The sequence below is a fragment of the Caballeronia udeis genome, from assembly GCF_044909315.1.
In the GTDB taxonomy this organism is placed as follows: domain Bacteria; phylum Pseudomonadota; class Gammaproteobacteria; order Burkholderiales; family Burkholderiaceae; genus Caballeronia; species Caballeronia udeis_A.
In genome coordinates this window covers 1-55,077 of the sequence record NZ_JBIYEB010000032.1, presented here as the reverse complement: position 1 = coordinate 55,077, position 55,077 = coordinate 1, and the positions used below count along the sequence as shown (strand labels likewise).

The following is a 55,077-nucleotide window of genomic DNA, read 5'->3' as shown; positions in this document are numbered from 1 at the left end:
GATCAGATCGGCCGGTGGCGGCGTTGTCCCTGCACGCACGTAGGAGAAATCCACCTGCGCGTGCGCGCGCAACGCGTCGAAATCCGTATGGTTGCTGATGCGCGGCAACGCCGGCACGATCACCTTCAGCGCCTCGCCAGGGGCTTCGCCGCGCGTGTGCAACTGGCTTGGCAACATGTCCTCGGCATCCAGCGTCAGGCCATGCAGATAGGGCACCACGCCCAGCACCGGCTTGCCGGTTTGCGCCTCCAGCCAGTCGAGACCGGGCTGCAACAGGCTGATATCGCCACGAAAACGGTTGATCACGAAGCCGCGGATCCGCGCCCTTTCGGTCTCCGATAAACACGCGAGCGTCCCCAGCAAATGCGCGAACACACCGCCACGGTCGATATCCGCCACCAGCACCACCGGGCAATCCACGCGCTCGGCAAACCCCATGTTGGCGATATCGCGATCCCGCAGGTTCACCTCGGCCGGGCTTCCCGCCCCTTCCACGATAATCGCGTCAAAACGCTGCTGAAGCCGGGCGTACGAGGCAAGAACGGCATCGAACGCAACGGTTTTATACGCGTGATACGCGCGGGCATCCAGATTGGCGTGTGCGTGGCCGTGGATGATCACTTGCGCGCCGCGGTCGCTGGTCGGCTTGAGCAGCACGGGATTGAAGTCGATTTCCGCGTCCACGCCCGCCGCTATCGCCTGCAGCGCCTGAGCGCGTCCGATCTCGCCGCCGTCCACGGTCACCGCGCTGTTCAGCGCCATGTTCTGCGGCTTGAACGGCGCGACCCGCATGCCGCCGCGCCGCGCGAGCCGGCACAGGCCCGCGACCAGCGTGCTCTTGCCGGCGTCGGAGGTCGTGCCCTGGATCATCAGCGTGCCGCGCGGTGCAAATTGCATGGGGGTTTGCGTGGTCATCGGTTCCATTGGTGGCGTTGGTTCTGCGGGAAGCCGTTATGGTAGCGCCCGCCGGTACAATATTGCGATGACTTCCCCTGACCTCACCTTCATCCTGGGCGGCGCGCGCTCGGGCAAGAGCGCCTACGCCGAACGGCTGGCCGCCGGCAGCGGTTTGCCCGTCACTTACGTGGCGACGGCGCGTATTGGCGATGCCGAATTCGCCGCGCGCGTGGAGCAGCATCGCGAACGCCGGCCGGCACATTGGGCGCTGGTGGAAGCACCGGTCAATCTGGGCGGCGTGCTGCGCGAACTGGATCGCGAAGGTCATGTGGTGCTGATCGACTGCCTGACGTTATGGCTCGCCAACCTGCTGTTCCCCGCCGATGGCAGCCTGCCCGATGGCCCGCCGCTGCAGGCTTTCAGCGACTTCGACGCCGCGCTTTCAAACGTGCGCGGGAAGGTAATCGTGGTGAGCAACGAGATCGGGCTGGGCGTGGTGCCCATGGGATCGGGGACGCGCCTTTACGTCGATGAACTCGGCCGACTCAACCAGCGCGTCGCCGCCGCGAGCACGCACGTGACCATGATGGTCGCCGGCCTGCCGCTCGTACTGAAAGGCTGACATGCTGCTGCTCTCCTTCTACGTCACGGCGATGCTCGCCATTGCCGGCGTCGTGATCGACCGGATCTTCGGTGAGCCGGCCACGCGGCATCCGCTGGTCGCGTTCGGGCGGCTCGCCACGCGCATCGAAGCAAAAATGAATACCGGGTTCCGCGCGCGGCCAGCGGGCATACTTGCGTGGCTGCTTGCCGTCGTGCCGCCCGTGGCTGTGAGCTGGATTCTCGTGAGCGTGCTGCCGTTCGCCGCCGCGTGCGTGGTGCACGTCGCGCTGCTGTGGTTTTCGCTCGGCGCCAAAAGCCTGCGCGATCACATTGCGCCGATCGCCCGCGCGCTCGGGCTCGGCGATCTGGACGCCGCGCGCAGGCTGACGGCGCGGATCGTCTCGCGCGACACCGCCAACGCCGACGAACCCGCGCTGTCCCGCGCAGCCGTGGAATCCGCGCTGGAAAACGGCAACGACGCAATTTTCGGCGCGCTGTTCTGGTTCGTGATTGCCGGCGGCCCGGGCGCGCTGATGTTCCGCCTCGCGAATACCCTCGACGCAATGTGGGGCTACCGGACGCCGCGTTATCTTCGTTTCGGCTGGGCCGCAGCCCGTTTCGACGATGTCCTCAACTTCGTGCCCGCCCGTCTCACCGCGGCCAGTTACGCGCTGCTCGGAGACACCCGCACGGCGTGGCGCTGCTGGCGCACGCAGGCGCCGCTGTGGGACAGCCCGAACGCGGGGCCGGTGATGGCGGCGGGCGCCGGAAGCCTGAACGTGCTGCTCGGCGGCCCGGCGATCTACCACGGCACGCTGGAAACACGGCCGGTGCTCGGTTTCGGAATGACTGCCTCGCCGCGGCATGTGGTGGCGGCGCTGCGGCTGGTCGAACGCACGATACTGCTGTGGCTCGCCATCCTGCTGGTGCTGGCTTTCACGGGCGTGGGGTTCCATGGCTGAGCCCATCCGGCATGGCGGGAATCTGCGGGAAGCCGCGCGTCGATACGGGATCGCACTGGACGACTGGCTGGATTTATCGACGGGAATCAATCCGCGTGCGTATCCGGTGCCGCCGGTGCCAACGGACGCATGGCGCCGCTTGCCCGAAGACATGGATGGTCTGACCGAGCTTGCAGCGCGCCACTATGGCGCGCCAGGGGCGCTGCCGGTTGCCGGCAGTCAGGCCGCGATTCGCGTGTTGCCGGGCTTGTTGAAACCCGGTTTGGCGGCCGTTGCGTCCTTGACCTATGGCGAATACGCGCCCGCGTTTGAGCGCGCCGGACATCGGATCATGACGCTCGATGTCGCGTCTGCTGCGTTGGCGGACGGCGTCGACCATGTAATCGTTGCGAATCCTAACAATCCGACAACCGAACGTATCGGACGTGATGTGCTGCTCGGGTGGCACGAGCAATTGGCGGCACGGGGCGGCACGCTGATCGTCGACGAAGCGTTCGCCGATGCTTACGGCGATGCATCTATGTCGCTGGCATCGGAGAGCGGGCGAGAGGGGCTGGTCGTGCTGCGCTCCGTGGGCAAGTTCTATGGGCTAGCCGGGATTCGCACGGGGTTTGTACTCGCGGCAGCGCCACTACGCGATGCGCTTTCAGAAGCGCTTGGTGCGTGGACGGTAAGCGGTCCGGCACGGCATGCGGTCCAGGCCGCGTTCAATGATCTTTCATGGCAGGCGCAGACTCGCGCCACGCTGGCTCGCGATAGTGCAAAGTTGGCAGCGTTGATCCGCAGTCAAGGTTTCGATCCCCGCGCGACGCCCCTTTTTGTATGGTTCGAGACCGGCAAAGCGGCGATGCTGCAGCATGCTCTGGGCACGCGCGGAATCTGGACACGGCTCTTCGAGCATAGCGCGTTGCCCAGTTTGCGGATCGGTTTGACGGGATCGGAAGAGGAATGGGCGAGATTTGCCGGGGCGTTCGATGCATCCGTGAAAGCGATCCGCTGAACAATGACATGCTTCGATCGCAGACCCCGCCACGCATGACACACCCGACCTCACGAACCTCATGACCTTGCGTCACTTCCTCGCACTCAGTTTCATCGCTGCGATTTTTGCTTCGGCCCACGCTCGCGCAGAAGCCCTCACCGTCACCGACGACACCGGCGCCACCGTCACCCTCGCCGCCCCGGCAAAGCGCGTCGTGAGCTTGGCGCCCCATGTCACCGAACTCCTGTTCGCCGCGGGCGGCGGCGCGCGCGTCGTCGGTGCGGTCAGCTATAGCGACTACCCGCCGCAAGCCAAATCCATCCCGCGTGTCGGCGACAACAAATCGCTGGACCTCGAACGCATCGTCGCGATGAAACCGGACCTGATCGTCGTCTGGCGCCACGGCAATGCAATGCGGCAGATCGACAGGTTGCGCGAACTGCACGTGCCGCTGTTTTTCAGCGAGCCGCACAGGCTGAACGATATCCCTGTCACCATCGATAAACTCGGCGTCCTGCTCGGGACATCGGCTCAGGCGAACAAAGCGTCGGACGCCTTCCGTCACGACATCGCCGGCTTGCGGACGCGTTATTCGAACCGGCCGCCGGTGAGCGTGTTTTACCAGGTCTGGGACGACCCGCTGATGACGCTCAACGGGACGCACATCATCAGCGAAGTGATAGATCTGTGCGGCGGCCACAACGTGTTCACCGACCTTAAACCGCTGGTGCCCACCATCTCGACCGAAGCCGTGCTCGCCACCGATCCTGAAGCGATCGTGACGGCCACGCCGGGCGCGACGAGTTCGCAACATGCGTTGCCATCGCTGGATGCGTGGCGCAAATGGCCAACGATGAAAGCGATCGTGCGCAACAACCTGTTCGGTATCGACGGTGACCTGATCAACCGGCCGACCCCACGTCTCGCGCTCGGGGCAGCAACCTTGTGTGAAGACATTGAAGTAGCAAGAGCGCGCCGTCCGCAGTAAAGATTCAGGCGTTCCAGCGGACCAGCAGCCATTCATTGCGCACGCGTTTCAACCAGACGATCGCGCCGAAATCCAGCGGCCATTGAATCGCGTTCGCGCGCGGGACGCCGAGTAAATCAGCGGTCAGTACACGGATGACGCCGGTATGCGTCACCGCGTGAACAGGGCCGGTAGTGTTGGCGGTACAAACGGAATCGGCCCAACCCACCACGCGCTCGGCGAACTGCGCGACACTCTCCCCGCCGTGCTCGCGGGCATGTTCAAGATCCTCCGCCCAGGCATCGAGCGCCGCACGATCAAGGCCGTCCCAGCGCTGCCCTTCCCATGTGCCGAAATCGAGCTCCTGCAAACGCGCATCGGCTTGAACGGGACCGAGTGCTTCGGCCAGCAAGCGGCATCGGCTTAACGGACTCGTGTGCCAGACACCTTCAAGCGGCGGCACTTTCAGCAACCGCAACCGGTCGCCCAGCACACGCGCAGAATCGGCTGCATCGCCAAGAAGCGGGACATCAGTGCTGCCATAACAAATCCCGGTGTCTATGCCAACCGCGGGATGGCGAATCAGGACGAGATCCATCCGAGTCCGATCAGGTAGATAGTGAGTTCAAACATTTGCTGCGCGAAGCCGAGGCAGTCCCCGGTATAACCGCCGATACGCTTGACGAAGTAGCGTCCCATCGCAAAGCGCAATGCACCAAGCGCCACGATCATCACGCAACCAAACCGCCAGTCCGGCCAGAAAAGCCAGGGCAATCCGAATAGCGCGGCTAAAACAAACGCGCCCGCGCTCATCTTCTGCGCGACCGGTTTCGCCCGGCCTTCAGCACGTACATAGTCGAGCGTGCAAAGATAGCTGATCGCGAACGTACGGCTTGCCGCATGCGCCGCGACAATCATCCACGCCGTGCGCAACGGCAGCATGGTGGCCAACGTCTGCCACTTCAGCGCAAGCGCGACGATCAATGCAATCGCACCAAACGCGCCGATCCGCGAGTCGTGCATGATGCGCAACACGTCGTCGCGGGTGTATGCACCGCCGAAGGCGTCGGCGCAATCGGCAAGGCCGTCCTCGTGGAACGCCCCGGTGACAAGCAGCGTTGCCGCCATCGACAACAACACCGCCACAGCTGCCGGAAACACCTGCAGCGCGGCAAGATAAACGACCGCACCCAACCCGCCGACCAGTGCGCCGATCAACGGAAAATAACGCGCCGCCGCATTCAGATAATGCGCTTCGAAACCAACCCAACGCGGTACCGGCACGCGGGTGAAATACCCGAGCGCGGTGAAGAAGTAGCGGAGTTCCTGCGATGGCCGGTTCATGTCGGGATCACACGGCCTTGTCGGATACGCCGGCCGATTCGAAGCTCGCCATTTCATTGATGAACGCCACCGCCGCGCGCAACAGCGGCAACGCGAGCGCGGCGCCGGTACCTTCGCCCAGGCGCAAGCCAAGTTGCAGCAAGGGCTCGGCGTTGAAATATTCCAGCATGCGCCGGTGGCCCGTTTCATCCGATGCATGCGCGAACACGCAGTAGTCAAGGACGGCCGGGTTAAGCGCATGAGCGACAAGCAACGCCGACGTAACGATAAAACCATCGACGAGAATCGTCATGCGCGCTTCAGCCGCCGCGAGAAACGCTCCCACGATCATCGCAATTTCAAAGCCGCCGAAAGTGGCCAACGTCTCGACCGGATCGGTGGAGGCGGCGTGTTTCGCCAACGCCGCGGCAAGCACATCGCGCTTGTGGTTCAAGCCGGCGTTGTCGAGTCCCGTGCCGCGTCCTACGCACGCGTCGATCTCGACGTTGCAGATCCTGCTCATCAGGCACGCCGCCGCCGATGTGTTCGCGATCCCCATCTCGCCGAAGCCAATCACGCTGGTCCCGAGCGCCGCGTGAAAACGCACGCGTTCGGCCCCGCGTGCAATGGCTTGCGAGACTTCGTCGCGCGTCATCGCCGGTTCGTTTGCGAAGTTGCGCGTACCACCGCGCCGGATCGCTGCATCGACGAACCCTGCCGCCGCTGGCGACGAACTCGCCACACCTGCGTCCACCACTTCGAGCGTCATGCCCGCCGCCTTCGACAACGCATTGATCGCCGCCCCGCCCGCGATGAAATTCGCGACCATCTGCACGGTGACTTCCTGCGGGAACGGGCTCACGCCTTCGGCAGCAATGCCGTGATCACCGGCAAAAACAATGATCGCCGGCCGCTCGATACGCGGCTTTAAAGTCCGCTGGATCAGCCCGATCTGGAGCCCGAGCGATTCGAGCCGCCCAAGACTGCCGAGTGGTTTTGTCTTCGTATCGATCACGTGCTGCAGCTCGGCCGCCATGGATCGATCGAGCGGTTCGGGACGGGGAAGTGTGTCGTTCATAGTGATGTGTAAGGTGAGGTTGAACGCATCACGGGCACGAGCGCCTCGTGACCGTCCTGCTGGATCAAGGTAAGCGGATAACCGAACGCAGCACCGGCACGCTCGGGCGTGAGGACATCGCGAACGAGGCCTGCATACGCGTGGCCGGCGCCGTCGAGCAACAAAGCGTGCGTGGCGAAACGCCGGGCAAGGTTCAGATCGTGACACGAGAAAATCACATTGCGTTGTTTTGACCTGGCCCACCCGCTCAACGCTTCGAGACAATCAATCTGATGATGCACGTCGAGATGCGCGAGCGGTTCGTCAAGCAACAACAGCGGTGCGTCCTGGCACAAGGTCGCCGCCAGTGCCACGCGCTGACGTTCGCCGCCGGAGAGCGACAGGACATCGCGCGAAGCGAACTCGGCCAGGCCGAGCATATCCAGCGCCGCGTGCACGGCCGCGCGGTCCGCTTCGCTTTCCCAACCCCAGCCCGTGAGATGCGGGAAGCGGTTGAGCATGACAGTATCGAGAACGGTGGCGCTGAATGCATCATGCGAGGCTTGCGGCATCAACGCGCGTCGGCGGGCGAGTTCGTTCGCACCCCAGGCGCTCAGCGCCTTTCCATCGAGGGAAATTGCATTCGATGCCATCTTCGATACCCCCGCCATCGCCGCGATCAATGTCGTCTTGCCAGCACCGTTCGGACCGGCGACGCACCACATTTCGCCGGGCGCGAAGGTCTGCGTGAGATCCGCGATCAATACGCGACTCCCCGCGCGCAACGTGAGATGGGTGACCTGAAGTCCGTTCATGGCGCGCGCCTGAGGAGCATCCACAAGAACACCGGCACACCGATCAGCGCGGTGATGACACCCACCGGCAACTGCGCCGGCGCGATCACCGTGCGCGCGATCAGGTCCGCGCCCATTACTGCCAGTCCGCCCGCAAGCGCGGATGCAGGCAGCAGCATGCGCTGATCGTTGCCGAACGCGAGGCGCAACACATGCGGCACCACGAGCCCTATAAACCCGATGGTCCCGGCAGTTGTCACCGCAGCGGCTGCCGCCAGCGACGCAACGAGATACACGCGCAGCCTCAGCTGCACGACCCGCACGCCAAGCGCCTCGGCCGCTACGTCGCCACGCAGCAGGACGTTGAGCTGCGGCGCAGCCGGCATGATCGCGATCAGCGCAATCGCGAGCGCGATCAAGGCGGTCCACGGCATCGCGACGCCGTTCAGATCACCGGTCAGCCAGAACACCATGCCGCGCAAGCGGTTCTCGGGCGCGACCGCGAGCATGAGCGTGATCAACGCGCCCCACCCAGCCGCGATCACCGCTCCGGTAAGCAGCAACCGGGGCGATGTGTCCTGCGGCTCGCCGCGCCACAATTCCCGCCGGGCGAGGCCGAGCACGAGCAGTATCGACAAGAACGCGCCCGCAAAAGCGGCAACGTCGACGCTCCACCACGACAGGGAGAACAACATCGCGGCAAGCGCAAACGCGGCGGCGCCGCCCGATACTCCAAGCACATAGGGTTCAGCGAGCGGATTGCGCAGCAAGACCTGCAGCAGCGCGCCGGCCATGCCAAGCAAGGCGCCCGCCGCAAAGCCGCCGAGCGCGCGCGGCAGGCGCAGGCCGAGCACGATTTCATCGATCACGTCAGTCGACCGCGACGCGAGCGCCTGCATCACCCGCAGCGGCGAGACAGCGATACTCCCCAGCGCCAGCGAGACCACGAACACTGCGAGCGCGGCCACGCCGAGCACGGTCCAGATCATGAAAGCGCGCCGGGCGTTCATGCGTTTAACGTTCACAGCGGCTGCCGGCCGGGCGTGACAGAGGCACGGCGACGCGGCATGTTGTACGAGTGCGCAAGCTGGTAGTCCTTGTTGAAGAGATCATCGAGGTTGCCGGCAAGCGCACCGCTCCACAGAATGGCAGCGCTTGGGACGATCGACGGATTGCTGCTGAACGGATAGTACAGACCGACGACGGTTCAAGCACGGCGGATGTGATCGCCACCGTCGCGGGTAAAGACCTGCACACGCCGCCGACGCATTGCCGTTCACCGCTGACACGTGTTCGAGCAACCGTTGCAAGCGTTGCGCTGCACCACGTCCGGCCGATTTCGCCTCAGCGGGGATCCGCATTGGCGAACGGGCTGACGGTGCACCGCGCAAGAACAATCCCGCCAGATATCAGCTCTATGCGGACAATTGGGCGAGACCGGTCCGGATGATGCATGCACGAGCCGGGTCCCGCGGATCCATGCTGAGTGAACAGAACGCAACCCAACCGCAAGGTCGTGTGCTCCCCATGGCCGGTATCCCGGCTGCCGGACGCCGTTTCGAGTGGTGAAATGGGCCGGACAACGTGCGCCGGGACCGACTTGCAACTTGCGTTGTAGTCGCTTACCGTTGCGGGGGCGGTGCAGGCTGGCTCGTCCGGGCAGACTCCGCTCGCGGCTTTCCGGCTAACTGCACGCAGGCTGGCACGCACGAGCGCCAGGGTGGCGCGAGTTTAAGAGCGGCACAATGGCTCGTCAAGAAAGCAGGACAATGCAGGCGCGCGGACTGTCTTCGCCATGGTTCGATTATTCGATTTACCCTTGTTTTGAGGGCTTTCTCGTGATATTTCGACAAACGCTCGCACGCCTGAATGAATGGGAGAATGAATCCCCATAAAACGTTTCCCCCTACAAATAAAGAGCCGTGCCCATGCTTTGAAGACTGACTGCTGTTACGTCTGGAAACGAACCAAATTTCTGAAGCGCCGGAGAAGCGCGCTAAAATGCGAGGTCTTAAGAGGACGCAGCACATGCTCAACGAACTCGAATCACTGTCACAGAATATCGGCCGGCTGATCAAGATCAGCGAACGCCATCATCAAGCGAAGAACGCGTTGGCCCAGCAACTCGAACAGTTGCGCGCCGACTATGCCAACACGCAGGGCGAACTTGCCGCTGTGCGCGCAGAACGCGACGCACTGGTGGCGGAGCGGGACTCGCTGTCGGCCAAGATCGACGACGCGCAGATTCGCCTCAATGCGATTCTCGAAAAATTGCCGCGTGCGAAAGCTGCACCGGAGCCGGATAACCAGCTTGCCCTTTTGCCTCCCGATGGCGGCATCGAACCGGACTCCGCCGACTCGGCGCACGGTGCGTTGCACGAAGAATCACACCATCACGGAGAAAAGGCATGACGTCGAAACAGATCGAGGTATCCATTCTCGGCGCGCCGTATCGGCTCGCGTGTTCGCCGGAAACCGAAGGCGCATTGCGTGAAGCGGTAGCGCGCGTAGATGCGGAAATGTCGAAAGTGCGAAACGCCAGCAGCGTGCGCGGCACGGATCGGATCGCGGTAATGGCGGCGTTGTCGCTGGCGTCGGAATTGCTCAAGCTGCAAAACAGCGTGCGTCACGGCGAAGCGTTCCCGGCCGAAGAAATTCGCCGCACCATGCATCAAATGAACGAGCAACTGAACGTCGTGATTTCACAATCCGAAGCGCAATAGTTGCTGCGGTCGTTGCTTCAATGCTTGCCGCCGTAGTTGGCTCGATAGTCAGTGTGTAGTGGCTGGAATTTGCTTTAAATGCTTGACGTGCAAGCCAATGTCCGAATGTTATTTTGTTGCCGAAATCCTGGCACGATTCCACGATTTGTCTCTACGTCATGGTGCATTTAACAAATTCATCGGTCACCATAAAGTTTTCCTGGATCGTTGGTGCATCGTCTCGTTGATTGGTGTAAAGTGGTCGCTCCCTGCCTGGTTTGCCAAGGTCATATATTCCTTGAACCAATGCCATTGTGCACGGTTGTGGGACCTTGTAGCACTGGCGAGCGCGTCACTCTGTCTGATGAGCCCAAGGTGCTGCTTACTGCGACCAATCTTGAACCCAGGTTCAGGATGCCGGCCTAGCGGCTTGGGCGGGGACCTTTTTTAAGCAGCATGCGTATCTGTTTGCGCCTGCTTGCGAACGGTTGAATAGCGGTTGATTGACTGAATGGACTAACGGCGCTGGAGTTTCTCCGGCGCCGTTTTCTTTTGCATTGTGAATCCTGCATCGTGCATGCTTCTTTGCACGGCAACTTTCTCCATGGAAGACATTCATGCACTACTGGCTGATGAAGTCGGAACCGAACGAAGCGAGCATCGACCATCTCGCTCACGCTCCGAAAAAAACGCTGCCCTGGACCGGCGTGCGTAATTACCAGGCACGCAACTTCATGCGAGACGGCATGCAGATTGGCGACGGCGTGCTGTTCTATCACTCGAGTTGTCCGCAGCCGGGAATCGTCGGCATCGCGAAGGTGTCGTCGGCTGCTTATCCCGATCCGACCCAATTCGATCCCACCAGCCACTACTACGACCCCAAGTCATCGCCGGAAAAGCCGCGCTGGTTGCTCGTTGACGTCCGCTTTGTAAAGAAGACGCCGCTCATTGCCCTCGCCACGCTGCGCGATCATGCGGAACTTGCCGACATGCAAGTGCTCGCCCGGGGCAATCGGTTGTCAATCACACCGGTCACCGAAGCCCAATGGCGCTTTATCACCGAGCACCTCGTGTAACCCCGTTGAAGGGAACTTCGCGTGCATGAGAGGCGCCTAAGCTTCGCGTCACATGACGTGCACTCATGCTTACGGAGTTAGACGATGACAAAGAAAAACACCACTTCCACACTGGCAGCCGTTGTGCTGCTTGCAGGCGCTGCCGTGGCACAGAGCGCTTTTGCGCAAAGCATCGTTCAGGCCCAGCCGTCGGGCGTGTTGTCGCTGGCAGCACAGGCCACCGCAGACGTGCCGCAGGACGTGGTCGACATCACGCTGTTCTATGAGCAGGAAGCGCAAGACCCGGCCTCGCTGACAACGGTACTCAATCAACGCGCCGAGGCGGCGCTGCGTCAGGCCAAGGGTGTCGATAACGTCACCGCGCACAGTGGTTCGTTCACCGTCTACCCGTCGACGGATCGCGATGGCCGCATCTCCGCATGGCGCGGCCGCACGGAAGTCGTGCTGGAGTCGAAGGACTTCACGGCAGCATCCAAGCTCGCAGGCAAGATGAGCGAGTCAATGCAGGTGGGCAGCGTGACGTTCTCGCTGTCGCCGGAAGCGCAGCGCGCGGCGGAGCAGAAGCTGTCGGCGCAGGCCATTGCTTCGTTCAAGCAGCAGGCACAGAGTTCGGCGCAGGCGTTCGGCTACAGCGGTTATGCGATCCGCGAGGTGAACATTGGCCATAACGGGTCATCGCCACGCCCGGTCATGATGATGGCCGCACGCAGCATGAGCGCGGATGCAAAGATGTCAGCGCCCATGGCGCTGGAAGCGGGAACCTCGACGGTGACCGTGAATGTCTCGGGTTCGGTTCAGATGAACCGCTAGGCGTTCAAGTCTCGCAATATGAAAAAGCCTCGCTGCGTGCGAGGCTTTTTCATGGTACTTGCAAAGGCTGAACGTTCGTTCAGGAGAGCTTTGCGGACTCCGAAGGCACTGCGCGCCCACGCCGATATGACCAGATGAGCAGGCCAATTCCGCCGATGATCATGGGCAGTGAAAGCCATTGGCCCATGGACAGGTTCATGGCCAGCAGACCGAGATAATCATCGGGTTCACGCGCGAATTCAACCGTGAAGCGCGCGAGGCCGTAACCAATCAGAAACACCGCCGAAATCGCGCCCACCGGCCGCTGCTTGCGCGACATCAGCCACATTACGACAAACAGTGCGAACCCTTCCAGCGCGATCTCGTACAACTGCGACGGATGACGCGGCAGCATCTGGTAACGCTCGAAGATCTCATTCAAATGCCACTGCACAGCTTGCTGCGGATGGGTGCGCAGCCAGATGGCGTCATCGGGGGATGCATTCTGGAACAGCATGGCCCACGGCGCGTTCGGATTGGTCACACGGCCCCACAACTCGCCGTTGATGAAGTTGCCGAAACGTCCGGCCGCGAGCCCGAGCGGAACCAGCGGCGCGACGAAATCGGTGACCTGCAGCCAGGTTCGCTTGCGCTGCCACGCGAACACGATCATTGCTGTTATCACGCCAAGCATGCCGCCGTGGAAGGACATGCCGCCTTCCCACACCTTGAATATATCGAGCGGATTCGCCAGGTAGAAACTCGACTTGTAGAACACGACATAGCCAATCCGGCCGCCCAGGATGGTGCCCAGCACCCCGTAAAACAGGATGTCGTCGATATCCTTCGTGGTCCACCCTTGCGCCGCAACGTACGGCAAGCGCAGCCGGAAGCGGCCGATGACGATGCACTGGACGAACGCCAGCAGATACATGAGGCCATACCAGCGCACAGCGAGCGGACCGAGATGAAGCGCGATGGGATCGAAATTGGGGTGAATGAGCATGTTTCTATTTACGTGTTGAGGTCACGGCAACGCTGGCAGGGTAGCCGCATGAGTGCGCACTATATCGATAAAACCGGCGAGCACCGGGCTGACCTCCGCCGCACGCCACACGAGTCCGGTCTCGACAACCGGTCCGGATTCGAGCAACGGACGATACACCACTCCGGTCCTGCGCAGATGACGCAGCGATTGCGGCACGAGCGCGACACCCATGCCAGCCGATACCAGGCTAACAATGGTCTGCATCTGGATGGCCTCCTGCCCGACACGCGGCATCAGGCCAGCCGCGCCGTAGCAACCCATAATCATGTCATAGAAACCGGGGGCGAGACGCCGTGGAAAGACGACGAGCGGCGCATCGGCGAGTTGATGCAGGCTGACGGGGGCCTCCGACCACTCTTCGGCGCCCTGCCCGAGTTCGGCCGCGGCATTGTCCGACATGGCAATGACCAACGGTTCGCGCGCGATCGGCAAATACGAGAGCGCAGCGGCGTGGCGCGGCGGCAACGGGGGGATGACGAGCCCGGCATCTATCCGGCCCGCCACCAGTTCTTCCACCTGCACGTCGCTGGTCGCTTCCACGAGTTGCAGCCGGACACCAGGGTAACGGGCGCCGAAATCGCGCAGCAGCAGCGGCAGGAGGCCGTAATCGGCGGTGGAAACGAACGCGAGGGACAGGACCCCAGCCTCACCCCGCGCAAGCGACTGGGCAAGTGGACGCAGGCCGTCGGCGCTCGCGAGCAGCCGACGCACCTCCGGCAGCAGGTCCTTGCCTACGGGCGTCAGTTCGACGGAGCGCTTCGTACGCACGAACAGCGCCACGCCGAGCATGTCTTCCAGCGCCCGGATGGCCTGCGACAGGGGCGGCTGCGTCATCGCGAGCCGCCCTGCGGCCCGTCCGAAGTGCATTTCTTCGGCAACGGTCACAAAATACCGCAACAATCTGAGTTCGACGTTCCGCGCTTCCACCAAGATGTTCCGCGACCTAATAGACCCTGAATAATATATTGGACACGCGTTCGCACAAGCTTCATCCTTTCGCGATCAAACAATAAAATCCTCAAGGAGCCCCCACATGGCCTTCAATCGCCGCTCGAAAAACATCACGCAGGGCATCGCGCGTTCCCCGAACCGCTCGATGTATTACGCCCTTGGCTACAAGGAAGAAGACTTCGACAAGCCGATGATCGGCATCGCCAACGGTCATTCCACCATCACGCCGTGCAACTCGGGCCTGCAAAAGCTCGCCGATGCCGCTATCGAATCGATCCGTAAATCGGACGCGAATCCGCAGGTTTTCGGCACGCCGACGATCTCGGACGGCATGTCGATGGGCACCGAAGGCATGAAGTACTCGCTCGTGTCGCGCGAGGTGATCGCCGACTGTATTGAAACGGCCGTGCAGGGCCAGTGGATGGACGGCGTGGTCGTGATCGGCGGCTGCGACAAGAACATGCCCGGCGGCATGATCGGCCTCGCGCGCATGAACGTGCCGGGCATCTACGTGTATGGCGGCACGATCCGCCCGGGCAACTGGAAGGGCGTGGACCTGACCATCGTCTCGTCGTTCGAAGCCGTGGGTGAGTTCTCGGCTGGACGTATGTCGAAGGAAGATTTCGACGGCATCGAGAAAAACGCGTGCCCGTCGAGCGGTTCGTGCGGCGGCATGTACACGGCTAACACCATGAGCTCGTCGTTCGAGGCGCTCGGCATGTCGCTGATGTATTCGTCGACCATGGCGAACCCCGACGAAGAAAAGGTCACGTCCGCAGCGGAATCGGCACGTGTGCTGGTCGAAGCGGTCAAGGCCGACCTCAAACCGCGCGACATCATCACGAAGAAATCGATTGAAAACGCGGTCGCGCTGATCATGGCGACGGGCGGCTCGACCAATGCCGTGCTGCACTACCTGGCGATCGCCCACGCGGCGGAAGTGGAATGGAGCATCGACGACTTCGAGCGCATGCGCAAGAAAGTGCCGGTGATCTGCAACCTGAAGCCGTCGGGTCAGTACGTGGCGACCGATCTGCACAAGGCCGGCGGGATTCCGCAAGTGCTGAAGATCTTGCTCGACGCGGGCATGCTGCACGGCGATTGCATCACGATCACGGGCAAGACTATTGCGGAAGAACTGAAGGACGTGCCGTCGAAACCGCGCGCTGACCAGGACGTGATCTTCCCGATCGACAAGGCCCTCTACGACGAAGGCCACCTGGCAATCCTGAAGGGCAATCTGGCGCCGGACGGCGCCGTGGCGAAGATCACCGGCCTGAAGAACCCGGTCATCACCGGCCCGGCGCGCGTGTTCGAGGACGAGCAAAGCGCGATGACCGCGATTGTCGCGGGGCAGATCAAGGCGGGCGACATTGTCGTGTTGCGTTATCTTGGCCCGAAGGGCGGTCCGGGCATGCCGGAAATGCTGGCGCCGACTTCAGCGATCATCGGCCAGGGGCTGGGCGAATCGGTGGGCCTGATTACCGACGGACGATTCTCCGGCGGCACGTGGGGCATGGTCGTGGGTCACGTTGCGCCCGAAGCGTATGCGGGTGGCACGATCGCTTTCATCAAGGAAGGGGACTCGATCACCATCGACGCGCACAAGCTGCTGTTGCAACTGAACGTGGACGACGCCGAGATCGAGCGCCGTCGCGGGGAGTGGAAGCAGCCCGCGCCGCGATATACACGTGGCGTGCTGGCCAAGTATGCTGCACTCGCGTTGCCGGCGAACAAGGGCGCGGTAACGGGCTGATTGAGGGTTGATTGCTGGCTGTATTTCGCTTGGCGCCGGTGGACCGTTTCAGGTTCTGCCGGTGCCGGCGAAGATCGATGCTGGATAAAAATGCTGCGCTCACTGGGCCGGGCTCGGCCCCGGCGGGAACCGCAACCGCCCTGAAAACCCCTTCTACTGGCGCCCTCGCCGTTCCAGTTCGTCCGCCACCGCCTCGCGCACCCATTGCGTCAACTCGGTTTCCAGCGCCAACGCAACCTCCCGCGTGATCTGGCTGACCAGCCAGTTCGAATGCTCCTGCAACGACTCCCTGCAGCGCTCCTCGATCAGCGCCCGGCCATCGCCGGTCAAAAAGTGCGTAAATCTCCCGCGCAGCCTGTCCGCGATCACATCGGCGTCGCGATCCGCGCCGTGCGCAAGCTCCTCGCGCGAGGGCGCCGCCGGCGACAACACCGGCTCCGGCGCACGCGGTGCAACACGGGCACGGTCAGGCCGGCCCGGCACGATGACATTGGTCAGGACGGGAATGGAGGAATCGAAGTTTTCGGGTGTTTCAGCCGTATCGGGCGCGGTGGTAGTGGGCACGGTGGACTCCGTCTCTTGATGGCAGGCTGATGGCAGGCAGACTCAGGCTAACGGCGGGCGTTTTTACGATCATACCGCGTGGCCGCCGCGCCCTGCGACTGAGCGGGGTGCTCAGCCGCCCTGCTTGTAGTTGTTGAGCACATAGCCCCGATCGCGATAGAACCTGTACCGGTCGCGCCCAGCCACGAGTTCGTGCTCCTCGTTGCCGACCACTTCCAGCAGGCGTTCAAACCGCGCGAACTGCGGCGGTACCGCTGCGCCGAGGTTCAACAGGATCTGGTGCAACGGACTCTGCACCAGCGACTCCAGCGACGCAGTCAGCCACACCGGCGTCTCGGCCGCCAGCGCGCTGTCCGCCATGCAATGCGGCACGAACTCGAGCGGCTTGAACGTCCACAATTGCTCGTCGAACCGTTTCAAACGCTCGGGTTCGGCCAGCACGATCAACGGCTGGCCACTCAGGTAGGCCTTGCGCACGAGACGGCAGGCGTACGCGATCGAATCCCCCACATTCGAATGGAAATCGATTCGCGTCATGCCCGCCCCTCCACGCTCACGCTCGCTTCAACCACGCTCATTCGCCCGCACGATCGACCAGGAACTGCGTGAGCAGCGGCACGGGACGTCCGGTTGCACCCTTTGCGGCGCCACTTTTCCACGCCGTACCCGCGATGTCGAGGTGAGCCCACGGGTAGTTCTGCGCGAAACGCGACAGGAAACACGCCGCGGTAATCGCGCCGCCCGGCCGGCCGCCAATGTTCGCCACATCGGCGAAATTCGACTTCAGCAGGTCCTGGTATTCGTCGTCGAGCGGCATGCGCCAGGTCGGGTCAATAGCTTCTTTCGATGCATCCAGCAACTCGCCCGCCAACGCGTCGTCCTTTGAGAACAGGCCCGAGTTGTGATGGCCAAGCGCGACCACGCACGCGCCCGTGAGCGTGGCGATGTCGATCACGGCAGCGGGTTTGAAACGTTCCACGTAGGTCAGCGCGTCGCAGAGAATCAGGCGGCCTTCCGCGTCCGTATTCAGCACTTCGATAGTTGTGCCCGACATGGACGTGACAATGTCGCCCGGCTTCACCGCGTTGCCGGCCGGCATGTTCTCGCAGGTCGGCACCACGCCGATCACGTTGAGTTTCAGCCCCATTTCCGCAATGGCGCGCATGGTGCCGAATACGGAACCGGCGCCGAGCATGTCGTACTTCATCTCGTCCATGCCTTCGCCCGGCTTGATGGAGATGCCGCCGGTGTCGAACGTGATGCCCTTGCCGACCAGCACGACCGGAGCGGCCTTCGCGCCCGCACCCTGGTGATGCATCACGATGAAAGCAGGCGGTTCGACCGAGCCTTTCGCGACCGACAGAAACGAACCCATGCCCAGCGCTTCGATCTGCTTCTGGCCCAGTACTTCCACCTTCAGCTTGAACTCCTTGCCCAGCTTTTTCGCGGTATGGCCGAGATACGTGGGGGTGCAGACGTTTGGCGGCAAATTGCCGAGATCGCGCGTGAGATCCATGCCGTTGGCGAGCGCCGTGGCGTGTTTCACGGCGAGCTTCGCGGCTTTTTCTTCCGCGGCGTCGATGCTGAACACCACTTTCTTCAGCGCCCGATCGCCGTTTTCCGGCTTGCTTTTCATCTGCGTGAACTTGTAGGTCAACTCGCGCAGCGCGAGGATAGCGCAACGCACACCCCAGTCGCCGGTGCGTTCCGGCACCGGCAGTTGGGCGAGCGTGAAGGCCACATTCGCGATCTTCGTGGCAAGCAGCGCCCGCCAGGCGGCGCGCGCGGCTTCCGTGTAAGCCTTCTGATTGAAAGCGTCCTGCTTGCCGAGCCCGACCAGCAAAATCCGTGACGCCCCAATCCCCGTCACTTCGGTCAGCATCAGCGTGGAACCTGCCTTGCCGCTCATGTCGCCGGCTTTCACGGTGCGCGTGAGCAGTCCCTTGGTCACCAAATCCATCTCGCGGGCTGCGCCCGTCAACGTCTGCGCTTCGAACACTCCGAGCACCACTACATCGGCCTTCCCGTTAAGGAAACCATTTGCCGAGCCTTTGCTCCAATCACAGGCTTTTATGCTAAAGTCCATCGCGCTTATCCTCGGATAAAATCTGGGCTGAAGGATGAAAGCCGCAATTATCCGCTATTTTTTCCGAGGCGGTCGCAGGCAGCGATACCCTGATTGAATGTCTCGCTCATGACCCGTTCAATCGGCACGTTTGTCATGGCGTGTGGCGCAAACGCGGACCGCACATAATCCAACCGCCTGGTCGCCGCCGGTTTCCACCTGACAATCAATGATCTTCGAACGCTCCCTTCAGCGTGAACTCGCGTATACGGCTGGCGCCGTATTCATGGTGCTGCTCACGATCATGCTGACCACGATGATGATTCGCATCGTCGGCTTTGCAGCATCGGGGCAAGTCGACCCGCGCGACGTCGTCGTGCTGATCGGCCTCACCGTCATCGGCTATCTTGCCGTGATCATGATCGTGACCCTGTTCGTCTCCATTCTCTTCGTGCTGACGCGCTGGTATCGCGACTCGGAAATGGTTGTGTGGCTCGCGTCGGGCGTCAGTCAGACGGCGCTGATCAAACCGATCGCGCTCTTCTCCACGCCCATCATCATCGCCATTGTATTTTTCGCGTTCGTCGTCTGGCCCTGGTCGAATTTGCAAAGCAAGCTGATCAAGGCGCGGTTCCAGCAACGCGACGAAGTCTCGCTGCTCGCACCCGGCCAGTTCCGCGAATCGCAAACCAGCCATCGCGTGTTTTTCATCGAGAAGATGTCGCCGGACCAGGGCCACGTGCAGAACGTGTTCGTGACGAGCACGGAAGGCGGCAAGGTCAACGTGGTGGTGTCGAAGAACGGCCATACCGAAACGCACGCCAATGGCGATCGTTTCGTGGTGCTGGAAAACGGCCGCCGCTACGACGGCATTCCGGGGCAGCCGAATTTCCGGATCATGGAATTCGAGCGCTACGGCGTGAAAATCCAAAGCCAGCAATTCGTGAACACGCCGACCACCACCGGCATGTATACGAGTGAACTGCTGGCCAATCCCACCCGTGACAACCTTGCCGAAATCGCGTGGCGCGCGGGACTGCCGCTGATCGCGATCAACCTGATGCTGCTCGCCATTCCGCTCTCTTACCAGAACCCCCGACGCAGTCGCACAATCAATCTCGTGATGGCCGTGCTGATCTATCTGACGTATTCCAACCTGCTGAATGTCGTGCAGTCGTGGATCGAGCAAGGCCGGGTATCATTTGTGGTCGGACTGGTGGCGCTGCACATAATCGTTTCCGTCATGGTTGCGTTCATCTTCTGGATGCGCATACGCAATCGCCCGCTCTTCAAGCTGCCGGCGTTCACGCGCTCGAAAGGGGCCTGACGCAATGCGCATTTACGAACGGTATTTCGCGCGCCAGATCTATCTCGCGTTCATCTTCATCCTGTTTGCATTCTCGGGCCTGTTCTTCTTCTTTGACCTGATCAATGAGCTGAACACGGTCGGGCACGGCAACTACAAATTCGGGCTGGCGGTGCTGCGGGTGGCATTGCAGACGCCTTCGCGCTTCTACGAAATCATCCCGGTTGCCGCGCTGATTGCGGCCATCTATGTGTTCGCGCAAATGGCCGCCGCCTCCGAGTTCACCATTTTCCGCGTGTCCGGATTGTCCACCGGCAAGGCGCTGCGCTCGCTGCTCAAGATCGGCATACCGATGGTGCTGCTCACGTATGTGATCGGCGAAGTGGTTGGGCCCTACTCTGACCAGCTCTCGGAGAAAGTGCGGCTCGAAGCGCTGGGGTCGTCGGTGTCGATGAACTTCGAATCGGGCGTCTGGGTGAAAGACACGCTGACCGCGCGCGCGGACGGCGAACAGGTCACGCGCTTTGTGAACGTGGGCACGCTGAATCCGGATACGACCATTGCGGACGTCCGTATCTACGAATTCGATTCGCTGTTCCGGCTGACGAACGTGCGGATTGCCAAAAGCGGCGTGTTCCAGCCGCCGGGCCACTGGAAACTCACTGGCGTAACGGACACCGAACTCATCGACGCACCGCCGCAAACCGTGAATCCCGGAGACGCGCTCAACCCGGTGTATCGCGCGAAACAGATCACCCTGCCCGAGTATTCGCTGCGCTCGGAACTCACGCCTCAGATCTTGTCGGTGCTGCTGGTGTCGCCGGACCGGATGTCGATGTTCAGCCTGTTCAGTTACATCCAGCATTTGACGGAAAATCATCAGGACACGCAGCGTTATCAAATCGCGTTCTGGCGCAAGATCCTGTACCCGCTCGCGGTGCTCGTGATGCTGGTGCTGTCGCTGCCGTTCGCGTATCTGCATACGCGGGCCGGCGTAGTCGGTGTGAAGGTATTCGGCGGCATCATGATCGGGATGAGCTTCCAGCTCATCAACACGCTGTTCTCGCACATTGGTACGCTGAACACCTGGCCCGCGCCATTGACGGCCGCAGCGCCGGCGCTGGCGTATCTGGTCATCGGCTTGATCGGGTTGCGTTGGGTGGACCGGCATTAGGGTATTAGGGCTTCAAGACTGTGGAGAACGCCATGAGCAAGCACGGTTTGATCTTGTTCGGCCACGGTGCACGGGATCCGCGCTGGGCCGAGCCTTTCGAACGGCTCGCCACGAAACTGCGGGCCTTGCGCCCTGAGCCGCTATCGCTCGCGTTTCTCGAACTGATGACGCCTGATTTGCCCACGGCTATCGAACAGCTGGTAACAGACGGGTGCGATGCCGTCACCGTCGTGCCTGTGTTTTTCGGTCAGGGCGGCCACATACGGCGTGATCTGCCCGAATTGCTCGATCGGTGCCGCGTGATGTTTCCGTCGCTGACCCTTCACTGTGCGACAGCCGTTGGTGAAGACGAGTCCGTGCTGAATGCGGTTGCGCAATATTGCGTTCGGCAGATTGGATAGGTTTTTCAGCCCCTCGCTAACGCGCTGATAAGTGCTCACGAAAGCACGGCCGTTTTCCACAATGCCCCGCGAGTCATGGACTCTCTCGGGGCATTTTCTTGTCGAAGAATTTTCCCGCCGAGGCATCGATACCCACGCTCCGATATTGATTGCGAGGTGAGTTTGCGTACGTTTCCCGTCACAGTCGTTTCATCAATCACGCGTCTCTTAGGTCGTTAATTTATCCATATCTGAATAATTAAGCCGGTTATTTGGTCAGATATGGATAAATTCGTCATTTCATAACATTGACACTCTTCGGTTTTTGTCTATACTGACCAATTAAGTGGGTTTATATGTCAGATACAACAAAATGAAGCGCGACAACAGGGAATTTTCTTCTCCGGAACTCAGCCGCGAGGCCGAGGGGCTGGGACGTGCTATCGCCGCCGCCCGGATCGCACGCAACATGACCCGGAAGGATTTTTCCGAACGAGCCAATATCAGTCCGAGCACGCTGGTACGCATTGAAAACGGCGATGTGTCGGTCAGTTTCTCATCGTGGCTGCATGCATTTGAACGGGCCGGCCTGCTCGGATTGCTCCAGCCGCTCGCGAATCCGCAAAACGACGTGATCGGTGAAGCGCGGCGTAAAACGGAATCCCGTGTGCGCCCACGCAAGACCGCTACGAAGACAGGCGAGTATGATTTTTAATACTACGACATGGAGCAAATACGTCTTCATCGCCCTCGAAGGCGCGGCCGAGTCGGTTCCTGCCGGTAAGCTCGAACTATTCGAAGAAGGCATCAAGCCCGCCGGATCGACCTTTGTCTACGGCAACAAGTATCTGCAACGCGCAAACGCCGCTGCTGTGGACCCGGTCAGCATGCCTTTGGACGAAGCGAAGCAGTCCAAAGAAATGGTATTCCAGCCACCTGCCGGACTGGCGCTGTTTGGCGCCATTCGTGACGCAGCCCCGGACTCCTGGGGACGGCGTGTTATCGAGAATATGTTGAGGGCTGCGCCCGACGGCTTGCCCGAGACCGAATATCTGGCTCATGCCGGGCCACACCGGACTGGCGCACTGGATTTCAGGGATTCCCCCACCGCCCCTGCGGAACCCGGCAAGTTGCCGGATGCAAAAGAGCTGTCCTATCTGCTCGACGCCGCAGCCATGATCCAGGACGGCAAGCCAGTTCCGAAAAAGTTGCAATTGCTCTTTAGCGTCGGTGCAACTTTCGGCGGTGCAAGACCCAAAGCCGTGCTGCTGGACAATGGACGGCAATGGGTCGCCAAATTCCCCGTCGCCCGGGACGGTTTCAACGTCCCTGTGGTCGAGCGCGCAACGCTTGAACTCGCCCGCAAGTGCGGGATGCGCGTGCCCGTCACCAAGCCCGTGCACCTGCCCGATGGGCGTGACGTCATGCTGATCGAGCGGTTTGACCGCGTGCCGCTGCCCGGAGGCGCGTTCGGCAAACGGCACGTCGTGAGCGCGCTGACCATGCTCAAGATGCATGAGAGCGATACCGCATCGGCCAATTACACCGACCTGGCCGACCTGCTCGGTGAACGCGGCGCGACGGGTTTCGTGGCAGCTGACAAGGTCGAGTTATTCAAGCGCATGGTGTTCAACATCCTCGTGACGAACGACGACGACCATCTGCGCAATCACGCGTTTGTGTGGGACGGAGCGAACAAGGGCTGGCGTCTGAGCGACCTTTACGACGTCGTGCCGAAGCCGCAGGTCGGCTCCGAGCGCTTCCTCGTCCTGGGAGTTGGTCCGGCAATGGGCCGGCTGGCAACGCTCGACAATGCCCTCTCCGCGGCCGGGCGATTCGGCCTGCTCAAGCACGCGGCCGTCGAAATCATTCAGCAACTATCGGCGGTTGTGAGGGAGTGGCGGACTTACTTCGAGGAATTCGGCGTTCCCAAGGCAGAGTGCGACAAGATAACCTCGGCGTTCCGGAAGCCGCAGGCCATTGGCCTGCGGGAAGTGGAAAAAGCGGTGCAGAAAGCGTAGTTCTTCAAAGGCCGCGGAACGGAGCGTTGAAAATGCAGGGGCAAGCGTCAGCTATCCCGCATGCATGTGAAAAAGCCCTCGTGGGTCATTGACCAACGAGGGCTTTCAGACGAAATGAACGGCAAGCTGCATCAAGCAGAGATCCCGCACGCCGCTACAGCAAGTTTTCTCCGCACGGTCTTCGACCTGGATCAGGCTGCGGCTTGCATTGCCGCTTTCACGTCTTGGACCGACACCCCCAACGACCGCTCCGCAAACGCCTCACCGATCATCAGCAAACTCGGCTGCGATGCATCGAGCCAGTCCTGGGCCTCACCAATTGCCATTTCGCCCAACGTCAGCGTCAACGAACGCTCACGTTCCGTACTGCAAGCCTCGACGATAGCAACCGGTGTCGACGCCGGCCGCCCTGCATCGATAAGCTGCTGCGCAATCTCCGGCGCGCTGTCGCGGCCCATGTAGAACACGAGCGAATCCGCGCTTGCCTGCTCGCGGATTTCATCGGTGTCAGGCGCACGGCTGTAGGTCGCCAACGCCACACTCCGCGATACTCCGCGCAAGGTCAGCGAGCGCTTCAACGTCGCGGCGCTCGCCAGCGCGGCCGTAATTCCCGGCACCACTTCGTACTCAATACCCGCAGCTTCCAGCGCGCGCATTTCTTCGTCCGCGCGACCGAACAGCATGGGGTCTCCACCCTTCAGGCGCACGACGATTTCATGCTCGCGGGCGGCATCGACGATCTGCTTGTTGATGAAATGCTGGGCGGTCGAACGCTGCCCACAGCGCTTGCCCACCGCGATCTTGCGCGCATCCGGCGCGTAGTCGAGCATGGCCGACTCGATCAGCGCGTCATGCAAAACGACTTGCGCCTGGCTCAGCAACCGAGCGCCGCGAACCGTAATCAGGTCCGCAGCACCCGGCCCCGCGCCGATCAGATACACCTTACCCATAATCAATACTCAGGCTGAATACGCGCGAATCATCCCGGCCGCAACCGTGTGATGCGTCGCTTCATCGATAAGAACAAACGCGCCGGTACCCTGATGCGTGTCGTAGGCATCGCAGACAATCGGCTTTTGAAGCGTCAGCGCCACGCGGCCAATGTCGTTCATCGTCAGGTTATGGCGGTCTACCGAGTGCAGCAGCGTATGCACGTCGAGCACTTCCTTGATCGCGCCGATCCGTGCGAACACCGTGTTCGTGGTCTGCTTCAGCAGGTACTTGCGCTGCGGCGAGAGCGGCTCTTCATCGAACCAGCAGAGGTCCGCGTCCAGCTTCTTCGCCGGCTCGATCTTCGTGCCGCTGGTGTTGCGCGGCACGAACGTATCGCCGCGCGACACATCGATATGTTCCGCCAGGCGAATGGTAACCGTCTGGCCCGCGAACGCACGATCCACCTGCGCCACACCGCCCGGAACCGGCGCGATGATCTCCGCCACGGTTGCATCGCGGTTCGCCGGCAGCACGGTAATCGTGTCACCCAGCTTCACCTCGCCCGACTCAACCCGGCCCATGTAGCCGCGGAAATCGTCGGCTTGACTGCCGTCCTGGCGCGCGACCCATTGCACCGGAAAACGCAGCGCCTGATCAACAGGTTGCGCCACCGGAAGCGCTTCGAGCAGATCGAGCAGCGGTTCGCCCGCGTACCAAGGCATGCGCTCGCTGGCGCTCACGATGTTGTCGCCCTTGAGCGCCGACACCGGTACGAAGCGCACATCGGCAATTCCAAGCCGGCGCGCGAGTTCCACATACGCGTCGCGAATCTCGTTGAAGCGCGACTCGCTGAAGTCGATCAGGTCCATCTTGTTGATCGCGACGATCACATGCTGCAACCCGAGCAACTTGACGATCGCGCTATGGCGCACAGTCTGCGGCAGCAATTGCGCCACGCCGTCCTTCAGCGTGACCCGCGTGGCGTCGACGAGAATGATCGCGGCATGCGCCGTCGAAGCACCCGTCACCATGTTGCGGGTGTACTGCTCGTGGCCGGGGGTATCGGCAATGATGAACTTGCGCTTCGCGGTAGCGAAATAGCGGTATGCAACGTCGATCGTAATGCCTTGCTCACGCTCGGCTTCAAGACCATCGGTCAGCAGCGACAAATCTATTTCATCGCCAACGGTGCGCTTATTCTTCGCTCGCGACAATGCCGACAGCTGGTCCGACAACACCGCCTTGCTATCGAACAGCAGACGGCCGATCAACGTGCTCTTGCCGTCGTCGACACTGCCTGCCGTGATGAAACGCAACACGCCGAGGTCTTCGGGTTGATGAATGCTCATGATGTTTCCCTATTCCTTGTTACGGCGTAATGCTTAGAAATAACCTTGTTTCTTGCGGGTTTCCATCGCGGCTTCGGACGCTTGATCGTCCATGCGCGTGGCGCCGCGTTCCGTGATTTCCGTCACGGCCGTCTCGGCGATGATCTTCTCGACATCGTCGGCGTCGCTCGCAACGGGGCACGTGCAACTGATGTCGCCCACCGTCCGGAAACGCACCTGCGCGACTTCCGAGACTTCGCCTTCCTGCAACGGCGTCAGTGGCGTCAACGGGACGAGCAGGCCATTGCGGCGGATGATCTCGCGATCGTGTGCATAGTAAATGGACGGCAGTTCAAGTTTCTCGCGGCCGATGTATTGCCAGATATCCAGTTCGGTCCAGTTCGAGATCGGGAACACGCGCAGATGCTCGCCGTTATGCAGGCGCGCGTTATAGATGCTCCACAGTTCCGGGCGTTGCGCTTTCGGGTCCCACTGGCCGAATTCATCGCGGAAAGAAAAGATGCGTTCTTTCGCACGGGCCTTTTCTTCATCGCGACGCGCGCCGCCGATCAACGCCGTATAACCGTACTCTTCGATGGTTTCGAGCAACGTCACCGCTTGCGCGGCGTTGCGCGAATCCGTTTCGCGTCGCAGACGCACGGTGCCTTTCTTGATCGAATCTTCGACATGACCGACCACGAGTTCGGCACCAATCTCAGCGGCGCGGCGATCGCGAAAGTCGATGACCTCGTCAAAGTTATGACCGGTATCGATATGAACCAGCGGGAACGGCAGCACGGTCTTGCGGCCCGAGCCCAGGCCGAATGCCTTCAACGCGAGATGCAGCACAACGACCGAATCCTTACCGCCGGAGAACAGCAACGCAGGCTTGCTGCACTCGGCCACGAGTTCGCGCAGGATGTGAATGGATTCGGCTTCGAGCCAGTCGAGGTGGTCCATCCGGTTACCGTGATTCGCGACCGGGGCGTTGACTGTTGAATCGAGCGTTGTGCTCATATGCGTCGTTCCTTGGTTACTTTTCATGACAACCAGGTTGCGGTGTCATGCGTCAATATCAATGCTTTCAGAGCGCCGAACTTGGCGCTGCGCTGCGGTCTTCCACGATCTTAATATTCGTCACGTGCAATCCGCATTCCTTCGTGTCCCGCGACTCCCACCACCAGCGTCCTGCCCGGCTGTCTTCGCCCGGACGGATGGCGCGCGTGCACGGCTCACAGCCAATGCTCGGATAACCGCGCGCATGCAGCGGGTTGACGGGAACATCGAAAGCTTTCAAATAGGCCCAGACATCGGCTTCAGTCCAGTCCGCGAGCGGATTGAATTTGGCGATGCCACGCGGCGCGTCGTGCTCTTCTTCGTGTAACTCTACGCGAGTTACCGATTGCTCGCGGCGCTGTCCCGTAACCCACGCGCTCACGTCTTTCAGCGCGCGATTCAGCGGTTCGACCTTACGAATCCCGCAGCAGCTTTTGCGCAGGTCGACGCTTTCATAGAACGCGTTCAGACCGTGATCCCGAACATACTCCTCAACCGCTTGCGGCTGCGGATGAAACTGTTCGATGTCATAGCCATAACGCTCTTTCACACGGTCGATCATGCCCAGCGTTTCAGCATGCAGACGGCCCGTGTTCAGCGAGAAGATGCCGATCTTTACATCGCGTGAAAGAATGGCATGCGTAAGCAGCATATCTTCGGCCGCGAGACTGCTGGCTAGCTTGACGTTCGCATGACGTTGCGCGATGGAATCGAGCAACGCGTCAAGGCGTTCGACTTTGGCTTGCAGTTCGGCATTCATGCAGACGCTCCGGCGACTGGGCCACGTTCGGCTGCACCACGACGGCGAAACAGCGGCTCCGGATTGTCCGCTGCGCCCTGGTACGGAATGCTCAATTCAGCGAACGCATTCAGCGCGTCGTGAATGTCTTTATCGGCGCGAACGGCGAAGGCGTCGAAACCGCAACGTGCGTGAAAGCGCAACTGGTCACGCAGTACGTCACCGATGGCCCGCAACTCACCCTTCCACTGATAACGCTCGCGCAGCAAACGGCCGATGCTGAAACCGCGGCCGTCGCTGAACTTCGGGAAATCAACGGCGATCAGCGCGATCTTGTCGAAGTCCTCGACCAGTTCCGCGGGCTCATCGTCGGGAGCAAGCCACACGCCGATCAATTCTTTCTTGTGCGCCGCGGTCAACGCGTTCTTGTGCTCTTTCCACCACGTGAACGGTACGATCGCCTTGGCCGGCAACAATGCATCGACTGCGGGCAGCGCGCCATCTTCGGCGGCACGCACCACGGTCCAGTCGTCTTCAACCACTTCGCGATTCTTGATAATCAAAGCCATGTGCTTTTTTCCTTGAGCGGCTCAACGTAGCAAATCAAGCATGCGCCGGCTGGCGCGACGCGTACACGCGTTCCTTGAACGGCGCGATGCCGATACGGCCATACGTCTCGATGAAACGCTCGCCTTCAATGCGGTTCTCAACGAACGTATCGATCACTTGCGACACCACGTCGGGCATCTCTTCCGCCGAGAACGACGGGCCGATCACGCGGCCGAGATGCGCGCCCGTTGCGCCCGAGCTTTGCTCGCCGCCAAGCGTGACCTGGTACCACTCCGAGCCGTCCTTATCGACACCCAGCACACCGATGTTGCCAATGTGATGATGACCGCAGGCGTTGATACAACCCGAGATGTTGAGCGTCAGGTCGCCCAGGTCATACACGTAGTCGAGGTCGCTGAAACGCTCTTGAATAGCTTGTGCGATCGGGATTGACTTCGCATTCGCGAGCGAGCAAAAATCGCCGCCCGGGCACGCAATGATGTCGGTCAGCAAACCAATATTCGATGTCGCGAAACCCAGCGCCTTCGCGCGTTCCCACACCGTGTACAGGTCGCGCTTCTTCACGTTCGCGAGGATCAGGTTCTGCTCGTGCGAGACGCGGATTTCACCGAACGAGAATTCGTCGGCGAGATCGGCGACCGCTTCCATCTGCGTGTCCGTTGCGTCGCCCGGGGCAATGCCCGTGGGCTTCAGCGACAACGTCACCGACGCATAACCCGGCACCTTGTGCGGACGCACGTTGCGTTCGATCCAGCGCGCGAACGCCTTGCTCTCGATGAGATGCTTTTCATACGACGCATCCGTATCCGGCAGCTTTTCATACGCGGGCGGCGCGAAGAACTGCGACACGCGATCGAGTTCTTCCTGTGTGAGCGTGGAAGGACCGTCCTTCAAATGCACCCACTCTTCTTCCACTTGCTGCGCGAATTTCGCGGGGCTCAGCGCCTTCACGAGAATCTTGATCCGCGCCTTATACATATTGTCGCGACGGCCGTAGCGGTTATACACACGCAGCACGGCTTCGCAGTACGTCAGCAGATGCTGCCAGGGCAGATCTTCCTTGATGATCGCGCCAACAATCGGCGTACGTCCCAGGCCACCGCCCGCGAGAATGCTTGCGACCACTTCACCGGCCGCGTTCTTCTTCAGATAAACGCCGAGATCATGCACTTGCACGGCCGCGCGATCTTCCACCGAGCCGTTGATCGCGATCTTGAACTTGCGCGGCAACCACGCGAACTCGGGGTGAAAAGTCGACCATTGACGCAGGATTTCGGCCCACGGACGCGGATCGACGAATTCATCGGGCGCCACGCCGGCAAATTGATCGGCGGTGATGTTGCGGATGCAATTGCCTGACGTTTGAATGCCGTGCATTTGCACCGATGCGAGCTTGCGCAGGATCTCCGGCGTCTCTTCAAGCTTGATCCAGTTGAACTGGATGTTCGTCCGCGTCGAAAAGTGGCCGTAACCGCGGTCGTGCTCACGCGCGATCGTGCCGAGCATGCGCATCTGGTCGCTGCGCAAGTTGCCGTACGGAATCGCGATGCGGTGCATGTACGCGTGCCGCTGCATATAGAGACCGTTCTGCAGGCGCAGCGGCCGGAATTCTTCTTCGCTCAACTCGCCGGACAAGCGGCGGCGCACTTGGTCGCTGTATTGAGCGACGCGTTCGTCGACGATTTTCTGGTCGATCTGATCGTATTGATACATTCGGGGGCCCCAGTTTTTAGTAGTTCCACCAGTACGGCGTCCTAGCCACGCCGCACATCGTTATCAGTAGAGTCATTGCCTGCAACGCCGTTCGGACCATGCGCTCATTTGCTTATGACAAATACAGATATCGATATTGGAAAAATTGGCTCGATGGTAATAAACTTCCTATATATTGCAAACGACTGATAAATTACTTTGATATGCGGATGGGTTATATATGAATCTGCACCAGTTCCGCTTCGTGCGCGAAGCCGTCCGGCAGAACTACAACCTCACCGAAGCCGCTAAAGCGCTGTTCACGTCGCAGCCGGGGGTATCGAAAGCGATCATCGAGCTGGAGGATGAACTCGGGGTCGAGATCTTCACGCGTCACGGCAAACGGGTTCGTTCGCTGACGGAGCCGGGGCGAATTATCCTGGCTTCCGTGGAAAAAATCTTGCAGGAAGTCGAAAGCCTGAAGCGTGTCGGTAAAGATTACGCGGCGCAGGATCAGGGCAACCTGGTGATCGCGGCCACGCATACGCAGGCGAGATATTCGCTGCCGAACGCCATCGCGGAGTTCAAGAAGCGTTTCCCGAAGGTGCATCTTTCGATTCTGCAAGGCAGTCCGACGCAGGTGGCCGAAATGGTCATCCACGATCAGGCCGATATCGCCATCGCCACGGAAGCGATCGCCAACTATAAGGAACTGGTGTCGTTGCCGTGTTTCCAGTGGCACCACGTCGCGGTCATGCAACCGGATCATCCGCTGCTCGAGCGCAAGCTGCTGACGCTCGACGACCTGGCGCAATACCCGATCATCACCTACGACAACGCGTTCGCCGGCCGCTCGAAGATCAACCAGGCGTTCGCGCTGCGCAACCTGACGCCGGACATTGTCCTGGAAGCCATTGATGCCGACGTGATCAAGACTTACGTCGAACTGGGCCTTGGCGTGGGCATTCTCGCGGATATCGCGTTCAACCCCGAACGCGATAAACATCTTCGCGCGATGCCCGTCGGCCATCTGTTCGGCACGAACGTCACGCGGCTCGCTTTGAAACAGGGCGCGTATTTACGCAGCTATGTGTACACGCTGGTCGAACTGCTTTCGCCTTCCATGAACCGCAAGCTGATCGAGCAGGCGCTCTCGGGTGAGCATGAAAGCTACGAGCTTTGATTGACCGGGTTCGAGTACGACGCGAGCCGCGCTCGCGTCGAAACTCGTGCCGCGCGATCGTGCCGCGCGAATTTTGTCAGCCCCACACTTCAGCATTTTTAAACCACACCTCTTCGCGGAGACCATCCAATGAAGTTGTCGAAGTTCATGCGCCCGGCGCTGATGCTCAGCGCACTCGCGTTTTTCAGCGCAACGGCCCGTGCGCAACTGAAAGTCGGTGTCGATTTGTCGAGCACGGGGCCGGCGGCCGCCATCGGCATCACGAGCAAGAACGCCATGCTGATGTGGCCGAAGACTATTGCAGGTCAGCAGGCGGAATACATCATTCTCGACGACGGCTCCGACCCGGGCGCGGCCGTGCGCAATATCCGCAAGCTGATTACAGAAGACAAGGTCGATGTGATCGTCGGACCGAACATCACGCCGGCAGCGCTCGCGGCGCTCGATCCGGTGGCCGAATACCAGACGCCGATGATCACGCTGATCGGCTCGGCGTCGGTGGTTGAACCGCAGGAAGGCAAGAAGGTATGGGCGTTCAAGATGGCCCAGACCGACAGCGCGATGGCTGACGTGATGACCCGCACGATGGTCAGCCGGAACGTGAAGACGGTCGGTTTCATCGGTTTCGCCGATAGTTACGGCGATAGCTGGTTCAACGAATTCTCGAAGTTCGCCGAATTGCGGCATATCAAGGTGGTCGCGAGCGAGCGTTTTAATCGCACCGACGCGAGCGTGACCGGGCAGATTCTCAAGCTGATGGCCGCGAAACCGGATGCGGTGCTGATTGCGGGCGCGGGTACGCCGACGGTCCTGCCGGAACGCACGCTGATCGAGCGCGGCTACAAGGGCGCGATCTATCAGACGCACGGCATTGCGACGCCGGAGTTCATCAAGCTCGGCGGCAAGGATGTGGAAGGCACGCTGTTCCCGACGCAGCCGGTCGTGGTCGCGCGGACCTTGCCCGCGGATCACCCGTCGAAGAAAGCAGCGCTGGTTTTCGTCGATGCTTACGAGGCGAAGTACGGCAAGGGCACGGTCACGCAGTTTGCCGGCGATGCGGCCGGGGTTTATCCGCGGCTGCAGGATGCGGTCGGACGGGCGCTGAAGGCCGGACAGCCTGGGACGGTGGCATTTCGGGTGGCATTGCGTTCGGAGCTGGAACACGCGCATGAACTGGTTGTGCCGAACGGCGTGGTCAACACCAGCGCCACCGATCACGTCGGGCTGGATCAGCGGGCAAGCGTGATGGGCATCATCAAGAACGGCCAGTTCACGTATTTGAGCCAGTGAGTGGTCCAGTTGGCAGTGCATGCAGTTGTCTCCCGCCGGTGTCCGAGGGCTTGCCCGCGGAAACGATTTTCGGCATAATCGCTGACTTGCCGGTTGGCGTCGGATTTCTTCCGCCCTCAACCGGCTGGTTCAAATGCTGTTTGCCCGGGTGGTGAAATTGGTAGACGCAGGGGACTCAAAATCCCCCGCCGCAAGGCGTGCCGGTTCGATTCCGGCCCCGGGCACCATTTCCGAAAAGCCGTTTCTGCTTATGCAGAGACGGCTTTTTCACATTTGGGGCTGGGTTAGATCAGGGGGAGATCAATCACCCCGAGAGATCGCGTGCCAACCAGAACATTCCTCCGATCAGAACACGTCCATTCCTCTATATTCTCGTAACGTGGCATCGCGACCGCAAAGCTCTGACAGCCCCTCCCCATCACGATTGTTTCTCTCCGGTCAAACCCCGGCGCACAAACAGATATCATGTGCGCTCGTTAATACTGCCGTGCACACCCGGCATTCCTGCTGGAGTTTCTATGGCCTCATCCCCTGATAGCGTCAGCATGGCGTTGTTTTGCGACTTCGAGAACGTCGCCCTCGGCGTGCGCGACGCGAAATACGACAAGTTCGACATCATGCCGGTGCTCGAACGCCTGCTGCTCAAAGGCAGCATCGTGGTGAAGAAGGCTTATTGCGACTGGGATCGCTACAAAGGTTTTAAAGCCGCCATGCACGAAGCGAGTTTCGAACTGATCGAAATTCCGCACGTGCGTCAGTCCGGCAAGAATTCAGCAGACATCCGCCTCGTCGTCGACGCGCTCGATCTCTGCTACACGAAGTCCCACGTGGATACCTTCGTCATCATCAGCGGCGATTCGGACTTCTCGCCGCTCGTGTCGAAGTTGCGTGAGAACGCGAAGAAAGTGATCGGCGTGGGCGTGAAAAACTCGACCTCCGACCTGCTCGTCGCGAACTGCGATGAATTCATTTTCTACGATGACCTCGTGCGCGAGCAGCAACGCGCGATCGCCAAGCGTGAAGCGCGCGAGGCCCGTGAAGCACGCGACGCACGCGATGCGAACGCGGCGGCATCCTCGGCCAAACGCTCCCCTGACGACGATCGCCAGCCCAAGCAGGAGCTCGAAGCACGCAAGGCCAAGGCCATTGCGATCGCGGTGGAAACGTTCGATGATCTCGCCTCCGAGCGTGGCGAAAGCGGCAAGATCTGGGCCTCGGTGCTCAAAAGCGCGATCAAGCGGCGCAAGCCTGATTTCAACGAGTCGTACTACGGTTTCCGCGCGTTCGGCAATCTGCTCGAGGAAGCCCAGTTGCGCGGCTTGCTCGAAGTCGGACGGGACGAAAAGTCGGGATCATTTGTGTTTCGCGCGCAATCAGTGACCGTAACAGAACCGGTAAAGGACATCGAGGCGCCCGTCGTGTCGAAGGAAAATCGGCAAACGGGCAGCTCGGGTAACGACCGGAACCGGAGGAAGGGCCGCAACCCGCGTCCGCAAGTTTCCGAACCGCTCTCCGATGAACCGCGCTCCGAGTCAAGCGGCGGGCCGAACCCACGACCGGAGGTTATGGAGCCGCTTTTCGACGAGCCCCAAAGCGCACAACCCGAGACCCAGGCAGAAGCGCGACCCAAGCAAGGCCGCGACCGCAATCGCCGCAACAATCGGAACCCGAGGCCGCAGGTTCACGAACCGCTGTTCGATGTAGCGCAGGAGCCGCCACCCGAAGCTCACGCTGAAGCCGTCGACGAGCGACCGTTCTTCACGCTACCGCCGAAGGCGAAGGAAGAATTCGTGTTCGTGGAACGCACGGAGGAACCACCTGCGCAAGCCAGCGAACTCGGTGAAACGCCGTCACCCAAACGCGGCGTAGCGCGGCGCGGACGTCAGGCGGCAGTGAAGAAAGTCGTGGCAAAGACGCAGCCGGAAGCGCCGGTTGAAATTGCCGCTACAGCTGAAACCGTCGACAGCACGGACGAGTCTGCTGCGAGGAAAACGGCGGCAAAGAAAACAGCCGCAAAAAGGACGCCACGTAAAACGGCGCCGGCTAGCCGGCGTCCGCGCAAGAGCGCGACCGCAACCAGCGAAGAGTGAACGTTTGAAGACGCGTCGTCGCCGTGACCCGGTTGTCATGGCGATGACCGCCCATGGAAAATTGCTTGCGGTCAAACGACTGGAACGCATTGGCGGCTGCCAGGAGTTGAAAGCCGAAATAAAACGCCGGACTCTCCACAGCCGTCTCCCTACGCTGCTGCACTCAACTCAACAACGCAACGCTTCAAGGCTCCGGAATCTCCAGATCCATCAACGCCGAACTCAGCGATTTCCCATGCGCGTCGAGCGCGAGCGATCGTGTCACGCCACCACCCAGCGCGCGCCCGAGCACAAAGTTAACGGCGGCTATTCCCGGCAATTCGAAGCGCGTCACATCGCCCTTCACCACATCGCTCAGATGCGCTTTCACACGCTCCGGCGTGACATGAGCGAGCAGATGATCGTAGTGCCGCGCGTCGTAACAGATCACCGATACATTCAGCGTATTGCCCTTATCGCCGGTTCGGGAATGAGCAAGTTGACGTAGTTTCATCTCAAACCTCCACCATCTCGAACGATGGCCGAACGAGTTCTCGCGGCAACAACACCGACTGCACCGCGATCACTTCGCGTGCTGTCTTTGTCACCCCACCGCCGCCAGCCGGGCCATTGGTATAGAGCGTCTCGACTTCATTGCCGATACGAACCGCCTGCTCCATCGAATCAGTCCGGCCAGCGATACGAACGCGAACCTCATACGGTTCCGCGTTACGCTCACCGAGCGTCGCGCCGTGCAACGAGTTGATACCGATCAGATCGAAGCGCAGTTCGCTGGTCGCGACGCCCGTTATCTCGAGCCGTTCACGCACGATCTCGAGCGCCAGCTTCGCCCGCGCGACCGCGCCCGGGCCGCCATACGAAATCTGTCCCTCGCCGATAAACCCGTCCACGTAAGCCACGGTCACCTTCAACGTTCCTGTACGCGGTGTCCCGCACCCACCGCTTACGCGCACGCGATCCGGTGCTTCCTCCGCCACGCGAACCTGCGTGAAGTCGGCGACTACATCGGGCTGCAGATACCGGCGGGGATCGTGGATCTCGTACAGCAATTGCTCCTTGCACGTGGCCTCCGTCACACGGCCACCGGCGTGCGCGACCTTCGTGATCGTAACGGCGCCATCGGTGCCGACCTCGCCTATCGGAAAGCCGAGGCGTGCGAGCATTGGCACGTCCTTGAAACCGGGATCGGCGAAATAACCGCCCGTGATCTGTCCCGCGCATTCGAGCAGATGCCCCACCACCGTCGCTTGGCCAAGCATGTCCCAATCGTCCATTGCCCAGCCGAACGCGTGGATCAGCGGCGCCGTGAATAATGACGGATCGGCCGCGCGACCGGTGAGCACGATATCGGCGCCGGCCTTCAAGGCATCGACAATCGGCTCCGCGCCCAGATACGCATTCGCCGAAACCAGCCGGCCGTCGTAGTCGGCAACGCTGTCGCCCGACTCCTCGAAAACATGCGTCCCTTGCCTCAAGACATCGAGTACATCGTCTCCGCTGACAGCCGCGATTTTCAAACCGCTCAAGCCCAGCTCATGCGCAATAGATGCCGTCTTGCGCGCCGCCGCCAACGGGTTCGCCGCGCCCATGTTCGAGATGATCCGTACACCGTTACGCACGGCGGCCGGTAACACCGCGCGCATCCGCGCCTCGAGCAACGGGTCGTAACCCAGCTCCGGATTCGCACGCCGCGCCTGTTGCGCAAGCGCAATGGTTCGCTCTGCCAAACACTCGAACACGAGATAGTCGAGCGCTCCATGTTCGGCCAGTTCGACCGCGGGCTCGATCCGATCGCCCGAGTAACCCGCGCCCGCGCCTATCCGCACGCGGGCGGCTGGGGTCACAGCATTGAGTGCAGCAGTCATACCCATTCCTTGCGTTAAAAGAACGCGCTCAAAGAGGAAAGATGCCCAGCACGACACACGCGATCGTCATCACGATCGATGCGCCGAACAACAGCGGAAACGTGAATTTCTGATGATCGGCGAGATCGATGCCGGTCAGCCCGACGACCAGGAACGTGGCGGGTGTGAGCGGACTGACCGGGAACCCCGTCGTCATCTGACCAAGTAACGCTGCCTGGCCGACATGCACGGCGGGCACGCCAAGCTGCCCCGCCACTTCCGCGATCACCGGCAGCACGCCGAAGTAGAACGAGTCGGGATCGAAGAGCATGCTGAGCGGCATCGACAGGAAACCGAGTGCAACGGGGATGTGCGTTGCCATGGAAGGCGGCACAAAACCAACCGCGGCCTGCGCCATCGCCTTGAGCATGCCGCTGCCTTGCATCACACCCGTGAACACGCCCGCTGCGAGCAGGATGCCGGCCATCATCAGCGCGGCGCGTGCGTGGGCATCAATGCGCTGGCGCTGCATATCCACATTCGGATAGTTGACGAGCAACGCGACGCACAGCCCGACCATGAACATGATCGCCGGAGGAATCTTCTCGCCCATCACCACCATCGTGCCGAGCACCACCAGCGTCAGCACAATGTTGAACCAGAAATTCTTCGGCCGGCGCAGCGCTTTCTGTTCGTCGGTGAGTTCGCGCTTCGGCATCGGGATTGCGCCATCGGCGCCGGTGTATCCGAGCCGTTTCTCTTCGCGCCGGCCGAGCCACCAGGACACGCCGAATACGAACACGAGGCCTACGATCTGCACCGGAATCAGCGGATTGAATAACGCCGATATAGGCAGATGCAGCGACGCCGACGCGCGGATCATCGGCCCGGTCCATGGCAGGAAATTGATCCCCGCCGCCATCGATGCCGCCGCAGCCAGCACGCGCCGATCCATCTTGAGACGGTCGTAAAGCGGCAGCATCGCGGGGATGGTCACGAGAAAGCAAACTGCGCCCGAGCCGTCGAGGTGAATCAGCAGCGCGAGCAGCGTCGTGCCCATCACAATGCGCGTCGGCCGCGTGCCGACCGTGCGCAAGATGCGGTCGATGATCGGATCGAGCGTGCCGGCGTCGGTAATCGTGCCGAAGTACAGGATCGCGAAGACGAACATGCCGACGACAGGCGCAAGGCTCTTCAGCCCGTCGATGACAAACTTGCTGGTCTGCAAGCCGAAGCCGCCGATCAACGACGCCGCTATCGGCACGATGATCAGCGCCACCAGCGGCGACATCCGTTTTGAAAGAATCGCCGCGAGCAGGACGACGATAGTGGCAAGACCAAGTAGGGGCAGCAAGGTTTGTCTCCGATTTTTTTAATCGATTGTTTTATGAGTCAACCAAGCGTAGTTTCAGGGCGTCGATAAAACAATTGAAATGATTTGATGGCAGCAATCATGTTTTGTAATAGATGAGAATCATGGACCTGAATCTCCGCGATATCCGCGCGTTCATCGCCGTGGCCCAGGCAGGCAGTTTCACGCGCGCCGCTGTGCGGCTGCATTTGTCGCAGCCCGCGTTGACCGTGCAGATCCGCCGCCTTGAAGAAACGATCGGCGCGCGGCTATTCGACCGCAATAGCCGCAGCGTTGCGTTGACACCGGTCGGACGGGATCTGCTGCCGGTCCTGCAAAAGTCGCTGGGCGACATGGAACAGGTTCTCCACGACGCCCGCGCGCTCAGCGACGGTTCCGCCGGCACGGTGAGGCTGGCGTGCCTGCCGTCATTCGCCGCGAGCTTGCTGCCTGATCTGATCCAGGATTTCAGACGCGAGTTGCCGCACGTGTCGTTTCAAATCCGCGATGTCGTCGCGAGCGTGGTCAATACGCTGGTGCGTAACGAGGATGTGGACGTGGGCTTGACCGGCGGCGATGTCACCGATGCCTCGCTGGAAGTGCTGCACGCGGGCGAAGACAGGCTGTGCGTCGTGTGCCCGGACGGGCATCCGTTGACAGCGGGCAAGCGGATCGGACTGGAGGAGATCGTCCGCTATCCGCTGGTACTGACAGCGGCGGGAACGAGCGTGCGGGCAGTGGTGGACGCAGCGTTCGAACGCGCCGGCTACGCGCCCGTACCCACCTGCGAGCCGACCTACATGATGACGGCGGTGGCCATGGTTCGGGCGGGGCTCGGCGTGACCATCCTGCCGCGCTCGGCGCGCGAAGTGCGCGCCGAGCCGGCACTGGTGACGCGGGTTATCGATGAGCCGGGTTTCGTGCGCCCCATCGCGCTCGTGAAGAAGCGCGGACGCACGCTGCCGCCAGTAACAGAGGCGTTTGTCGGCGTGATCGTCGAGGGACTCGGGCAGCGCGGGGAGTAACGCGCCGCTATCGATTCAACGCGGATTCAACGCAGATACAGCGCAGATTCAACGCATATAAGCGAACACCGCCAGTGCGGCCATTACCGTGATCGCACCGCCAATGCGCGTCGCGATCTGCGCGAACGGCATCAGTTCCATGCGGTTGCCTGCCGTCAGGATAGCGACGTCGCCCGTGCCGCCCAGTCCGCTGTGGGTTGCGTTGACCATCGCGGCTTCCACCGGATGCATACCCATCAGCCGGCCCACGCCGAAGCCCGTCACCACCAGCGTCAGCACGGTCACCACGGCCGTCACGATATTCGCCCAATGAAATGCCGTTACGATCTCGCCCCACGGTGTCATGGCGACGCTGATGGCGAACATCAGCGGATACGTGACGGCGGTGGAAAAGAACGAATACATGAAGCGAGCGCCGCCGCGCACGCGGGGAGAAACCGCTTGCAGCAATTGCGCCGCGACCACCAGCAGCAGCATCACCACAGGCGCAGGCCAGCCGAACCATTGATGGCTCAACTGCCCGACCAGATACAGCGCGATGGCGGTAGCGCCTGCTGCGGCAACCGAACTGACATCGAATTCAAACGCCACAGGCGCCACCGCCGATGTGTCCGCTTGCGAGGAATCGGTGTTACGCGTCAGTTGGCCGTTGCCGGTCCACGCCGGTTTCTTCGTACCCACGTAGTTCAGGAAACCCGCACAGCAGATAGCCGCAATGTTGCCGAGCATGACCGCCGACAACACCTGCGCGAACAGCGGGCCTTGATCGACACCGAGCGTCTGCGCGTACCCCATCGACAGCGGCAACGCGCCCTCACCCACGCCACCCGCCATGATCGGTACGACCACGAAAAAGAGCGTGTGTTTCGCGCCAAGCCCAAGCAATGCGCCCACGCCTGTACCCACCAGCGCCGCTGCGAGCGAACCGGCGCAGACCGGCACGAATATCTTGATGAAGCCCTTGATCAGCGTCTGCCGGTCCATGCTCAGCACGCTGCCCACGATAATCGCAGCGATGAAGAGATAGAGAAAATTGGTGCTCTTCGTGAACGACGTCACCGACTTCACCACGCTCACCGGCATCAGGTGGTAATAGATCAGCGCCGACGGCAGGAAGGCCGCGAAGATCGACGTTGCGCCAATGTGGCGGATCCACGGAATGCGCCGCGCGAGTTCAGCGCAGGTAAAACCGCCAACGGCGACCAACGCGATGCCGGTCGGAAGATCGGCATCGAGTTTGCCGCCGGCGGCCATGGCGGCGAGCACGAGCAGCAGCACGATATACACCGGCAAGGGCAACACGCCGATACGGACATCGAATATCACCCACCAGCGATCTCTCCATGCCGTTACGCCCGATGGCGCCGCGGCGTGGGGATTGCGTGTTTCAGACGTCTCCATTCAAGTCTCCATCACTTCGTTTTTCCAGCACACGAATAGCGCGAACGCCTAGATCAGCAACAGCAAGGCCGCGCCATACACCACGGCGCCGAGCAGGAAGGTCATCACGGTGAAGCCAAGCACGCGCTGCACGCCGACACCCGCCATGGCGACCACCGGTGCGGCCCAGAACGGCTGCAGCATGTTGGACACCTGCTCGCCCATGGCGACCGCCATCGTGGTGCCGGGTACCGATGCATGCAGCGCCACCGCCGCGGGCACCACGAACGGACCCTGCACCGCCCAGTGGCCGCCACCGGACGGCACGAGGAAGGTCACGATCAGGGAACACACGTAGCTCCAGAAAGGCAGCGTGTGCGCGTTCGAAATAGCGATGAAAAAGTGCGACAGCACGTCGGGCAAACCGGTCGCGTCCATGATCCCCATGATGCCGCCGTAGAGCGGGTACTGCAGCATCATCGAGCCGGTCTGGCGCGCGGCATTCTTGATGGCATCGGCGTAAGCGAGGGGGTAGCCGTGCAGCACCACGCCCGCGATGAACATCACGAAGATCACCGCGTTCACGCCACTGAAGCTTGTCTTGTGCGTCCACGCAATCGCCAGGAACGACACCCCCGCCGCGCCGATAAACGCGCTGCCCACCCACGAATATTCGAGCCACTTCGCCGGCGTGAGCTTGCCTGCGGGACGGGTCTTGGCGGGCGGATCGGGATTCTTGTCGAGATCGAGCACGACGATGTCTTCATCGGCCGGCTTGAGAAAGGCCAGCACGATCGGCGTGGCGACCAGCATCACGATCGTCGGCACCAGATTGAACGCGGTGAACACCGTGCTGCCGAACGGCAGCACCTGCCCCGTCAGCTTTTCGACGACGTTCATGGCGCTGCCGTGCGTCGCCTGCGCGAGTGCGATCGAACTCGAGATACCGCTCGCCCACACGACCCAGCCGGAGAACCCGGCCGCGACTATCCACGCAAAGTCCACGCGCATGCGCTTGGCGACTTCACGCGCGAGCAGCGCTGCAACCACGAGCCCGAAACCCCAGTTGAAAAACGAGGCCACCGCTACCGACACAAAGGTGAGCGTGGCAGCCTGAACCGGCGTGCGAGCGAGAGAAACCACCGCACGAAAAAGCCGCTGCACAGGCGGCGCGTGCGCGAACGCATGGCCCGTGACGAGGATCAGTGTGATCTGGAACGCGAACGTGAGGATATCGAAGAATCCCTTGTACCAGCCACCGACAATTCCCATGAACGACGCGTGCGGCGCGAATAACGCCGACACGACCGCAACGAACGCGGTGATCATGATGGCGAGAACGAACGGGTCGGGAATGACGCGTTCGAAGAGGTCAATGGTCGCGTTGGTGAAGCGCGTTTTACCGCTGCCGCCCGAAGGTGAAGCGCTCGCTGGTTTCAAGTCAGTCTCCTGTAATTGTTGTTGGATGTTTTAGCGTCGGACGGCGTTAGAAGTCATTTCAGAAGTCATATAGCCTGGCGGGGTTATCGACGAGAATGGCGCGGCGTTGCGCGGGGTTTTCCACCCAGTGCGAAAGCAGGTCGAACAGCGCGGCATCGTCGGGCTTGGCCGTCTCGGTTGTGTGCGGCCAGTCGCTGCCCCACACCAGCCGCTCAGGCGCCGCATTGACCCATGCATGCGCCGCGCGGTCCATGTCGCTGTAGCGTTGCGCTTCGCCCACTCGCGAATCGAGGTACGGACCCGACAGCTTCAGCCACGCACGCCCTCCATCCAGCAGCGAACGAACAACGCCGAACGCCGGATGATCAATACCCTCGGGCAACGGCAAACGCGCGAGGTGATCAAAGACGATCTTCGACGGCAGGCGTCTTAGCAAAGCCTCATGTTCCACAACCTGAGCCGCTGTCCAATGCAACTGGACATGCCAGCCAAGCTCATGCACTCGTCGCGACAACGACTCCACCATGTCGAAGCCGACCACCGCCTGCACCGGCGTGTACAGCGTGAAGCGAATCCCGCGGATACCGCCTTCGTGCAACGTGACGAGGTCCGCATCGCTCACGTCGGGACGCAGCACCGCCACGCCGCGCGTACGGTCTGCGCCCAGTTGCCGGATCGCGTCGAGTGTCACGCGGTTGTCAACGCCATAGATACGCGGCGTCACGACCACCGTGCGTGTAGTGCCAATGCGCGCCTGAATCTCACGGCGATAGTCGTCGGCGTTAGCGCCGTTCACCAGCGTGCCGCTGTGCGGATAGCGGGCGTCGTAGACATGCATATGCGCATCGCAGGCAAGCGGTGGCGCCGGGGTGTTTGCGGGCATGACGTGTCTCCTTCTCTTGCTTGTTTTATTCGCTTTTATTCGATCACGCGCTTCGCCCGGAGCGCTTCGATGTCCTCGCCCGACATGCCTTGTTCGCTCAGCACCTGCTCGGAATCCTGTCCAAACGTGGGCGCGGCGAACGGTTCGGGACCGGGTGTCCGGCCGAACCGGATCGAACGTTTGAGCCCGCGATATCGCCCCACTACCGGATGCTCGTACGTCGCAATCATGTCTTCGGCCAGCACTTGCGGGTCGTCGAACATGTCTTCGACCGTACGCGCCGCGGCACAAGGCACGTCTTCGCCAAACAGCGCTTCCCATTCCAGCGCGGTTTTAGCCTGCAAGGCGGCGTGAAGCTGCGGCACGATTTCATCTACGTGGAGTGCGCGCTTCCTGACGGTATCGAAACGCGGATCGGCGGCGAGTGCATCGAGGCCCGTCTTGCGGCACAGCGCCTGCCAAAAATGCGGCGTATTGGCGGAGATGTAGAGGTATCCCCCGCGCGTCGGATGAATGCCGGTGATGCCGCCGGAACGCATGTCACGGCCGACTTCGCGGGGCTCGTTGTCAGCCCAGACCAGACGCGCCGACTGCATGGCGAGTGCGCTGCGCAACAGCGACACGCCCACGTACTGTCCCTCGCCGCTGCGCTCACGCTCGAACAACGCGGATGACACGCCCCCGGCTACCAGCGCCGCCGCGTAGTAATCCACCACCGATCCATAGAGCACTTCGGGCGGCCCCCCGCTCTTGCCTTGCATCGTGCACATGCCGGTCATGGTCTGCAGGACCTGGTCGTAGCCGGCCTTGTCCTTGAGCGGTCCGGTTTCGCCATAACCGGTCACGGCGCAGTAAATGAGTCGTGGATTGAGCACCTTCAGCTGCTCGTAATCAATACCGAGACGCGCCGGCACGCTCGGCCGGAAGTTGTGCACGAGCACGTCGGCGGTCGCCACCAGCGCCTTGAGTGCAGCCAGCCCTTCAGGTTGTTTCAGGTCGAGCGCGAGACCAAGCTTGCTGCGGTTCACGCCAAGAAACGCTCGGCTTTCGCTCTCGAGCGTCGAGGGATATTTGCGCAGGTTGTCGCCTGCGGGCGGCTCGATCTTGATGACTTCGGCGCCCTGGTCGGCCAGCAGGCTGCACCCATACGGCCCGGCGATATACGCGCTCAGGTCAAGCACACGAATGCCGCTCAGCGGTCCGCGTGCGCCATCAGGTCTGCGGGATGGCTTGCTCATGGCCGTGACCCCCGATGTTGCGTTGAAGCCGCGCCTGAAGCCGTATTCAAAGCCACCTGTGCCACGATCGCCCGCGCCCGAGCGACGAACGGGCCATCGATCATCTTGCCGTCGACCACGTACGCGCCCCGGCCTGCCGCATCGGCTTCTGCTGCCGCCTCGACCACCCGTTGCGCGTGGGCGATCTCATCGGGCGTCGGCTGGAATACTTCGTTGGCGAGCGCCACCTGGCTCGGATGAATGCAGCTCTTGCCGATAAAACCAAGACTGCGTGCAAGCCGCGCTTCGGCCTGGAAACCGGCCTGATCGCGGATATCGGCAAACGCCGCGTCGTAGGCGAACACGCCCGCCTCGCCCGCCGCCATGCTCAACGCAAACATGGCCTGCTGGATCGCCGCGGTCTCCCGCCGCGCAATGCCCAGCGGCTCGAACAAGTCACCCAGCCCAAGTTGCAGGCCTTTCACGCGAGGATGCGCGCCGGCCAGTTCAAACGCACGGCGCAATGCGCCGGGCGATTCGATATTCAGCAGCAAGCCAATCGGCTCCGTCACGCCGTTGGCGCGCTCGGCGGCATCAAGCGCGCTCGCGGCTGCCCGCACGTCGTCGGCATGGCGCGGTTTCGGCAGGTTGATCAGATTGACGCCCGCCTGCACGACGGCGGCGAGATCGGCTTCGAAATGAGGTGAATCGATGGCGTTCACGCGCACGATCATCGTCTTTCCACCGAACCGGTCCGAAGACGAAGCATTCGAACCGGATGGAAAACCCAGAAGAAGATCGCGCAGATGCGCCCGGGCTTCGGGCTTGCGCGCCTCCGACACGGAGTCTTCGAGATCGAAAGAAAGGGCGTCTGCCTGGCTCGCCAGCGCTTTGGCGAACAGTTCGGGCCGTGAGCCCGGAACAAATAATTTGCTTTTCATCCCGCCAGTCTAGTCATCGGCACAATGAAGATAAAGCGATAGAATGTGCCTTCAAAATCAACTAAAAGTATCTTTATGGAGACCTCGTTCCTGACCAGTTTCCTGCTGGTCGTCGACACCGGCTCAATGGCCGAAGCCGCGCGCCGCCTCGACCTGACGCCTGCTGCGGTGGCGCAGCAGATCCGCGCGCTCGAGCGCGAATTCGGTGCGCCGCTCCTCGCGCGTGCCGGCCGGACGGTATCGGTCACGCCTGCAGGCAGCCGGATCGTCGCGCAGTCGCGGGGTTTGCTGCGTGAACTCGCCGACCTGAAGATCCTCGCCAACAACGAACACGCGACGGGCGAGCTCAGGCTCGGCACGATCAATACGGCGCTGCATAACCTGCTGCCGGACATCCTGGCGCATTTTGTCAGCGCTCATCCGCATGTGAAGGTGTTCATTCAGTCGGGATCCTCGAACGAATTGTATGAAGCATTGCGGCAAGGCGACGTCGATGCAGCCGTCTGCACGCATCCCGCGTTCGCCATGCCGAAAACCTTCGTGTGGGAGCTGCTGCGTGAGGAACCGCTGGTGGTGATCGCGCCGGAGAGCCTGGCGAAACGCGACGCGCATGACCTGCTCGCGAACGAACCGCTGATCCGCTACGACCGCTCGCGGGCGGGCGGCAAGGAGGCCGAGCGTTATCTGAGACGTGCGGGGATCGTGCCGACCGAGCGCTTCGAACTGAGCTCGCTCCCAGCCATCGCGATGATGGTGGATCGCGGACTCGGGGTATCCCTCGCACCGGATGTCGCAACGCCAATAACCGGCACCTTGCGCATCGCGCGGATCAGCTTGCCAATGGAGTCAGAACCTCGCCGCTTCGGCGTGCTCTGGAAACGGGGGTCGGTACGTGACCGGCTGATTCGCGGCCTGGTGGACTGCGCGCTGCAGTGCGTGCGCGGCTAATGGTATGAAAATACCGGGGCTGCTTGCACCGCCCCAAAAACAATACGGCGGCGCGTTTGCACGTGCCGCCGTATGTAGCGCCTGACACATGCTGTCCCGGGCGCTTGGCTCCTGACCTTGCCGCTTACTGCGGTTGGCCCTTGTCATTGGTACCCAGGGCCGACGCGGCTGCGGCAGCCGATGCACCCTTCAGGTGCGACGCCTTGTCTTGTTGATGCAACGTCGTACCGTGGACGCCCGATGCTGCTTTCTTATGCTTGAAGTGCGGCAGGTGCGGTTTGGGTTCTGTAGGACTGACAGCAGGCTTGCTTTCGTCCGTCTTCGAACCGCCACCACCCGATTGAGCCATTGCCGTGCCTGCGAACGCGAATGCGAGCGCACCAACCATTGCAATTTGCGAGAACTTCTTCATTACCAATCTCCCTGGAGTTATAAATCGATTGCAGCACCGCATTGTTGTTCGAAATACAGAGAATTTCAACGAATTCAGCGCATTCCTATCGAAAATTGGTTTTGGCCAACTCAACGATTTCGTCCCCGCGCCCGTTCAGGATCGCGCGCAGCATATAGAGGCTGAATCCCTTTGCCTGCGCCAGTTCCACTTTTGGCGGCATGGCCAGCTCGTGTTTGGACGTCACCACGTCCACGAGCGCCGGTCCGGGATAGGCGAAAGCCTTCTGCAGAGCCTCTGCAATGTCCTCCGACTCCTCCACCCGGATGCTGAAAATCCCCGCGCCCTGGGCGATGGCGGCGAAGTCGGTCCTGGCCAGATCGACGTTGGTATCCAGGTATCCGGCGGCCTTGAGCTCCATGGAAACGAAGCCAAGCAGACTGTTGTTATAAACCACCACTTTGATGGGCAGATCGAGCTGGCGGGCGCTGAGCAAGTCGCCGAGCAGCATTGACAACCCGCCGTCGCCCGACAGCGAGATCACCTGCCGCCCCGGATTCGCGCCCTGCGCGCCGAGCGCCTGGGGCATCGCATTGGCCATGGAACCGTGGTTGAACGAGCCGTGTAGCTGGCGTTTGCCGTTCATCGTGAGGTAACGCGCGGCCCAGACCGTCGGCGTGCCGACATCGGCGGTGAAAATGGCGTCTTCCGCAGCCGCTTCGTTGATGAGTTTCGTCAGATATTGCGGATGAATCGGCTTGCCCGGGCCTGATGGCGTAGCCAGTTCGTCGAGCCCCTTTCGCGCCGTCGCGTAGTGCTTGCGGGCGGTATCGATGAAATTGCGGTCCGGCTTGCGCGTGAGCTTTGGCAAAACCGCCGCGACCGTCTCCTTGACCGTGCCGACCAGCCCCAGTGCAAGCGGCGCGCGCGAGCCGAGCTTCGAGCCGCGCCAGTCGACCTGGATGATCTTGGCGTCGGCCGGATAGAACGGCCGGTAGGGGAAATCGCAGCCGAGCAGCAGCAGCGTGTCGCACGACATCATTGCGTGGTAGCCGGAGCTGAAACCGATCAACCCCGTCATGCCGACGTCGTACGGGTTGTCCCATTCAATGAACTGCTTGCCGCGCATCGCGTGGACGACCGGTGCGCCCAGCATGTCCGCGAGCGCAACCACTTCGTCGTGCGCACCCGCGGTGCCGCTGCCGCACATGAGCGTCACCGCTTCCGACTCGTTCAGCATGGCCGCAAGCCGGTCTATATCGATGTCCGATGGCAGGATGGTCGACGGCCCCGTGGCGGACCAGCCGGGTTTTTCCGTTGGCGCGTCGCTCAACGCGACATCGCCGGGCAGCACGATCACCGCTACGCCGCGCTCTTCGATCGCCGTGCGCATTGCGCGGGCGAGCACGCGCGGGAATTGCGCTGCGCTCGACACCAGCTCGACGTAGTGGCTGCATTCCTTGAACAGCGCGGTCGGATGGGTCTCCTGGAAGTAGCCCAGCCCGATTTCCGTCGATGGGATATGCGCGGCAATCGCCAGCACCGGCTGCTGGTTACGGTGACAGTCGTACAAGCCATTGATCAGGTGCAGGTTACCCGGGCCGCAACTGCCGGCGCACACGGCAAGCTTGCCCGTCGAAGCCGCGTCGGCGCCTGCCGCGAACGCCGCCACTTCCTCGTGGCGTGTATGCATCCAGCGGATGGAGCCGACCTGGTCGAGGCTGTAGGCGAGCCCGTTCAGGCTGTCGCCGGTAACGCCCCAGATACGCTCGACGCCAGCCGCCGCCAGCGTCCTGGCCAAAAATTCCGCAACCGTGTTTCTTGCCATGTCCTGCTCCTTGGGTGAAAAGAGGGATCGGAGTGGTGGAAAGGATGCCGGCTTGTCAGCGTCCTTTCGTCATACGCGTGAGACAGGTCAAAACGACAGATCAAAACGGGCACAAAGCGAAAAGCATAAACGTCATGCAGGGGAGCAACTATGAAAAGACCTTAATCGGCCTGCTTTACGAATGGCCGACGACGGAGGCTGGCAATGGTGGAATGACCGCGCGCCGCCCCCGTTCACGCAGCCGCCAGGCGGGATCGAAGCGCAGCGGTTGCTAGAATGTCCGTCCCCCTTTCCGCCTGAGCCAAGAACCGCCCTGATGGATCTCGAACGCATTCTCTTCACGCAGGGCTTTGGCTCGCGCCGCCAATGCCGCGCGCTCGTGGCGGATGGCCGCGTATCCATCGCGGGTTCGCTTTGTACCGATGCCGCGATCGACATCGCGTCTGACGCGCTCGCGTCATTCGAGTTTCAAGTCGATGGCGCGACGTGGCGGTATCGGGAAAAGGCGTATCTGGTGCTTAACAAGCCGCCGGGATACGAGTGCTCGCGCGATCCGCAACATCACCTGAGCGTCTTTCACCTGTTGCCGCCGCCATTGACGGAGCGCGGCGTGCAATGTGTGGGACGTCTGGATCAGGACACGACCGGCCTCCTGCTTCTCTCCGACGACGGTGCGTTCGTGCATGCGTTCACGTCGCCCAAACGCAAGGTGCCGAAGGTATATCTCGCGACCACGCGCCATCCACTGGACGATGCTCAACTCGGCGCACTGCGCGACGGCGTCTTGCTGCATGGCGAATCGCAGCCAATTGCGGCCGTTAGCGCAAAACAACGCGACGAGCGAAAGCTCGAACTGTCGGTGCTTGAGGGCAAGTACCACCAGGTGAAGCGGATGGTCGCGGCGGCGGGGAACCGCGTGGAGCAATTGCATCGGGAGCGTATTGGCGGCTTTGGTTTGCCCGATGACCTGGCCGAAGGCCAATGGCGCTGGCTGGACGATGCAGACCTCGCCATGCTCAGGCAAGGCTGATGCGCCCGGCGTGCGTCATGTTCGTGCGATAGCGCGCTGAGTCACGATCGCGGCGGGTTTAACGTCACGATGAGACCAAGCCGGTGCGCTGCATCCATCCGCGCGCTTCGAGCGTAGAACGTGGCATCCCCCTGCTTTTCGACATTTATGCCCGCACAAGAAAAACGCCGCATCGTGACATTCGGGCTTGCCAGTCTTGCCGCTGCGGCGCTCGCCGCCTGCAGCCCCGTCGAACTTTTGAACGCCGCCATCCCTTCGGGTGGTTACAGGAAAACGTCAGGTATTGCGTACGGAAGCGATCCGCGTCAGGTACTCGACGTCTATGTGCCCGTCGCGGCCGGCACCGAGCCGCGCCCGGTTGTCGTCTTCTTCTACGGTGGAAGCTGGCAAAACGGCGACCGTGGCAACTACCTGTTCGTCGCACAGGCATTGACCTCACGCGGTTACGTGGCCGTGCTGCCCGACTACCGGACATATCCGGAAACGGCGTTTCCCGGTTTCGTTAATGATGCGGCAGCCAGCGCACGCTGGACCCGTGACCACGCACATGAATTCGGCGGCGATCCGTTGCGGCTGTTCGTCATGGGTCATTCGGCAGGGGCTCATCTTGCCGCGCTGATCGCGACGGATCCGCGTTACCTCGCTTCGCAAGCGATGTCGAAAACCGACTTGCGCGGCGTGATCGGCCTGGCTGGACCTTACGATTTCCTGCCGATCAAGGACCCCACGCTACTCGACGTATTTCCGGCGGGCACGCGCGCCGAGAGCCAGCCGATCAATTTCGTCACTGGCCACGAGCCGCCGATGTTCCTCGCAGCCGGCACGGACGACACCGTTGTCGATCCCGGCAACACCGACCGCCTGGCGGCCATGCTGCGCAAACATGGCGACTCGGTGGACGTAAAACACTACGACGGCTTCGGCCATATCCGCATTGTTTCGGCGCTGGCGTTGCCGTTGCGGGGACGCTCGACGGTGCTCGCAGATGTATCGGCCTTCATTGACTCGCGATGAGCGGACTGTGAGCCGGACTGTCGCGATTCAATAGGTGTTAACACAGCGCGCTGGTGCCGCGTTGCAGCATGCCTTTCTTACGACGTAAATCTATACTCCTTACACGACTATTAAAAGAAGCAGGAGGGCCATCATGGCCGCTCACATGACCATTGCAATGATTGCGTTCGTGGCTTTCAGCGTGTTGTTCATCGTCGGATTGCTGGTGACGATGCATCTGCGCCATCGCTATCAACCCAACCTGATTGGTGCGCTGATCGGGGCTTTGCTGTGCTTCATTCTGCTGGAGACTCTACCGGTACTGATGTGATGGTGAACTGAGCATTCGCCTCGCTCCGGAAGTCGCGCAGGAAGTCGCGCAGGAAGTCGTGAATGCTCGGATAACGCAACGCGTAACGCATTTCGTCTCGCAGCCGGGTGTTCTGCAGACGTCGCGATTCACGCATGAACGAGAGCATCATCGGCTCGAGTTGCGTCTCCGCCTGCTCGCGCGAAACACGGGGAGCGCGTGGCAAACCGAACGCATCGGCGACCAGGTCGAAATAGTCCCCCATGCGCAAGTCGCTATCGTCCGATGCATGCACCACGCGCTGCGGACGTGCCCGCCGGATCGCGAGTACGAGAATGGCGGCGAGATCGTCGGCGTGGATGTGGTTGGTATAGACGTCTTCGGCCGGTGCGAGCGCCGGCGTGCCCTTCTGCAGCCGTGCCAGCGGCAGGCGGTTGCCGGCGTAAATGCCGGGAATCCGCACAATCGATGCACTCAGCAGACCGCGCTGCGTGGCGCCCCGCAATTGCCTTTCCGCCGATACCCGCCGTTTCGCACGCGCGTTGTCCGGCCTGACCGGGCGCGTTTCGTCGATCCACGCCCCGCCGCAATCGCCATAAACCCCCGACGTGCTCGCATAAATCAGGCGGATTTGCCGCGGGCGCGCGGCGGTACCCGGAACCCGGTCGGGTACAATAGACGGTCTTTTTATGGCTTTGGCGTGCATTTTGACGCCCGCTCGCATGCTGCTTTTGAAGGTCGCGCGAAACCATCCGCGCCACGCCCTCTGGCGCGCAACCGCGCTGGTCGCCCCGCGCGCAACGGACCGTCGCTGCGCACTCAGCGCGGCAATCAGCGCGCGGGTCCTGCTGTCGTCGTCGCCGTTTTTCTGGGGCGGCGCGAGATGCAGCACCGTGGACGCAAGACCGGCCAGGCGCCGCAGGCTGCGGCGCTCGTCCAGGTTGCCGATCAACGGTGTCGTGCCGGCTGCGCGAAGTTCAGCGGCACGCGCGGGTTGACTTGATAGTGCGATCACGCGAGGCGCGGCGGCACGGTGAGCGAGAAGCGGCACGCACCGCAGGCCGACATCGCCGCAACCGGCAATCAGCACGCGCGCGCGGCGTAGTTTTCGAGTGGCGATCATGCTGTCGATTGTAGCCGCGACAGCTTTTGCATTTGTTTCATCCAACTCATCCAGGATCTATGGCTTTCAACGTTACGCTCCGGCAAAGCGGCCGGCAGTTTCAGGTAGAACCCGACGAAGCGGTGCTGCTTGCCGCCCTGCGTCAGGGCATTGGACTTCCCTACGGCTGCAAGAACGGAGCCTGCGGTTCCTGCAAGGGCACGGTCGTGTCCGGCGAAGTCGAGCAGGCGCCGCATTCATCGTCAGCATTGTCCAACGACGAGAAGACCCGCGGCATGGCCCTTCTCTGCTGCGCGACCGCCAAGGGCGACCTGACGGTCGACATACGCGAGGTCGCAGGCGTAGGCGACATCCAGGTCAAGAAGCTGCCCTGCCGCGTGAACGCGCTGGAACGCAAGGCGGGCGACGTCATTGAACTGAAGCTGCAATTGCCGGCCAACGAGCGTCTGCAATACCTGGCCGGCCAGTACATCGAATTCATATTGAAGGACGGCAAGCGCCGCAGCTATTCGATGGCGAGCCCGCCGCACCATGAAGGCCCCATCGAACTGCACGTGCGCCACATGCCCGGCGGCACCTTCACGGACCACGTGTTCGGCACCATGAAAGAGCGCGACATCCTGCGCTTCGAGGGCCCGCTCGGCACGTTCTTCCTGCGTGAGGATTCAGAGAAGCCCATCGTGCTGCTCGCTTCCGGCACGGGCTTCGCGCCCATCAAGGCGATCATTGAACATGCCGTGTTCAAGAACCTGAACCGGCCCATGACGCTCTATTGGGGCGGCCGCCGCAAGCAGGACCTGTACATGATGGACATGGCGGAACAATGGGCGAAGGACGTGCCCAACTTCTCGTTCGTGCCGGTGCTGTCGGAACCCGATGCAAACGACGCGTGGACTGGCCGTACGGGCTTTGTTCATCGTGCTGTCATTGAAGATCTGCCAGACTTGAGCGCGTATCAGGTGTACGCGTGCGGCGCGCCGGTCATGGTGGAATCCGCGCAGCGCGATTTCACGAGCCACCACCGTTTGCCGGAGGACGAGTTCTACGCCGATTCGTTCACCAGCGCGGCGGATCTCGCCAATCCGGTTTAAGCACACTGAAGCCGGCGAGTGTGGCGGCTCGAAAAAAATCGGGCCGCCATGGTTTACACGCAGGAACTTCATATCGTATTCTTCGCGAATGCTCAAAATTTACGCCACTCTTCGACGTCGCCGCTCGCTGCTCCCCTAGGGATGCCGCTGGCTCGTCACGGATTGGCGCTTGAGTTTTCGAACCAGCGCACACTTCGCCACCATGAAGCCACGGAATTCCGTGGCTTTTTGCATTGTTGGTTCGGTATTTTTCCCTGCCACCTTTTTTCCTTGCTGTTTTCGTGGAGCCCGCCGTCATGAATTTCCAAGAGTACCCCGTCGAATCGTTGATGTTCATCACGAACCGTCCTGAGATCGTGTTCACGCACGGCAAGGGTTCCTGGCTCTACGACAACAACGAGAAGCGATACCTCGACTTCATCCAGGGCTGGGCGGTGAATAGTCTGGGTCATTGCAATGACGGCATGATCGAAGCCATGGACAAACAGGCTCGTACGCTGATCAACCCGTCGCCGGCTTTCTACAACGCGCCGATGGCCCAGCTCGCCGGCCTCCTGACCGCGAACAGCTGCTTCGACAAGGTGTTCTTCGCCAACAGCGGCGCCGAAGCCAACGAAGGCGCGATCAAGCTCGCGCGCAAGTGGGGCAAGAAGTTCAAGGGCGGCGCGTACGAGATCATCACGTTCGATCACAGCTTCCACGGCCGGACGTTGGCGACCATGTCGGCCAGCGGCAAGCCGGGCTGGGACACCATCTATGCACCGCAAGTGCCAGGCTTCCCGAAGGCTGACCTGAACGACATCGCGTCGGTGGAAAAGCTCATCACCGATAAAACCGTCGGCGTGATGCTCGAGCCTATCCAGGGTGAAGGCGGCGTGATCCCGGCCACGCGCGAGTTCATGCAGGCTTTGCGCGCGCTGACGAAGAAACATAACCTGCTGATGATCGTCGACGAAGTGCAAAGCGGTTGCGGCCGCGCCGGCACCTTGTTCGCGTATGAATTGTCGGGCGTGGAGCCGGATGTCATGACGCTCGGCAAGGGCATTGGCGGCGGCGTGCCGCTGGCCGCGCTGCTCGCGACCAAGGAAGTCGCATGCTTCGAACCCGGCGACCAGGGCGGCACGTACAACGGCAATCCGCTGATGACGGCCGCGGGTTTTTCGGTGATTTCCCAACTGACCGCGCCGGGCTTTCTCGAAGGCGTGCGTGAGCGCGGTGAGTACCTGAAGGCGCAGTTGCTGCAGCTCTCCGAAGAGCGCGGTTTTAACGGCGAACGCGGCGAAGGTTTGCTGCGCGCGTTGCTGCTCAATAACGACAACGGTCCGAAGATTGTCGACATGGCGCGCGACATGGGACCGGATGGCTTGCTTCTGAATGCGGCGCGGCCGAACCTGCTGCGCTTCATGCCGGCGCTGAACGTGACGAAGCCTGAGATCGACCAGATGATGTCGATGCTTCGGACCGTGCTGGATTCGCTATGATCATCCGGATTTTCGACGAGCGTGACACGCAGGACGTGCTCGCGCTCTGGGCACAAGCGTTTCCGGAATACGCCATGCCAGGAAAGCCGCAGCGTGATCCGCGTTTATCGATTCGAAACAAGCTCGCCATGCAGCCGGAGTTCTTCTTTGTCGGCATGTTGGAAGAGCGCTTGATCGGCACGGTGATGGTGGGTTACGACGGGCATCGCGGATGGATGTATTCGCTCGCGGTCGCCGAGGATCAACGCGGTAACGGTTATGCCCGTGCGCTGGTCCGGCACGCGGAACACGCTCTCGCCGCTATCGGATGTCCGAAGCTCAATCTGCAGATCATGGCGAACAAGCCTGAAACGCAGGCGTTTTACGCGAAACTCGGTTATCAGATGGATGAAGTGGTCAGCTTCGGCAAGCGGCTTTGATCACGCATTAAAAAAGCCGCATGCCCTTCAAAGGCATGCGGCTTCTTCATTCACCAACGCCGATCACTCGCCGAGATAGGCCGCCCGCACCTTCGGATCGTCGAGCATGGTCTTCGCGTCACCGGACATCGTCACCAGACCCGAGTCCATCACGTAGCCGCGATTCGCCGCCTGCAGCGCCAGACGCGCGTTCTGCTCAACCAGCAGCACCGTCAACCCTTCGCCCGAAATCTCGCGCACCACTTCGAAGATCTTCTCGACCATGATCGGCGAGAGACCCATCGACGGTTCGTCCAGCAGCAGCAGCTTCGGCCGCGACAACAGCGCCCGCGCCATGGCCAGCATCTGCTGCTCACCGCCCGACAACGTGCCCGCATACTGCGACGCCCGCTCTTTCAGCCGCGGGAAGAAGCCGAACATGCGGTCGGTGTCCTTGTCGATTTCGTCCTTGTCGTTGCGCAGGTACGCGCCCATCTGCATGTTTTCAAGAATCGACATGCGCGCAAAAATACCCCGCCCTTCCGGCACCATCGCCAGACCGCGCTTGAGCAATTCGTGCGATGGCACGCCCTTGATCGACTCGCCCATGTATTCGATATCGCCAGCCGAATACGCCTTCAGGCCCGTGATGGCTTTCATCGTGGTCGTCTTGCCCGCGCCGTTCGCGCCGATCAGCGTCACGAGTTCGCCCTTGCCCACTTCCAGGTCCACGCCCTTGACGGCATGAATGCCGCCATAGCTGACCTGCAGCCCCTTGATCTTCAACATCGCTGCGCCGTTCGCGCCATTCGTCGTAGCCATCAGTGAACCCCTGCCCCGAGATAAGCCTCGATCACCTTCGGATCCTTCTGCACGTCCTGCGGCAGACCCTCGGCGATCACCTTGCCGTAATCGAGCACCGTCATCCGGTTGCACAATCCCATCACCAGTTTCACATCGTGTTCGATCAAGAGAATCGTGCGGCCGTCGCTGCGAATCTTGTCGAGCAAGCGCGTGAGTTCGACCTTCTCCGTCGCGTTCATGCCGGCAGCAGGTTCATCGAGTGCGAGCAGCTTCGGATCGGTCGCCAGCGCACGTGCAATTT

General features: G+C 61.5%; 55 protein-coding genes, 1 tRNA gene and 1 other RNA gene (1 of these 57 only partly in view). 27 read left to right on the top strand and 30 right to left on the bottom strand.

Annotated elements, in window-relative coordinates; all coding sequences use genetic code 11:
- Positions 1-897 carry the 5' portion of a cobyric acid synthase gene (locus ABH944_RS36040; RefSeq protein ID WP_404612677.1) on the bottom strand. The gene continues 600 nt to the left of window position 1, outside the view, so the window shows 897 of its 1,497 coding nt (coding positions 1-897); the start codon lies at positions 895-897; the stop codon falls past the left edge of the window.
- A gap of 85 nt (positions 898-982) precedes the next feature.
- Here ABH944_RS36040 and cobU point away from each other — a divergent pair, with 85 nt between their 5' ends.
- The 4 genes from cobU (at position 983) to ABH944_RS36020 (ending at position 4,432) form a co-directional block, all read left to right on the top strand.
- Complete coding sequence (gene cobU / locus ABH944_RS36035; RefSeq protein WP_404612581.1) at positions 983-1,519, top strand: bifunctional adenosylcobinamide kinase/adenosylcobinamide-phosphate guanylyltransferase; 537 nt, start codon at positions 983-985, stop codon at positions 1,517-1,519.
- A 1-nt stretch (position 1,520) separates the two neighbouring features.
- Positions 1,521-2,462: an adenosylcobinamide-phosphate synthase CbiB gene (gene cbiB, locus ABH944_RS36030; RefSeq protein WP_404612583.1), complete on the top strand. Its 942-nt coding sequence runs from the start codon at positions 1,521-1,523 to the stop codon at positions 2,460-2,462.
- Positions 2,455-3,462: a threonine-phosphate decarboxylase CobD gene (gene cobD / locus ABH944_RS36025; protein ID WP_404612585.1), complete on the top strand. Its 1,008-nt coding sequence runs from the start codon at positions 2,455-2,457 to the stop codon at positions 3,460-3,462. The genes cbiB and cobD overlap by 8 nt, the downstream gene beginning before the upstream one ends.
- A gap of 61 nt (positions 3,463-3,523) precedes the next feature.
- The gene (locus ABH944_RS36020; protein WP_404612587.1) at positions 3,524-4,432 is read left to right on the top strand and encodes a cobalamin-binding protein; all 909 of its coding nucleotides are present in this window, start codon (positions 3,524-3,526) and stop codon (positions 4,430-4,432) included.
- 4 nt (positions 4,433-4,436) lie between these two features.
- On the opposite strand, the gene cobC is transcribed toward ABH944_RS36020, so the two are convergent.
- Genes cobC through ABH944_RS35995 form a run of 5 tightly spaced genes read right to left on the bottom strand, consistent with a single transcriptional unit; the run spans position 4,437 to position 8,595 of the window.
- Complete coding sequence (cobC, locus tag ABH944_RS36015; RefSeq protein WP_404612588.1) at positions 4,437-5,009, bottom strand: alpha-ribazole phosphatase family protein; 573 nt, start codon at positions 5,007-5,009, stop codon at positions 4,437-4,439.
- Positions 4,994-5,755, bottom strand: a complete 762-nt coding sequence (locus ABH944_RS36010; protein ID WP_404612590.1) for an adenosylcobinamide-GDP ribazoletransferase — start codon at positions 5,753-5,755, stop codon at positions 4,994-4,996. Before ABH944_RS36010 ends, cobC begins: the two co-directional genes overlap by 16 nt.
- 7 nt (positions 5,756-5,762) lie before the next feature.
- Positions 5,763-6,812 (bottom strand): nicotinate-nucleotide--dimethylbenzimidazole phosphoribosyltransferase, encoded by a 1,050-nt coding sequence (cobT, locus tag ABH944_RS36005; RefSeq protein ID WP_404612592.1) that lies wholly within the window; start codon positions 6,810-6,812, stop codon positions 5,763-5,765.
- Positions 6,809-7,606 (bottom strand): ABC transporter ATP-binding protein, encoded by a 798-nt coding sequence (locus ABH944_RS36000; RefSeq protein ID WP_404612593.1) that lies wholly within the window; start codon positions 7,604-7,606, stop codon positions 6,809-6,811. Before ABH944_RS36000 ends, cobT begins: the two co-directional genes overlap by 4 nt.
- Positions 7,603-8,595, bottom strand: coding sequence for a FecCD family ABC transporter permease (locus ABH944_RS35995; protein WP_404612595.1), 993 nt, complete (start codon positions 8,593-8,595; stop codon positions 7,603-7,605). Before ABH944_RS35995 ends, ABH944_RS36000 begins: the two co-directional genes overlap by 4 nt.
- Before the next feature lie 1,018 nt (positions 8,596-9,613).
- On the opposite strand from ABH944_RS35995, the gene ABH944_RS35990 reads away from it, so the two are divergent.
- The 5 genes from ABH944_RS35990 (at position 9,614) to ABH944_RS35970 (ending at position 12,173) form a co-directional block, all read left to right on the top strand.
- Complete coding sequence (locus ABH944_RS35990) at positions 9,614-9,997, top strand: ATPase (protein ID WP_404612597.1); 384 nt, start codon at positions 9,614-9,616, stop codon at positions 9,995-9,997.
- Entirely contained in the window at positions 9,994-10,308 is a 315-nt protein-coding gene (locus ABH944_RS35985; protein ID WP_062080953.1) for a cell division protein ZapA, read from the top strand. The genes ABH944_RS35990 and ABH944_RS35985 overlap by 4 nt, the downstream gene beginning before the upstream one ends.
- A 242-nt stretch (positions 10,309-10,550) precedes the next feature.
- Positions 10,551-10,732: non-coding RNA, 6S RNA (gene ssrS / locus ABH944_RS35980), on the top strand.
- A 172-nt stretch (positions 10,733-10,904) separates the two neighbouring features.
- On the top strand, positions 10,905-11,363 hold the full coding sequence (locus tag ABH944_RS35975; RefSeq protein WP_404612599.1) for an EVE domain-containing protein: 459 nt from the start codon (positions 10,905-10,907) through the stop codon (positions 11,361-11,363).
- A gap of 84 nt (positions 11,364-11,447) precedes the next feature.
- Positions 11,448-12,173: an SIMPL domain-containing protein gene (locus ABH944_RS35970; RefSeq protein WP_404612601.1), complete on the top strand. Its 726-nt coding sequence runs from the start codon at positions 11,448-11,450 to the stop codon at positions 12,171-12,173.
- Between the two features lie 79 nt (positions 12,174-12,252).
- On the opposite strand, the gene lgt is transcribed toward ABH944_RS35970, so the two are convergent.
- Positions 12,253-13,158 carry a prolipoprotein diacylglyceryl transferase gene (gene lgt, locus ABH944_RS35965; protein ID WP_404612603.1) on the bottom strand — a complete coding sequence of 302 codons (906 nt, stop codon included), beginning with the start codon at positions 13,156-13,158 and terminating at the stop codon, positions 12,253-12,255.
- A 21-nt stretch (positions 13,159-13,179) separates the two neighbouring features.
- Positions 13,180-14,127, bottom strand: coding sequence for a LysR substrate-binding domain-containing protein (locus ABH944_RS35960; RefSeq protein WP_404612605.1), 948 nt, complete (start codon positions 14,125-14,127; stop codon positions 13,180-13,182).
- A 106-nt stretch (positions 14,128-14,233) separates the two neighbouring features.
- Here ABH944_RS35960 and ilvD point away from each other — a divergent pair, with 106 nt between their 5' ends.
- Positions 14,234-15,907, top strand: coding sequence for a dihydroxy-acid dehydratase (ilvD, locus tag ABH944_RS35955; protein ID WP_062080962.1), 1,674 nt, complete (start codon positions 14,234-14,236; stop codon positions 15,905-15,907).
- Between the two features lie 153 nt (positions 15,908-16,060).
- Here ilvD and ABH944_RS35950 read toward each other — a convergent pair whose 3' ends face one another.
- The 3 genes from ABH944_RS35950 to ABH944_RS35940 all read right to left on the bottom strand — a co-directional run bounded on the left by ABH944_RS35950 (position 16,061) and on the right by ABH944_RS35940 (position 18,557).
- Positions 16,061-16,471, bottom strand: coding sequence for a DUF2486 family protein (locus ABH944_RS35950; protein ID WP_404612607.1), 411 nt, complete (start codon positions 16,469-16,471; stop codon positions 16,061-16,063).
- Positions 16,472-16,582: 111 nt separating this feature from the next.
- Positions 16,583-17,008: a DNA polymerase III subunit chi gene (locus ABH944_RS35945; RefSeq protein WP_404612608.1), complete on the bottom strand. Its 426-nt coding sequence runs from the start codon at positions 17,006-17,008 to the stop codon at positions 16,583-16,585.
- Positions 17,009-17,045: 37 nt separating this feature from the next.
- Positions 17,046-18,557: a leucyl aminopeptidase gene (locus ABH944_RS35940; RefSeq protein WP_404612610.1), complete on the bottom strand. Its 1,512-nt coding sequence runs from the start codon at positions 18,555-18,557 to the stop codon at positions 17,046-17,048.
- A gap of 208 nt (positions 18,558-18,765) precedes the next feature.
- Here ABH944_RS35940 and lptF point away from each other — a divergent pair, with 208 nt between their 5' ends.
- The 5 genes from lptF to ABH944_RS35915 all read left to right on the top strand — a co-directional run bounded on the left by lptF (position 18,766) and on the right by ABH944_RS35915 (position 23,417).
- On the top strand, positions 18,766-19,863 hold the full coding sequence (gene lptF / locus ABH944_RS35935) for an LPS export ABC transporter permease LptF (RefSeq protein WP_404612612.1): 1,098 nt from the start codon (positions 18,766-18,768) through the stop codon (positions 19,861-19,863).
- 4 nt (positions 19,864-19,867) lie between these two features.
- On the top strand, positions 19,868-21,016 hold the full coding sequence (lptG, locus tag ABH944_RS35930; protein ID WP_404612614.1) for an LPS export ABC transporter permease LptG: 1,149 nt from the start codon (positions 19,868-19,870) through the stop codon (positions 21,014-21,016).
- A 32-nt stretch (positions 21,017-21,048) separates the two neighbouring features.
- Positions 21,049-21,417 carry a sirohydrochlorin chelatase gene (locus tag ABH944_RS35925; protein ID WP_404612616.1) on the top strand — a complete coding sequence of 123 codons (369 nt, stop codon included), beginning with the start codon at positions 21,049-21,051 and terminating at the stop codon, positions 21,415-21,417.
- Positions 21,418-21,769: 352 nt separating this feature from the next.
- Positions 21,770-22,111, top strand: a complete 342-nt coding sequence (locus ABH944_RS35920; RefSeq protein ID WP_404612618.1) for a helix-turn-helix domain-containing protein — start codon at positions 21,770-21,772, stop codon at positions 22,109-22,111.
- Positions 22,101-23,417: a type II toxin-antitoxin system HipA family toxin gene (locus ABH944_RS35915; RefSeq protein WP_404612620.1), complete on the top strand. Its 1,317-nt coding sequence runs from the start codon at positions 22,101-22,103 to the stop codon at positions 23,415-23,417. The genes ABH944_RS35920 and ABH944_RS35915 overlap by 11 nt, the downstream gene beginning before the upstream one ends.
- A 191-nt stretch (positions 23,418-23,608) precedes the next feature.
- Here the strand turns inward: ABH944_RS35915 and cobA are convergent, their stop codons facing one another.
- The 6 genes from cobA to ABH944_RS35885 all read right to left on the bottom strand — a co-directional run bounded on the left by cobA (position 23,609) and on the right by ABH944_RS35885 (position 29,756).
- On the bottom strand, positions 23,609-24,367 hold the full coding sequence (cobA, locus tag ABH944_RS35910) for a uroporphyrinogen-III C-methyltransferase (protein WP_404612622.1): 759 nt from the start codon (positions 24,365-24,367) through the stop codon (positions 23,609-23,611).
- Positions 24,368-24,376: 9 nt separating this feature from the next.
- Positions 24,377-25,702, bottom strand: a complete 1,326-nt coding sequence (locus tag ABH944_RS35905; RefSeq protein WP_404612679.1) for a sulfate adenylyltransferase subunit 1 — start codon at positions 25,700-25,702, stop codon at positions 24,377-24,379.
- Positions 25,703-25,732: 30 nt separating this feature from the next.
- Positions 25,733-26,695, bottom strand: a complete 963-nt coding sequence (gene cysD, locus ABH944_RS35900) for a sulfate adenylyltransferase subunit CysD (protein WP_404612624.1) — start codon at positions 26,693-26,695, stop codon at positions 25,733-25,735.
- A gap of 67 nt (positions 26,696-26,762) precedes the next feature.
- Complete coding sequence (locus ABH944_RS35895; RefSeq protein ID WP_404612626.1) at positions 26,763-27,494, bottom strand: phosphoadenylyl-sulfate reductase; 732 nt, start codon at positions 27,492-27,494, stop codon at positions 26,763-26,765.
- Positions 27,491-28,042 (bottom strand): DUF934 domain-containing protein, encoded by a 552-nt coding sequence (locus ABH944_RS35890; RefSeq protein WP_404612628.1) that lies wholly within the window; start codon positions 28,040-28,042, stop codon positions 27,491-27,493. Before ABH944_RS35890 ends, ABH944_RS35895 begins: the two co-directional genes overlap by 4 nt.
- 34 nt (positions 28,043-28,076) lie before the next feature.
- On the bottom strand, positions 28,077-29,756 hold the full coding sequence (locus tag ABH944_RS35885; RefSeq protein WP_404612630.1) for a nitrite/sulfite reductase: 1,680 nt from the start codon (positions 29,754-29,756) through the stop codon (positions 28,077-28,079).
- A gap of 220 nt (positions 29,757-29,976) precedes the next feature.
- Here ABH944_RS35885 and ABH944_RS35880 point away from each other — a divergent pair, with 220 nt between their 5' ends.
- The 4 genes from ABH944_RS35880 (at position 29,977) to ABH944_RS35865 (ending at position 34,298) form a co-directional block, all read left to right on the top strand.
- Positions 29,977-30,918 (top strand): CysB family HTH-type transcriptional regulator, encoded by a 942-nt coding sequence (locus tag ABH944_RS35880; RefSeq protein WP_404612632.1) that lies wholly within the window; start codon positions 29,977-29,979, stop codon positions 30,916-30,918.
- Positions 30,919-31,065: 147 nt separating this feature from the next.
- The gene (locus ABH944_RS35875) at positions 31,066-32,208 is read left to right on the top strand and encodes an ABC transporter substrate-binding protein (protein WP_404612681.1); all 1,143 of its coding nucleotides are present in this window, start codon (positions 31,066-31,068) and stop codon (positions 32,206-32,208) included.
- A 142-nt stretch (positions 32,209-32,350) separates the two neighbouring features.
- Positions 32,351-32,435, top strand: a tRNA-Leu gene (locus ABH944_RS35870).
- A 318-nt stretch (positions 32,436-32,753) separates the two neighbouring features.
- Positions 32,754-34,298 (top strand): NYN domain-containing protein, encoded by a 1,545-nt coding sequence (locus ABH944_RS35865; RefSeq protein WP_404612683.1) that lies wholly within the window; start codon positions 32,754-32,756, stop codon positions 34,296-34,298.
- A 184-nt stretch (positions 34,299-34,482) separates the two neighbouring features.
- On the opposite strand, the gene ABH944_RS35860 is transcribed toward ABH944_RS35865, so the two are convergent.
- The 3 genes from ABH944_RS35860 to ABH944_RS35850 are packed head-to-tail and all read right to left on the bottom strand — an operon-like array spanning position 34,483 to position 37,496.
- Positions 34,483-34,791: an AtuA-related protein gene (locus tag ABH944_RS35860; protein WP_404612634.1), complete on the bottom strand. Its 309-nt coding sequence runs from the start codon at positions 34,789-34,791 to the stop codon at positions 34,483-34,485.
- A 1-nt stretch (position 34,792) separates the two neighbouring features.
- Complete coding sequence (locus tag ABH944_RS35855; RefSeq protein WP_404612636.1) at positions 34,793-36,163, bottom strand: acyclic terpene utilization AtuA family protein; 1,371 nt, start codon at positions 36,161-36,163, stop codon at positions 34,793-34,795.
- A 28-nt stretch (positions 36,164-36,191) separates the two neighbouring features.
- On the bottom strand, positions 36,192-37,496 hold the full coding sequence (locus ABH944_RS35850) for a CitMHS family transporter (RefSeq protein WP_404612638.1): 1,305 nt from the start codon (positions 37,494-37,496) through the stop codon (positions 36,192-36,194).
- Positions 37,497-37,618: 122 nt separating this feature from the next.
- Between ABH944_RS35850 and ABH944_RS35845 the strand changes: the two genes are divergently transcribed.
- Complete coding sequence (locus ABH944_RS35845) at positions 37,619-38,518, top strand: LysR family transcriptional regulator (RefSeq protein WP_404612640.1); 900 nt, start codon at positions 37,619-37,621, stop codon at positions 38,516-38,518.
- 48 nt (positions 38,519-38,566) lie between these two features.
- Here ABH944_RS35845 and ABH944_RS35840 read toward each other — a convergent pair whose 3' ends face one another.
- Genes ABH944_RS35840 through ABH944_RS35820 form a run of 5 tightly spaced genes read right to left on the bottom strand, consistent with a single transcriptional unit; the run spans position 38,567 to position 44,379 of the window.
- Complete coding sequence (locus tag ABH944_RS35840) at positions 38,567-39,919, bottom strand: 2-hydroxycarboxylate transporter family protein (RefSeq protein WP_404612642.1); 1,353 nt, start codon at positions 39,917-39,919, stop codon at positions 38,567-38,569.
- Between the two features lie 48 nt (positions 39,920-39,967).
- Positions 39,968-41,338 carry a short-chain fatty acid transporter gene (locus tag ABH944_RS35835; protein ID WP_404612644.1) on the bottom strand — a complete coding sequence of 457 codons (1,371 nt, stop codon included), beginning with the start codon at positions 41,336-41,338 and terminating at the stop codon, positions 39,968-39,970.
- Positions 41,339-41,396: 58 nt separating this feature from the next.
- On the bottom strand, positions 41,397-42,221 hold the full coding sequence (locus tag ABH944_RS35830) for an amidohydrolase family protein (protein WP_404612646.1): 825 nt from the start codon (positions 42,219-42,221) through the stop codon (positions 41,397-41,399).
- A gap of 35 nt (positions 42,222-42,256) precedes the next feature.
- A complete protein-coding gene (locus tag ABH944_RS35825; protein WP_404612648.1) occupies positions 42,257-43,459 on the bottom strand; it encodes a CaiB/BaiF CoA transferase family protein in 1,203 nt (400 codons plus the stop codon).
- Positions 43,456-44,379, bottom strand: coding sequence for an HpcH/HpaI aldolase/citrate lyase family protein (locus ABH944_RS35820; protein WP_404612650.1), 924 nt, complete (start codon positions 44,377-44,379; stop codon positions 43,456-43,458). Before ABH944_RS35820 ends, ABH944_RS35825 begins: the two co-directional genes overlap by 4 nt.
- A 75-nt stretch (positions 44,380-44,454) precedes the next feature.
- On the opposite strand from ABH944_RS35820, the gene ABH944_RS35815 reads away from it, so the two are divergent.
- Positions 44,455-45,327: a LysR family transcriptional regulator gene (locus ABH944_RS35815; RefSeq protein WP_404612652.1), complete on the top strand. Its 873-nt coding sequence runs from the start codon at positions 44,455-44,457 to the stop codon at positions 45,325-45,327.
- Between the two features lie 124 nt (positions 45,328-45,451).
- Here ABH944_RS35815 and ABH944_RS35810 read toward each other — a convergent pair whose 3' ends face one another.
- Entirely contained in the window at positions 45,452-45,739 is a 288-nt protein-coding gene (locus ABH944_RS35810) for a hypothetical protein (protein WP_404612654.1), read from the bottom strand.
- An 85-nt stretch (positions 45,740-45,824) separates the two neighbouring features.
- Positions 45,825-47,546 carry a ubiquinone-dependent pyruvate dehydrogenase gene (gene poxB, locus ABH944_RS35805; protein ID WP_404612656.1) on the bottom strand — a complete coding sequence of 574 codons (1,722 nt, stop codon included), beginning with the start codon at positions 47,544-47,546 and terminating at the stop codon, positions 45,825-45,827.
- A gap of 316 nt (positions 47,547-47,862) precedes the next feature.
- Between poxB and ABH944_RS35800 the strand changes: the two genes are divergently transcribed.
- The 3 genes from ABH944_RS35800 (at position 47,863) to ABH944_RS35790 (ending at position 49,900) form a co-directional block, all read left to right on the top strand.
- Entirely contained in the window at positions 47,863-48,576 is a 714-nt protein-coding gene (locus ABH944_RS35800) for a pseudouridine synthase (RefSeq protein ID WP_404612658.1), read from the top strand.
- Positions 48,577-48,723: 147 nt separating this feature from the next.
- A complete protein-coding gene (locus tag ABH944_RS35795; RefSeq protein ID WP_404612660.1) occupies positions 48,724-49,590 on the top strand; it encodes an alpha/beta hydrolase in 867 nt (288 codons plus the stop codon).
- A gap of 133 nt (positions 49,591-49,723) precedes the next feature.
- The gene (locus ABH944_RS35790) at positions 49,724-49,900 is read left to right on the top strand and encodes a hypothetical protein (protein ID WP_165936529.1); all 177 of its coding nucleotides are present in this window, start codon (positions 49,724-49,726) and stop codon (positions 49,898-49,900) included.
- Here ABH944_RS35790 and ABH944_RS35785 read toward each other — a convergent pair.
- Positions 49,866-51,002 carry an NAD-dependent epimerase/dehydratase family protein gene (locus ABH944_RS35785; protein WP_404612662.1) on the bottom strand — a complete coding sequence of 379 codons (1,137 nt, stop codon included), beginning with the start codon at positions 51,000-51,002 and terminating at the stop codon, positions 49,866-49,868. The genes ABH944_RS35790 and ABH944_RS35785 overlap by 35 nt on opposite strands.
- Before the next feature lie 59 nt (positions 51,003-51,061).
- On the opposite strand from ABH944_RS35785, the gene ABH944_RS35780 reads away from it, so the two are divergent.
- The 3 genes from ABH944_RS35780 (at position 51,062) to ABH944_RS35770 (ending at position 53,993) form a co-directional block, all read left to right on the top strand.
- Positions 51,062-52,093, top strand: a complete 1,032-nt coding sequence (locus ABH944_RS35780; RefSeq protein ID WP_062081022.1) for a CDP-6-deoxy-delta-3,4-glucoseen reductase — start codon at positions 51,062-51,064, stop codon at positions 52,091-52,093.
- Between the two features lie 296 nt (positions 52,094-52,389).
- Positions 52,390-53,574 (top strand): acetylornithine transaminase, encoded by a 1,185-nt coding sequence (locus tag ABH944_RS35775; protein WP_404612664.1) that lies wholly within the window; start codon positions 52,390-52,392, stop codon positions 53,572-53,574.
- A complete protein-coding gene (locus ABH944_RS35770) occupies positions 53,571-53,993 on the top strand; it encodes a GNAT family acetyltransferase (protein ID WP_404612666.1) in 423 nt (140 codons plus the stop codon). The genes ABH944_RS35775 and ABH944_RS35770 overlap by 4 nt, the downstream gene beginning before the upstream one ends.
- 63 nt (positions 53,994-54,056) lie before the next feature.
- Here the strand turns inward: ABH944_RS35770 and ABH944_RS35765 are convergent, their stop codons facing one another.
- Together ABH944_RS35765 and ABH944_RS35760 are read right to left on the bottom strand one after the other, a co-directional pair.
- A complete protein-coding gene (locus ABH944_RS35765) occupies positions 54,057-54,761 on the bottom strand; it encodes an ABC transporter ATP-binding protein (RefSeq protein WP_097265852.1) in 705 nt (234 codons plus the stop codon).
- A gap of 32 nt (positions 54,762-54,793) precedes the next feature.
- The coding region (locus tag ABH944_RS35760; protein ID WP_472975143.1) for an ABC transporter ATP-binding protein C-terminal domain-containing protein at positions 54,794-55,077 on the bottom strand (284 nt) is incomplete at its 5' end.

What these genes read in the sequence shown, in the direction of transcription:
- ABH944_RS35975 (WP_404612599.1), top strand. Translation starts at nt 10,905, where the DNA reads ATGCACTACTGGCTGATGAAGTCGGAACCGAACGAAGCGAGCATCGAC.
- ABH944_RS36010 (WP_404612590.1), bottom strand. Translation starts at nt 5,755, where the DNA reads ATGAACCGGCCATCGCAGGAACTCCGCTACTTCTTCACCGCGCTCGGG.
- cobA (WP_404612622.1), bottom strand. Translation starts at nt 24,367, where the DNA reads ATGGGTAAGGTGTATCTGATCGGCGCGGGGCCGGGTGCTGCGGACCTG.
- ABH944_RS35945 (WP_404612608.1), bottom strand. Translation starts at nt 17,008, where the DNA reads ATGACGCGAATCGATTTCCATTCGAATGTGGGGGATTCGATCGCGTAC.
- ABH944_RS35995 (WP_404612595.1), bottom strand. Translation starts at nt 8,595, where the DNA reads ATGAACGCCCGGCGCGCTTTCATGATCTGGACCGTGCTCGGCGTGGCC.
- cobD (WP_404612585.1), top strand. Translation starts at nt 2,455, where the DNA reads ATGGCTGAGCCCATCCGGCATGGCGGGAATCTGCGGGAAGCCGCGCGT.
- cbiB (WP_404612583.1), top strand. Translation starts at nt 1,521, where the DNA reads ATGCTGCTGCTCTCCTTCTACGTCACGGCGATGCTCGCCATTGCCGGC.
- poxB (WP_404612656.1), bottom strand. Translation starts at nt 47,546, where the DNA reads ATGGCAAGAAACACGGTTGCGGAATTTTTGGCCAGGACGCTGGCGGCG.
- lgt (WP_404612603.1), bottom strand. Translation starts at nt 13,158, where the DNA reads ATGCTCATTCACCCCAATTTCGATCCCATCGCGCTTCATCTCGGTCCG.
- ABH944_RS36020 (WP_404612587.1), top strand. Translation starts at nt 3,524, where the DNA reads ATGACCTTGCGTCACTTCCTCGCACTCAGTTTCATCGCTGCGATTTTT.
- ABH944_RS35920 (WP_404612618.1), top strand. Translation starts at nt 21,770, where the DNA reads ATGAAGCGCGACAACAGGGAATTTTCTTCTCCGGAACTCAGCCGCGAG.
- ABH944_RS35940 (WP_404612610.1), bottom strand. Translation starts at nt 18,557, where the DNA reads ATGGACTTTAGCATAAAAGCCTGTGATTGGAGCAAAGGCTCGGCAAAT.
- ABH944_RS35820 (WP_404612650.1), bottom strand. Translation starts at nt 44,379, where the DNA reads ATGAAAAGCAAATTATTTGTTCCGGGCTCACGGCCCGAACTGTTCGCC.
- ilvD (WP_062080962.1), top strand. Translation starts at nt 14,234, where the DNA reads ATGGCCTTCAATCGCCGCTCGAAAAACATCACGCAGGGCATCGCGCGT.
- ABH944_RS35865 (WP_404612683.1), top strand. Translation starts at nt 32,754, where the DNA reads ATGGCGTTGTTTTGCGACTTCGAGAACGTCGCCCTCGGCGTGCGCGAC.
- ABH944_RS35990 (WP_404612597.1), top strand. Translation starts at nt 9,614, where the DNA reads ATGCTCAACGAACTCGAATCACTGTCACAGAATATCGGCCGGCTGATC.
- lptF (WP_404612612.1), top strand. Translation starts at nt 18,766, where the DNA reads ATGATCTTCGAACGCTCCCTTCAGCGTGAACTCGCGTATACGGCTGGC.
- ABH944_RS35800 (WP_404612658.1), top strand. Translation starts at nt 47,863, where the DNA reads ATGGATCTCGAACGCATTCTCTTCACGCAGGGCTTTGGCTCGCGCCGC.
- ABH944_RS35810 (WP_404612654.1), bottom strand. Translation starts at nt 45,739, where the DNA reads ATGAAGAAGTTCTCGCAAATTGCAATGGTTGGTGCGCTCGCATTCGCG.
- ABH944_RS35895 (WP_404612626.1), bottom strand. Translation starts at nt 27,494, where the DNA reads ATGAATGCCGAACTGCAAGCCAAAGTCGAACGCCTTGACGCGTTGCTC.
- ABH944_RS35880 (WP_404612632.1), top strand. Translation starts at nt 29,977, where the DNA reads ATGAATCTGCACCAGTTCCGCTTCGTGCGCGAAGCCGTCCGGCAGAAC.
- ABH944_RS36000 (WP_404612593.1), bottom strand. Translation starts at nt 7,606, where the DNA reads ATGAACGGACTTCAGGTCACCCATCTCACGTTGCGCGCGGGGAGTCGC.
- ABH944_RS35860 (WP_404612634.1), bottom strand. Translation starts at nt 34,791, where the DNA reads ATGAAACTACGTCAACTTGCTCATTCCCGAACCGGCGATAAGGGCAAT.
- ABH944_RS35970 (WP_404612601.1), top strand. Translation starts at nt 11,448, where the DNA reads ATGACAAAGAAAAACACCACTTCCACACTGGCAGCCGTTGTGCTGCTT.
- ABH944_RS35770 (WP_404612666.1), top strand. Translation starts at nt 53,571, where the DNA reads ATGATCATCCGGATTTTCGACGAGCGTGACACGCAGGACGTGCTCGCG.
- ABH944_RS35790 (WP_165936529.1), top strand. Translation starts at nt 49,724, where the DNA reads ATGGCCGCTCACATGACCATTGCAATGATTGCGTTCGTGGCTTTCAGC.
- ABH944_RS35785 (WP_404612662.1), bottom strand. Translation starts at nt 51,002, where the DNA reads ATGATCGCCACTCGAAAACTACGCCGCGCGCGCGTGCTGATTGCCGGT.
- ABH944_RS35815 (WP_404612652.1), top strand. Translation starts at nt 44,455, where the DNA reads ATGGAGACCTCGTTCCTGACCAGTTTCCTGCTGGTCGTCGACACCGGC.
- ABH944_RS35795 (WP_404612660.1), top strand. Translation starts at nt 48,724, where the DNA reads ATGCCCGCACAAGAAAAACGCCGCATCGTGACATTCGGGCTTGCCAGT.
- ABH944_RS35875 (WP_404612681.1), top strand. Translation starts at nt 31,066, where the DNA reads ATGCGCCCGGCGCTGATGCTCAGCGCACTCGCGTTTTTCAGCGCAACG.
- ABH944_RS35885 (WP_404612630.1), bottom strand. Translation starts at nt 29,756, where the DNA reads ATGTATCAATACGATCAGATCGACCAGAAAATCGTCGACGAACGCGTC.
- ABH944_RS35915 (WP_404612620.1), top strand. Translation starts at nt 22,101, where the DNA reads ATGATTTTTAATACTACGACATGGAGCAAATACGTCTTCATCGCCCTC.
- cobU (WP_404612581.1), top strand. Translation starts at nt 983, where the DNA reads ATGACTTCCCCTGACCTCACCTTCATCCTGGGCGGCGCGCGCTCGGGC.
- cobC (WP_404612588.1), bottom strand. Translation starts at nt 5,009, where the DNA reads ATGGATCTCGTCCTGATTCGCCATCCCGCGGTTGGCATAGACACCGGG.
- ABH944_RS35855 (WP_404612636.1), bottom strand. Translation starts at nt 36,163, where the DNA reads ATGACTGCTGCACTCAATGCTGTGACCCCAGCCGCCCGCGTGCGGATA.
- lptG (WP_404612614.1), top strand. Translation starts at nt 19,868, where the DNA reads ATGCGCATTTACGAACGGTATTTCGCGCGCCAGATCTATCTCGCGTTC.
- ABH944_RS35825 (WP_404612648.1), bottom strand. Translation starts at nt 43,459, where the DNA reads ATGAGCAAGCCATCCCGCAGACCTGATGGCGCACGCGGACCGCTGAGC.
- cobT (WP_404612592.1), bottom strand. Translation starts at nt 6,812, where the DNA reads ATGAACGACACACTTCCCCGTCCCGAACCGCTCGATCGATCCATGGCG.
- ABH944_RS35925 (WP_404612616.1), top strand. Translation starts at nt 21,049, where the DNA reads ATGAGCAAGCACGGTTTGATCTTGTTCGGCCACGGTGCACGGGATCCG.
- cysD (WP_404612624.1), bottom strand. Translation starts at nt 26,695, where the DNA reads ATGAGCACAACGCTCGATTCAACAGTCAACGCCCCGGTCGCGAATCAC.
- ABH944_RS35890 (WP_404612628.1), bottom strand. Translation starts at nt 28,042, where the DNA reads ATGGCTTTGATTATCAAGAATCGCGAAGTGGTTGAAGACGACTGGACC.
- ABH944_RS35985 (WP_062080953.1), top strand. Translation starts at nt 9,994, where the DNA reads ATGACGTCGAAACAGATCGAGGTATCCATTCTCGGCGCGCCGTATCGG.
- ABH944_RS35830 (WP_404612646.1), bottom strand. Translation starts at nt 42,221, where the DNA reads ATGCCCGCAAACACCCCGGCGCCACCGCTTGCCTGCGATGCGCATATG.
- ABH944_RS35845 (WP_404612640.1), top strand. Translation starts at nt 37,619, where the DNA reads ATGGACCTGAATCTCCGCGATATCCGCGCGTTCATCGCCGTGGCCCAG.
- ABH944_RS35780 (WP_062081022.1), top strand. Translation starts at nt 51,062, where the DNA reads ATGGCTTTCAACGTTACGCTCCGGCAAAGCGGCCGGCAGTTTCAGGTA.
- ABH944_RS35775 (WP_404612664.1), top strand. Translation starts at nt 52,390, where the DNA reads ATGAATTTCCAAGAGTACCCCGTCGAATCGTTGATGTTCATCACGAAC.
- ABH944_RS35765 (WP_097265852.1), bottom strand. Translation starts at nt 54,761, where the DNA reads ATGTTGAAGATCAAGGGGCTGCAGGTCAGCTATGGCGGCATTCATGCC.
- ABH944_RS35840 (WP_404612642.1), bottom strand. Translation starts at nt 39,919, where the DNA reads ATGGAGACGTCTGAAACACGCAATCCCCACGCCGCGGCGCCATCGGGC.